Here is a 56,914-nt window from a genome sequence, read left to right on the forward strand (position 1 = left end):
ACAATCGCTGCCCATTGTTCCGATGAAAAACCATCTAATAATTGCTTTAACCAGTAAAACGTTGAACCTGTCGAGGCAGCATAGGAGGCGCCAGTCGTTAATTTATCCATACGCATATACCACCCCCTACGGAGTGCCCGATATTTAGTTAATAGAAAGCCACCAGCAATAGCAGCTAGATTTAGATTAATGAATTTAATCAGTATTTGAGATAAGTTAGAGGTTCAGCCCTATGCGACTTGCCGAAGGGATGGCTGATTAACTTCGGTGGAGAATAAATATGAGTTATAAGTTTGAAGATATTGATGATAGTTCAATAAGTCTAGACCCACAAAAAATGGCTAGCGCTACAGCGATTTTGTTTCCTTTATTAGCCCATATAGCGACAAACAATGATCGAGAAAAAATTGAGGAGCTATATAAGTTGTTCGACTTAGCCTTAGAGTGGAATAAAGAAACAACATGCCATGATCAAATTGCTTTAATTGCCAAATCAACTAAGTTCTTTTTAGACGGAAATGATTAGAATCATCAGCATTCACTTCAAGAAAGCCATCTTTACCCTTTAATCGGCATAAAACATGGGCTTTATTAGGGTGACCAAGGTTAGGTGTGTCTGATTGCTCGCAGGTCGCTACCTTTTGCATGTCAGCGATCTGCATTTTCATAAGAGTGATTTCACTGGATTGCGCGGACACCAACTCTTTCAGGCTCATAAGCTCTGCGCGCAACATATCAATACTCATAACTACCTCTCTTAAACGAAAAAAGGCTACACAATGGCAGCCTTGGATTATTTTTTATTGAGTTACTTCAGCCAGAACGGAAATGCAATAAACAGCAATATAAACACAGTTAGCATCATGACCTTTTGAAGCGCACCGAATATAGCCATATATAACCATCCAATTTAGTAGCCTTTTATTATTGTCATTTAAATGTAGCTATTATTGGCTAATTGTAAACATCCAATAAAAAAGCCGCACTAGGCGACTTATTGAAATTTAACTTAAGATATTGGCGTATATTGGCGTTTTCAAATAGTTACATTGAATTACTAACTATCCGAAAATTCCGGAGGATTGGAGTTAATGCCCATTGTTACCAGTATTCGGTTCTTCCCTCAGATTTTGGGGGGAATTAAATAGTTATTGTGAAGGCAAAAGCTGAACTCCTTCATGACTAGATTTTCAGTTTAAGTCTTACAGCAACCGCCTTATATACTACTCAGCCATCGTTCGCTTATTTGCCAATCAGCACTGACATTCTCCACAATGAAAACCCTACTCGCTGCAATCTCGCTATGTGCAAGATAGAGGCTAGCAAATAGAGTTATCATTATAAAGACACTCATTAAAAAGTGCTCTTACTCCTTCGGTTTTAACCTTTCGGAATTTGCAAAGTACAATGCAACAACCAGTATCAGTATTGTGATCGAGTATACGATAAACAATTGAGGATTTTTGTGTTCAACGACAATAAGTCGAATTACCGCAGTAATCGCAATATAGATAAAATATTGCAATGGAAAATGATAATTAGACTGAAAATACTTGATAATTAGAGCAATAAACTCAAAATATAAAAAATAAATGATAAGCCCATCAATGAGAAGGTAAATTGACGAAGAATTGCTAACCGCAAATAAAAATGCGGCCAATACTACGGTTTCTTTGATTAAAAAGATAATTAATATAGCTGCGAGTAAAAGTAATGCAGCACTGCTAACCCATTGCAATGTTCTACTAATTAGCTTTGATTGACTCAATCCAGACACGATACCCCCTCAGGATCTTAACCTTTATACATTAGTTAGTGGGGTCATTGAATATACGATGGTCCGCCATCGAGGCATCGAACCTCGACTCTTAGCCTTAATTAGGCTAAATACTCTTCCAGTTGAGTTAATGGCGGAATAGACTTACTTTAGCCAATCTAGCGTTACGTAGATCACTAAAAACATAAGCGTAATGATAAAAACATTTTTGATGAACCTAAAAATACAGTCATAAATAATAGACCTTGCCATGGCTTTTCCTTAGGTATTTTCCCGTCGGATACCACATCTATTTTTTAGATAAAAACTTGCGATTGCAAGGCTTGCTGTTTATAGCAATGAGGTATGCTGTATTAAACACCATAACACACATATCGGTAGGATGCGCGATTAATAATAAAAAACCCCCGCACGGTGACGAGGTTTCATTCTATAAGTTAGGTGACAACGTATTCACTCTTATCACACTAGCATTGATTTTGCGTAGCGCACTAATACTTTTTCACTATCCACCGTGTTTTGTTTCCCCATAACTTCACTATCCATTTCTAAAACTACACCAATCATGGCTAAACACCCATCAACAAACCCTTCCGCTACTTGCATCATCTGGCGAACTCGCCCCTCGCTAACCTTTAATTTTTTTGCAATGCCGCGCTTTGATACACCATACAAATAATGCATAACTATCAGTTCTAGTTCTTCATCTTTTCTAACCGCTTTTAATTTAGCAATGACACTATCAATAATAATTCCATCATTGTCAGTACATGAAAGCCTAGGAGCCTCTTTATTTGAGATCAACCCCTTAAATCCAGCTGCAATATGCGAATAATCTACACCGGGGTTATTACTTGCCCAGCCCGCCCACTTTTCTAAAACTAACTGAATATCTCTCATGCAATAATCTCCACTGCGTTCCGCACAACGCATCAACCAAATACACCCAAACCGATTGACCGGTCGAGAAATTTAAATAACAAAACTAACTGGCTACCATTTTCTTGTTCCCACCCTTTAGGATCCTTGTGTAACTCGCTGTGGTGAACTCGACATAATGGGATAGTGAACAAGTCATGGGCCTTTGTACCTATGCCACCTTGTCCATAGCCGATAATATGATGGGCATCGTCCGCAGTGGCGCCACAAGCACAGCAAGGCTGTGATTTAACCCATTGCAGATATTTCACACTCTCCCAGCGCTGAAGCTTTGGTAATTTCATAAAGCTTGCTGGTGGCTCAGCGTCTATGGTTAAATTTAATACAGGTTTTGATACCAGTTCACCATTCACCTCGTCGCTGAAGTTATGTTGAGAAGAAGAGATTAAACCCGAGGGTTGATGCTTTAATTCATCAGGTAATGTCGTGATCAGCATTCTGCCACTAAACATACCTAGGCTCGCTCCTGGTTTAAACATCACTGCCTTCACTTCTGGAATGATGATTGGAGTTAATATCCATTGATGAATCATGCTGATTTTCCCCCTTCCGTATTAAGAGGGTGTATCTCAATTTCAAACCGACCACCTTTGACTACTTCACACCATTCAATGATTGCGCGCCTAACCTGAACGTCATCACTCCAAACACCCGCATACGTTAATGCATCAAAAGGTGCTTTTAAGTAATTATCGATATCCATTCGACGTTTTGATGGTGGGTACATCTTTACAGTGACAGATACATGCTCAGTGATTGCCTTTGGTCTTTTGCGTAGCTGCTCATACACGGCAGCTATTGCATTAGCTCTGAACTTGCGCCCTTTTTCGCTAATGAGGGTCTTTTTGCCAACGTGTCGCCAGTATGTGTTTACGCTTGGCGGGAACGGCAGAATAAAAGTGATTGGGTTACTCATTGGCTACCACCTTATTCCAGATTTTTACAGCTTCTGGTTTATCGTTTATCGCTGGACCTTTCGCACCGCAACTATGGCAATAAACATAAAACCAAGTGCGGTACTCAAGTGTTTCGATGTGTAGATCTTCACTTCCGCACCTACATTGATGGATTTCTGGCATCTTGTTTTTCACTTTCTAACTCCTGCCAGCAATCTATCTAGCTGTTTAAGTGAATGATTCCCCATATCGCCGATGTTGGCTTTTTCAACAACCTTAATCCCACTTTCGAATTGAAGCTCACCTTCACACTTTTTGATTTCACTCACTTTTTTAGGCTTTGCTGGTTGATCAAGCTTAAATTTCACCTGCTTTAACTTAGTAATTGCAAATGCATCTACTACGTAATGATTGAGGATAGCCCCCTTGCCATTTACTTTTTTGCGACCGGTTAGCTTAACGCAATCCAAACTGCACAGGAGTTTAACTAGATATCCAGCAACACTGCGCCTGAACCCGCATAAATTTTGTACATGATTGAAGTTGAACTGATCTAGATGGCGAACTCCCTTGATAAGTTCAACGCATCGAATGTATGTGCCATCCATTATGCTGCCACCCCCATTTTTTTAGCTAGCCACTGCGCTTGTTCTATGAATGCTTTCCCACGCTGCTCTAACTCTTCACGATTGATGTAATCAAATGCTTTTCCAGTCCACGTTTTATCGAAAACAACTATGGCCCCAGCAAACATTGCGCCAGATGGCTTTTGTTTTTCATCAGCTGGGTTGAACCACTTAGGAACGTCAAATCCTATGCGCCCACGAATAAAACAAATGTGATCCGCATTTTGTGGCCACCAGCTTTCACTTGTTGCTGCTTTCAATAAAAAGACATAACGCCCACCTTTTTCACGCATCGCTGAAGCGTAATTCATAATATGAATAACGCCTGTGATAGCCTGTTTGTCGTGATATGAAGGTCTTGAATATGGAGGATTACCAAAGGCTACACCGCCGATTTCTTTTAGTTTTTCCGACCAATCTTGAATGAGTGCATTGTCTTCTGCCGTGTAAAAGTGAGGTGCTTTGCTATTTTCACCATCAGTAAATAAATCTAGCGTGAATGGTCCATAGATTGCGTTAGCGCCGTACACCAGATTTTCGGGAGATTGCCACTGATCGCCGATTTCATTTAATTTGTGTAATGACTTTTCTTTCAATGCATTGAGGTTTTGAATATATTTATTCATCAAATAGTCCCTCGCTGCTGGTGGGGCTTTGCAAACATACGAATGCGCTTGTAACGTTGCTGAACATTGAAATGCTCTGATACTGAACTTAAGTGATTGAATTTTTTACAGGCAACCAAACCGCGTCGAGAGTCATTCCAGCAACCTCGCAATTCACGAATAACCCACCAACGGCGCAGCTGATGCAACATGGCGACAATGCCAAAAACGTTAGTACCGTAGATTTTTTTAGCTTCACTGCGCATCATGCTGTCCTCCTAAGCGCTGTTCACATTCATTCCAAATACTTACCCATTTCTTTTGCGCCCAATCCGGTTGCATACGCTTAACACCCGCATTGCTTGCCTCTCTACAAACCAATATCTCAAGTTCCGATGGGTTTCTAATTGGCAACGACTGACTTAAAAAACGCTTGTAAGCTTTGTCGCATTCTGGATTGTGGGCTGCTGCTTGCTTTTTCGCAGTGTGTGGGCTTTCTTGGCTCTTAACTGTTAGGGTGTCAAAATGCTTGCGCAGGCTTTTCGTGCTTAAAATATTTTTGTGCCAGAAGGAATCCCGGCTAGCCCAATCAAACAACGCACAGATTTGCTCATGTGTGCGACCATCAATTTCACGCATCAAGCGAATATCATTAGCCCAGTCAAACCACTTAGGGGCTTTCTGAGTTGAGTTAATCACTTGAACTCGCTTAAACATCCACTGGGCTGTCTCTAAATCCTCAAGCGTTCCCCACAGCTGACCATTCGCACTCGATACCGCTGAACTTAAATTTTTATTAGAAATATCATTCTCAGCCTTGTCGCTGGATTCGTTAGAATTCTGCGACGAAGGGGTTTTATTGATCTGTAAGTTTTTATCTGAGTTAAGATCTGTATAAAGATAGGAATCCGCATCTTCGACGTTTCCATGATTCTGCATTTCTGCGGTTTCCATTCCGCAGTTTCGACGATTCGAATCGTCACTTTCGACGTTTTCATTCCGCACTTTCGACGTTTCAGAAATTGACGGGAAAATCATTGAGATAAGCGCATTTCCATCTAATTTATAATGCGTCACTGGAGTGCCATTGACTTTCTTGGTTTTCGTTTCAATGATGCCCGGGAAGTATTTCTTGCGCAGTTTATCCACTAATCGACGTGATTGTTCTTCACCCGATAAGCCTTTAATCTCGTCAGCCAGTTCCTCATGACTCTTATAAAACCAACCGTCGCCTGCACTGGATGAAATACCAGACCAAAACACAAGTTGATTAAGCACAGCTGCTAGCGCATGCGCCTGCTGATCCCCTTTGAAGAATTCAAGATAAGGCACAGGAATAACAATTACGTTTTTATGCCCTGACATAGCCTGAACGATGTCAAATGTATTTGTCATGCCTTCACCTGCTTGCTTGCATTAAAATCACCTACCAGCCACTCGACAAACTTGTAGTTGGTTTCTTGGTAACCATTTGATAATTTAATCTCATAGACGAAACGGTTACCGCGTATTGAAGCTCGTACTTGCGGATGACTCGTTAAATTTGCTAAGCTACTCATGCTAATTACTCCACAAATGTTTTTAGCAACCGACGCCTCGGACCGCATATCTGGGGCGTCACCCTTTCTGGCGTTACTCATCATTTTTTAATCCCATAAACAGTTTTCAGTGATTCAATAAATCCCGCTGCATAACCAAAGACTTTGGCAAGCTTGCGATCTATCGCTTTAATCTCTTCTTCACTCAGAGAACCATCAGAAATACTGTCTTTGATGAGGATGGATAGAGCCCCTTGCATAGCGCCTAGGTTCATCCGAATCTCAAATAATTCAACTTCATCAAGATTCTCAGCCTCAACTTTCATTGCTGGCACCATGTCATGACGATTCATGTGGTATTCCACCAGCAACTTAGTGCCTGACAATTCTTCCATCGCTTCCAACTCATCACTTTCAAAGAAACGGCAGCCGTTCTTCTCATACAGCTTATTGTTGAAAGTAGTCTCAGAAATACCCAAAGCACCCGACATCGCAGAACGACCACCGGGAAATGCCTTGCACATTTCTTTCACGACTTCTTTTAGTGTTTGTTTGCACATATCTACAATTCCGTTGTTTTGTTGGTAGTTAACGTTGTTAGTTGTTATTTGTAGAATCTCCCCGTTGTTATGGGTAGAGATCTGGACGCAATGTATTTCGTGAAACCCCTGATGCTCGTTCAACTATTAGCACCTTGTCTGCCGGCACTCTTTTGTTTCTGTTCAGCCAGTTCCAGATTTGTTGCTGCTTTACTGGTTTATTTGAAATGTCACTAATACGTTTTGCTAATTGAGTCTGCCCGCCTGTTGCATCAATTGCCTTTTGCAATCCGATAACACACGACTCGACAATTGAGTTACCCATAACTCCCCCTTAAGTTGTAAAAAACAACTTTAGAGTAATTCAAAATAACAACTTTGACAACTTTTAGATGTTGGAAATTACAACACTTAAAGTTGTAAAATGTCGAATCAATGGGAGGGATCACAATGTCTATAGCTAAACGGTTGTTAGATGCACGAATAAAAGCCGGGATGAGCCAGGCAGATTTGGCAGAAAAAGTCGGAGTTAGTCAGCAATCCATTCAAAAGATTGAAGCAGGTCAAACAAACTCACCTCGTAGAATTTCTGATATTGCCAAGGCTGTTAATGTTTCAGCTCAATGGTTGCAATTCGGCACCAGAGATGGGAATGGGTTAAAAACAGAATTTGAAGTAAAGGAATGGGAAGATATCCCTAATTGTAGCGATGTAGACTTTGTGGACATACCAGTGCTTGATATTGAACTAGCCGCAGGAGGTGGATCTAATGCTGAGATTATTGAATCAGAAGAATACACCTACCCATTCAGAAGGGATGAATTGCGTAAATATGGCGTCTCTGCAAGCAACGCAAGGATTGTAAAAATAATTGGTAATAGTCTTTATCCTGTGCTGAATAGCGGGGATCTAGTTGCCGTTGACGTCAGTAAAAGAGACATTAAAGATGGTGACCTTTATGCAATTAGGGATGGGGTGCTGCTGCGCGTAAAAATATTAGTATATCGCCCTGATGGCGGGATAATAATTCGCAGTTTCAATAAAGATGAGTATCCAGATGAGCAGCTGCCACGAAATGAAGCAGCTGCCAGAGTGCATGTGATTGGGCGGGTATTCTGGTCATCTAGAAGCTGGTAATGACCTCATTAATATATCTTCTGTTGTGATTTTTATTATAGACTTACCCTGATCTCTGTCCTCTATTGCTTTCTCGATTTTTCTCCCATGGCTGGAATATTTCCAGTCTCGGGAGGATAGAGCGCCGATTACTAAGTAATCTGATGTTAGGGTTACCTTATCGGAGATATGCCCACCAGCCTCTTCTATCATGCTAGCAATGACGGAGCGCTTCCCTGATAGGAAATTCCCTGTCAAGCAAATCGCCTTGCCTGAGATGTCTATCAAGTCAATCTCATCACAAGGGAGATTGCAAGATAGCCCATCAACTATGCCACTATCTAAATCGGTACCCGAAAAATCCACTAATGCTTGATATAGAATGGCGCTTTCCTGTTCGTCGATAACTCCATCTGCCAAGATCGATTTTACTAATTCATAAAGATGCTTTCCGGGGTAATTCCGCTTCAACATGCCGTTTTGAGTTAGCCACCAATCAAGATACTTAACTTCATCGTTGGTTAGTTTTTTATCTGATACAACCCCTTTACATAACCCATTGAGTAGATTTATGTCCGATTCTAAGGAGAATAAATCTATTGCAGGCATGTCCATAATGGAACGCTGAACGCCCACTAAAAATTGCTTTAACTCCTTTCTTTCCTCGGTGCTTATAACTCCATCCCCAAGCACTTGGTTTATCTTGTTCTGCAATAATTCAACAAACGAATTATTCGATATAACCTCTGAATCTGATAGCCATGTGGTCAAATAAACCACTTCCGAATCAGAGAGGTCACCATCCGATAGCACTCCATCAATGATAGAAATTAGGTTTGCAAATAACTTGTCACGATTTCTTTTGTAATTAAACGCCGGGTTGATATCCATACTCTCTCCTATTTTCTCTATCCTTTAATTTTCTTTAACTTAAATCAAACAACATAAAGTTGTTGACTTTGAGTTTAAATACAACTAAATTACAACTTAAGGATGTTTTGGACGGTTATTTTTATAAACAACTTTGACAACTTAGGAGAACCTCATGCAACCCAATTCAAATGAACCAATCGTAACTTTTAGTGTGCCAATGTCGCAGGAAGATGCACAGGCGTGGATTCTTCAAAAAGCAGCTGAATTCAATACGCTGGAGTCGCTTAAGGCTAAACAAGCTCAGTTAGAACAAGATAAAGTCGAACTGCAGCGCAAGATTGAAAAGCTCGATGATGAAATTTTCGAGCAGACCGAACGCTGTAAAGTCACTATTAGTGCTTAGTTGATTTAACTTTGTGGAGTAATTAGTGGAATGCTTATTTTAACCCGTCGTGCCGGTGAAACCGTTGTTATTGGTGATGATGTCAAAGTCACTGTTTTGGGAATTAAAGGATGCCAAGTGCGGATTGGCATCGAAGCACCAAAAGATACAAGTATTCACCGCAAAGAAATTTATCTTCGGATCCAAGCTGAAAATAATAATGCCAGTGCTAGTTAGTAGTTATTGATAGTTTTGGTGGCGACCTGAATCTTCCACACTACGAGGATGATGATAATGTTCTGTTCAGTAGCCACCCTTTTTTACATCACACATAAGACCGCTGATATTTAGTCAGTTCATACGGGTAAATATGTCTAATCAATATTAGCGGTCTTATCTGTGGAGTAATAACCTTTAATGAGGATCAACTCATGAGTGAAGATAAAAAAACAAATGTACCGGAATTCCTTGGGGAATTAGATGGTGGTGTATTTGAAAATAAAGTTTCAGCTGTATTAAATGATGTTGCATTAGGCGTTTTAAATAACGGTGGAAAAGGGAAAGTTATTATTGAAATGGATATTTCCCGCCTGAATAACTCAATTGAAGAAAAGCGAGTTATGATTTCCCATAAACTTAAGTTTTCTGCGCCAACACCTCGAGGCAAGCGCTCTGAAGAAGACACCACCGAAACGCCGATGTATGTCAATAAAGGCGGTAAGCTTTCAGTTATGCAAGAAGATCAGGGGCAATTATTCGCTATCAATGGCGACCCTGATGGAAAATTAAGACAAGTTAATTAAATTCTTTTTTTATTTAAATACCAATCTTTAAAAATACTTTATTAAATAAGTAGGAGCTTTTATGTCTCAATTAAATGGTGATGCTATTTCTCAAATTACGGAACTAGCTATTTCTGGTGTTCGCTTAAATGCTGTTGAAAATATGCCATGTCCAGCAGTAGCCGTACCAAATGGTTTAGAAATTGTTAATTTAGAACGATATCAAAATGGCCGTTATCGCTTTCGTGGTTCATTAAAAACCACCAGCATTAATGATTTTGTTAAATATAGTGTTGGGTATTCTGACGCTCTTGGTGTCCGTTGTTTTATCGATGCTGAAGATATGACAGCAAGAACTATCTTTAACTTAGGCACTATTGAACATCCTGGTCATGCTGATAACTCTGCACTTATCGTACTGAAAAAGACGTCGCCTTTTTCTGCTGTGCTATCAGTAAATGGGCGCAAGCAAGGTCAGAAAGAACTTGCTGAGTGGTTAGAAGATTGGCGCGATCACTTATTAGCATTCGATGCTGACGGTAATGTTTTAGATATTAAGCAAGCAATTGGTGCTGTTCGCCGAATTACGATCGAATCAAGTCGTTCTTCAGATCATGAAGATAGTGATTTCTCAGCGCGACGTTCTGTGATGGAAAATGTCGAAGCGAAAAGTAAAGACATTATGCCAGCTGCTTTTGAATTCAAATGCACTCCATATGATGAATTACAAGAACGAGCAATTAAGCTGCGCTATAGCATTTTAACCTCACAAGATACACCAGCACTGGTGCTTCGTATTGTTCAACTTGAAAACCTTCAGGAGCTAATGGCTCAAGAATTTCGCGACATTCTTTCTGCTAAATTCGAAGAAACTCAGATCGAAACATTCATTGGGAATTTCTCAGCTTAATTAATTTATGCGTCACTGATCTGGTGGCGCTATTTATCATGTGGAGTAATTATGTCTTATATCTCAACTTTTACTGGCAAGCATTTCGACTTCATTAATATCTGTGCGGAAGATATTTCTATCGAAGATATTGCACAGGGCTTATCTAACGAATGTCGCTTTGCTGGTCAAATTGACTCTTTCTATTCCGTGGCTCAACACTCTGTTTATGTTAGCCAGCTTGTACCGCCAGAGTATGCGCTGGAAGCATTATTGCATGATGCTGCTGAAGCTTATTGCCGTGACCTGCCAACGCCATTAAAAGCATTGCTACCGGAATACAAGGCTATCGAAAAGACTATTCAGTCTGTTATTTGCGATAAATGGAACTTGCCAGCAGTGATTAGTGATGTTGTTCACTATGCTGACCTGACAATGCTTGCAACAGAACGCCGTGATTTAGATGTGGATGGCAAAAATCTATGGGCGATTTTGGAGGGTATCCCTGCTAGCGATTTAATCAATGTAAATCCATTATTACCCATTCAGGCTCGAGCCATGTTTGTTCATCGTTATAACCAATTGACCGGGATTACTCCTGAGTATGACGCCGATCTAAAGCTTGAAGAAATCTACGGTTATGGCGCTTACGGGAAAATCTTCAACGATAAGAAAAATCGATTCTACGATGGCGCTTCTATTCAAACATCACGAGTAATCAATATCGATACTTATCTTGCTGATGGATATATCCAGACAGTTAACTCAGTTTACAGAATTGTTGTGTGAGGTTAAATCGTACCGAGTATTTGTGGTTGAATTTTTAGTCTGCATGCGGGCAGATATGTGGAGGTAATTATGTCTAGAATGGTATCTCTAGAAGCATGGGCAAAACTGGAATTCGGTGATGATGCGCCCAGCAAGCAAGTGTTATTAAAGTATGCGAAAGCGAACATGATGGTACCACCAGCCTTAAAAGTTGGTAAGAAATGGATGGTAGATCGTGATTCCCGCTGGGTGGGTATTGTTTCCAAACCTCAATTACCGAATTGCTCAAACGATAAACTTCAAAGGATATTATCTGATGGCAGCTAGACCCCGCGCTCATAAAATCACTATTCCAAATTTGTATCGGAAATTAGATAAACGAAACGGAAAGGTTTATTGGCAATATAAACACCCGTTAACAGGTAGGTTTCATAGCCTCGGCACGGACGCCGAGGAAGCCGAGCAAGTAGCCGCTCAAGCAAATGTGGTTATAGCTGAACAGCAAACAAAACAAATACTCAGTATCAATGACAGGCTTTCAAATATTAAAAATAAGAAAATTGGCATTAGCGTGTCCAATTGGATTGATAAATATTTAGAAATACAGCAAGAACGAATGGACCAAGGAGAGTTAAAGCTAAACTCATATAAGCAAAAAATTAAGCCGCTAAATCTATTTAAGCAACACTGCGGGATGATGTCCTTAAAAGATATAACTGCGCTTGAAGTCGTTAAAATAACAGACGAAGTAAAGGCGCTCGGGCATAACCGAATGGCTCAAGTAGTCAGATCCGTGATTGTTGATGTGTTTAAAGAGGCTCAGCATGTTGGCCATGTTCCACCAGGATATAACCCTGCTCTTGCAACCAAGAAACCTAGAAGCAAAGTGAAGCGAGAGCGCTTATCGCTGGATGAATGGAAGGCTATCTATCAGCAAGCAGCTATGCACCCTCATTACTTACAGCATGGGATGCTATTAGCTCTAATTACAGGGCAGCGCCTTGGTGATATCACAAAAATGAAATTCTCGGATGTTTGGGATGGAATGTTGCACATTGAGCAAGAAAAAACAGGGACGAAAATTGCCATCCCATTAACGCTGAAGTGTGATGCTATAGAAATGACGCTTGGTGATGTGATCTCCATGTGTAGGGATCTTGTTGTTAGCCCTTACCTACTTCACCATCGCCATTCTATTGCTAGGGGTAAAAAAGGCGGGGCAATATCAAATACCTCATTAACGGCCGCGTTTAAAAATGCACGTAATAAATGTGGAATTACTTGGTCGAAAGGTGCTGAACCAACCTTTCATGAACAGCGTTCTCTTTCTGAAAGGATATATCGAGAACAAGGATTGGATACTCAAAGATTGTTAGGTCACAGGTCGAAAGTAATGACTGATAATTACAACGATGATCGCGGTAAAGAGTGGAAAATTGTCGTAATTTAAAGACTCAAATTTTTAAATGTTTTGGGGAGTATTTTTGGTGGGGTTTTGGGGAAGAAAATAATTGCTTATAAAACAAACAGAAACACCATAACACTCCTTATGCGTTTAATCATAATAAGAAAATCGATATTTTAATAAATCAATATATACAATAAGTTAAAAACAGATAAAAAATATTATCGAAATAAAACATTAATTTAATTTACGTGTAATAAAAAACTCTTCTGGTATACATATGCATTTTATGCATGTATATAAAACAGTGATTGGCAAACTTAAAGGATAAAATATGGATACAGGCACCGTTAAGTGGTTTAACAATGCGAAAGGCTTTGGCTTTATTTGCCCATCAGATGGCGGAGAAGATATTTTTGCTCATTACTCCTGCATTCAAATGGAGGGGTACCGCACACTCAAGGCAGGGCAAAAAGTCAATTTCAGTGTAATCATCGGTCCTAAAGGAAACCATGCTAACGTCATTATTCCCGTTGTGGAAAGTAATGAAGCAATCAAACAACTCGTTGAATAATGATTGAGTAATAGAGCACAGTTAATTATTTTTAAGGGGTAAATAATTAACTGTGGCTATTAGGTATTAAGATAAGTTGCAAAATAAACGATTATTAGTCTGCATCCTGTAAATGCTTCATATCCCCATAAAGTTGGGTCAATAATTGGTACTGTTCCAAATCATAGAAAGAGCATTTACCTTCGCCAAATTCTTTTGCTACCTCAATGATAAACTTCACTGAAGCTGCAATATCAACCTCGTGACTGGATCCGGTAGAACATCCAGGAACAACCGTTTCAGTACAAATCGCAACACCCACTACTGGTGCAAGTGTCGAAACTGCAGGCTGCATGATGCTATTAATATGATGAAGTCCATTACCATAAGGCGTAATATCTTGAATTGACAATGGAAAAGTCACCGCATTTTGCCCACTGCTCCACTCCATTAAGCGTAATAAATCTTCAGATACAGGCAAGATATAACCCGCTTTAACGGTGGGCGAAAGCGCATAGCCTTTATGATTTAACAGTCGATTGCCTTTGGTGGTATCGACTGACAAAATCGCATCCGCTTCAGGGATCCCTTCATATTGATTCATGGTCTGATCTTCAAGAGGAGAATCCATAAAATCAACTGGCGTATGTGGGCGGGTCGGTGCATTTGGACAAATATGCGTGGTGATAATCACATCGCCCAGTAATTTATCGCCTCGTTGCTGCATCTGTGCAAGCTTCAATCCTGCGGTGATCGCGGCAATTGCACCATCAGCATCTGAGACGACACCAACACGAGAAGGTCGTGCACCAATTCCCCCTAAGCGCCCAATAATACCTAATGTTGGTGCTTGATAACCTTTGGATTTACCTTGAGTTCCGGGGATGGTAATGCGGATAAAGTCACTTTGACCTTTACTGTCTGTCACTGTTGTTGAGGTGACTTGTACGGCGGGAAAATCTTGGAACAATTTAACAACATCATTCCCACTAACATTTGCACAATCGAGCAGCTCATAAACGCACAGAGTTTGCTTTAGAGTCATTGTACTTCCTTTAATTCTAATTATTTTTTTAGATAGTTTTAGGGCTACTAAGATACCAAAGGGGTATCCGTTCGCCCTGAAAGATTTTAACAAGCGTTAAAACCTTATTTCCTGGTGAAGGCGTATTCACGCACTTTGAATGATATTTAATTATTATTTACTGCGGGTACTCACTACATACTTATGGTGTCTTTACTACTTTTCTTACAAGTATTACCAGTCTTTCACTACTTGGCACTACGTTCTAGCCAATAAGGGTCTCCAACCATACATCCTAGGTAAGAAGCCTTACGGCAAAGATCTTGAGATAGCTGCTCAATAACCTCTTCGGTCATTTGAGATGCTGGAAGACTTAAGCACAAAGCATATAATGTACTTTGTGATGGGTCATAAACTGTACTGGAAACTGAAGCAACTCCAGCAACTGACTCATTGACCGAAAATTCCCAGCCACGCGCTAAAATAATATTCATGCGCTCATCGAGGCTAGCTTGTTGTTCTTCCGACTCTAACTTAATTAATTCTGCGCGTTCATGTACAGGCAATCTCGCCAATAAAGCGCGTCCTGTTGAGGTTCCAGCGATCGGTAAACGGGTACCAGGCTGAGTAATTACCTGTAACATGCTATTGCCGATTCTGGCATGAACCACACGAACTTTGTCTTCATCTAACGCCGAAACATAGCTAGTAAATCCGGAATCTTTCGTCAGGCTATCAAGAGCTTCAAGTGCCATATCAATCAGATGATTCATGCCTCTGGCTCGATGCGCAATCTCCATAACCAATAAACCGGGACGATAAATCGGCGCATTACTCTTTTTTTCTAACAGCCCTAGCTCCGCCATTTGCTTTAATAAGCGAGATGCAGAGCTTTTTGGCATCCCCAACTCATTCACTAATGTTGTCACCGTTAGCTCATTACCTGAACGTAAAAACAGGCGATAAACATCAACGACGCTAGATAAAATACTCATACCTGAGTTTCCTGAATCAGTAAGCCATAACGTTGTGGCTTTCTATCCCTTAAATAAGGCACACTCAATCGAGTATGTGCCTGAAGACGAAAATCAACTTCACCTATTAATAGCGCTTCGCCATCACAGGTCGCTTCGCATAGAACTTGTCCACGTGGACCCAGTACTTTGCTGCCACCAAATAGATGTAAATCTTCTTCACTCCCCCAGCGATTTACCGCAAGGAGGTGAGTTCCATTTTCCAATGCTCGACATGCCGTATTGATATCCCACATATCCCGATCCTGAACACACCATGCAGATGGTGCAATGAGTAACTCAGCACCTTGCAGGGTAAGAATACGAGCAACTTCAGGGAAACCCATGTCATAACAAATCATGATACCGACTTTGCCTATTGGGGTATCAAATACAGGGAAACTATCCCCGTTTTTAAACCACTGCTTTTCGATACCAAAGGCATGAACTTTACGGAATACGCCGCTAATCGTTTTACAACCGGGATTCCATAGCCCAACAGAGTTATAAACTTCGCCGAGGTAACTTCCTCGTTCTGCAAACCCAGCAACAATAGAGAGATTTAAGCGGGAAGCTAACTCACTGAATAAACAATAAGTTTCGCTTCCTTCGGAATCACTGAGATCCCATAACTTATTGGATAACAAATCGCCGCGATAACCCGTTGTTGCCAATTCAGGAAAGCAAATTAATTTAGCCCCCTGAGCTGCCGCTTGCTCACATAATTGAGCCATGCGTTGCAAATTACGTTGTTTGTTACCCAGCTCAGAATCAAACTGGGCTAATGCCACTTTAACTCTGTTATCTGTCATCCTGTGTTCCTTAATCTAAGTGAGATACTTGGCGAAAATGGACGTTATCTTGTTTACGCGCCTTCGCGAACCAACTCATCGCAACCCAGTAAACAATGGCACCGGTTAACAATGAATTAAGTGCTGGAACACCAATATCTGCACCAAATGGACCTAATGCCGAGGTTCCCCATCCGACAAGCACAGCCAAACACCATGCAATTAAGGTAATTGGGTTATAAGCTTCACAACGAGTTGGTAAAATCCCCTGTTCACGGGTGATATCCAACTCTTTTCTCTCGCGTTTTAATATGTAGTAATCAACCACCATAATGCCGGCAACCGGTGGGATTGAAATGCCGAGATAAATTAAGAAACTGATAAAGTTATCCAAGATACCTAGCATTGATGCGATGGTACCGAAAATACCAATTACCCATGTTAAATAACGGCGGTCAAAACGTTTATTAAAAATAGCGTTAAGTAATGTTGTAAAACCAAGGGATGAAGAATAGAGATTGATATCGTTCATTTTAATTGTTGAGAAGATAACAATCGATGCACCAAGCAACCCTGTTAACGCCATCATCAAATCAAATACTTGACTAGTGCGTAGTGCAAGAGCCATCAATACCGCAATCATGTTGACGAACAGTTCGCCACAGAAAGTGCCGATCAAAGTCATCCAGAAAACATCTTTAGGCTTATGCATAAAGCGGCTGATGTCTGGTGTCGTGACGGCTGAAATAATAAACCCACCAGCAACCATGGTGATTGCAGCTGGCATAGTCATTAACGGCCCGGCGGGTTCAGTGGCATTAATCAGTGCGCTAATGTCCTGACCTGATAATAAATTATAAGTTGCCCAGCCTAATGCGAATAAAAATAGCGGTGTTGAGATATTGGCGGTAATAGATAAAAATCGATACCCATATACCGTAATAACTGTCACCGCAATACCTGTAATAAGCGACCAGGTCCCTGGTGTTAGCACGTTAGTCGCTTTATACATTCCATCTGCGAAGAAACCATTTTGGACGCCGAACCACCCCATTAAGGAGATAGCAATCGCTCCCCCAATTAATGCTGAGCCCAACTTTCCAAAACCAGCCCACCGAGACAGTAGACTGATTGACATTCCTTCGCGACAAGCAGCCGCCCCTAAACCCCAACTTACAACTTGTAAAATTACGGAGCCTAGCATGGTCGCCCAAAACGCCTGCCAAAACGTTAATCCATATCCAAGAGCTGCACCTAACATCACTTGCGAAACGCAAGCCAGTGAGCCAATTCTAAGAATTAATACTTCATAAAACGGTCGACGAGCACTTTGGGGTACTCGAGCCAGAGAATAATCTTCACCTGCTTTATTTGCCATGTTCAACGCCTGCTGTGTAAGAGTCTTTGCTTATATTTTATTGGCTTTCTGCAAAGTTCCATTTAATGGAACTAGGTTTCATTTATTCTGTAGTGCGAATGATATCCACGATCGGTACCCAATCGCAAGAAGAATTTATCTTTTTCAGAGCCTTTTTTATTATCGGTTATTTAATTCAGGGGCGATATAGTGGGAATAAAAACAAAATAAGCTATAAATTAATGGCTTAAAAACTCTATTTTAGATTAGAGATATTTCACAAAAAGTGCCATCTTCAAAAGATAAATCTGTTTTTCACGGATTAATCCGAAACGAATAAGCTCTTCATTGCAGTTAATCTCATTAAAAATCTGTTACAAAATCCCATTTATCCCATTTATTTCTAGTCCAAAATAAAATTCTATTTATAAAGATAATTTTAAGAATGAAAAAATTTTTTAGATTGGTGATGAGTGAAGCTCTCCTCAACCGAATGTCGAGGAGATGGTGATCATTGAAAGACTATTCTCGCGCTAAGGCATCAATAGGATTTAGTCGAGCAGCGCTTCTTGCAGGGAGGAAACCAAAAATAATACCAATTGCTGTCGAGCACGCAAAAGCGCTCACTAATGCAATGGGATCAAACGTGAATGTCCATCCTGGTAATGCAATTTGAGCAATCAAACTAATCCCATAAGACAAACCAATCCCCATTAATCCACCGATTAAACAGACCAGAACCGCCTCAATAAGGAATTGCTGCATAACATCACTCGTACGCGCCCCTACAGCCATGCGAATACCGATTTCACGAGTTCTCTCTGTCACGGAAACCAGCATGATATTCATCACCCCGATACCACCGACAACGAGAGAAATAACAGCAACTAACGTCAAGAATAACTGCATTGTACGTGTCGTTTTTTCCGCCGTTTTAACAAACGTATCCATGTTATAGGTAAAAATATCTTTTTTTCCATGCCTCAGTGTCAATAAACGGACTAACTGCTGCTCTGCTACCTGTGCATCGGTGCCATCTTTTACCCGAACCACAATCGTGTCGTAATAAGGTCGGTTTAATAATTTTCCGTTAACCGTCGTATCAGGTAAAAAAACTTGAAGATTTTTACCCGCACTGAATATGGATTTTTGCTCCCCAAGTACACCAATCACAGTGGCTGGAACATTATTAATTAATAATATTTCCCCCACAACATTCAATTTGTTTGGAAAAAAACGCCGCTTAGTATTGCTATCAATCACCACGACTTGAGCACGTCTACTTTGCATTTCAGGCGTGAATCCCATTCCCTCGGCAAATTTTTCGGCGTAGACATTAAAATAGTCTGTACCCACACCAGAAACTCGTGCGGTTGCATCAATATTGCCGTTACGTAATCGAGCTGAAGATTCAATGGAACCAGTCACTGACTGCACATACGGTTGTTGGGCTATCGCAGTGATATCCGAATCTTTTAGTGCTTGCCGATTCTCTGGATCATCGCTACCAAAATCGGTTCCGGGATAAATTGAAATCGTATTTGTTCCAATTGATTTTATATCATTCAGCACCATTCCTTTTGCAGCGTCACCTATCACCATGATGGATACCACTGAAGCAATCCCTATCACAATACCCAGCATAGTGAGCAATGTTCGCATTTTATTGACAACCATCGCACGCCATGCCATCAGTAAAGCTTCACTAAAACGCCCATAAATTTGAGGAATCGATGATTTTCTAACCGTAGATTTTACTGGTAATAAGGTGGCTGCTACAGATTTAGCCCCCGAATCATTAATGATTTCGCCATCTTTGATTTCGATGATTCTTTCTGCTTGCTGGGCAACTTTAGGGTCATGGGTCACAATAATCACCGTATGGCCTTGAGCACAGAGATCTTTTAAGATCTTCATCACCTCTTCCCCTGAGTGACTGTCCAAGGCTCCCGTTGGTTCATCTGCCAGAATAACATGACCGCCATTCATCAAGGCGCGAGCAATACTGACACGTTGCTGCTGCCCACCAGAAAGCTGACTAGGACGATAATTGACTCGTTCCCCTAGCCCTAAACGTTGTAATAATTGCTCGGCTCGCTCATGTCGAGAAGACTTACCAACTCCTGCATAAATAGCTGGAATTTCTACGTTTTGCTCAGCACTTAAATGACTTAAAAGATGATAACGTTGAAAAATAAAACCAAAATGTTCACGTCGTAACTGAGCAAGTTGGTCATTATCAAGTTCAGCAATATTTTGTCCTGCGACATAATATTGCCCAGCAGAAGGCTTATCCAAGCATCCCAAAATATTCATTAAGGTGGATTTGCCTGAACCAGAAGCACCAATAATTGCGACCATCTCTCCTGAATTAATTTTCAAGGAGACATCTTTTAAGACCGTAATTTCTTGCTCACCTGCGGGATAGCGTCGAGTAATTTTATTCAGTTCGAGTAATGTCGCCATCATCAAGACTCCATATCACTGTTACGTCCGATAATGACTTTATCCCCCTCACTCAAGCCTTTTAGCACTTCAACAGACACATCATTGCGCCCACCAATCTCGATGGTTGTTTTTTGTGGAACGCCATCTTTAAGAATTTCCACTTCATAAGTTTGCGGCGAAACTTCATTCCCTAACGCTAAAAGTGGCAGTAATAAGATATTGTTACGTGATTCGAGATCGATAGTCACTTGAGCAGTCATTTGTAGCTTTAACAGATGCTGGGGATTGGGTACTTCAAAACGTGCATAATAGAAAATAGCATCATTAATTTTTTCAGGGGTTGGTAAAATATCTTTCAACTTTCCTGCAAATTTTTTATCTGGGGCACCTAGAACGGTAAATGATACATTTTGCCCCGGTTCCAAGTAGATAACATCGGCTTCGGAGACTTCAGCTTTAACCAGCATAGTATCCATATCTGCCAAGGTTAAAATCGTTGGAGCCTCTTGAGCTGCGATTACCGTTTGCCCTTGTAACGTTTTGATAAATGTGACGATACCGTCCATTGGTGCGGTAATTTGAGTATATTTAAGATTTGTTTTAGCAGTATCTAAAGATGCTTGGTTACGCTTAATTTGAGACTGATAAGTCGCCACTTGCGCCTTTTTAACTTCAACGTCCGTTCTGGCTTTATCCAGATCTTGTTGGGATACGGCTTGAACTTTTGACAGGCTTAAATGCCGCTGATACGTAATTTCAGCGAGTCTTAACTCAGCCTTGGCTAAAGCTAGATTAGATTCTAATTCATGAATTGTTTCTTGGGATTCGGTGACTTCGTTTTGGGCTTTTTGTGGGTCAATGACTGCCAGTAAGTCACCTTTTTTAACCACATCCCCTTCTTTGACATACAGAGTCTGTAATTGACCACTTACCTGAGCTCCAACATCAACTTTGCGCACAGCATCAAGCTTACCGGTTGCAAGTACCTGCTTATTGAGGTCGCCTCGCGTAACATCCACTGTTTGGAAGGTCTCAGACTGTGGATTACCAAGAAAAAACCATCCTGCTCCAATAGCGGCCATTAGGGCAAGTAAAGATAAAATCCATTTTTTCCTTGATTTAATCGGCATCAATGATGTTCCTATTTTCAATAGGAGGGAACTCCCCTCCCTTGAAAATAAGATAGCTGAATAATCATCTCACTTCACTAAACAAGCTTCAGATTAACTGCAAAATATACTCAGTACGCCTTACCACGAGCCAGCCATGCCACCCGAGAAAACATATTTCTCAATGCTAATGGCACCGAATCTGGACCCAATTCTGCGGCTCGGTTAACTGTCGCTAGTGCCAAGTCAGGTTTTGACGTGCGCGAAATGGCTTTTAAAATCACTCGCCGAGTAGAAACTCGCGCATTCTCAGGAATCTCCGCAATTTCATGGTATAAGCTTTTGAAGCCTTCACGATAAAGAAAATGCTCCATATCCGGTGCCGATAGCATGGTAAGTCGGTCTCTGTCTGGTGAATTTATTTTATTCGCATAATGCGTCGCTGTTGCCGCATACTTTCGTCCAGCTTCATCCCCATCAGTTAATACATGCCATTCTATTCCCATTTTATTCGCATATTTTAACAATGGTTTTAGGCCACTTTGAGCAAATGCAATGACTTTAATGCCTTCAGTTTCAAAGAAATAATTACATTGTCTTGCAAATTCGCTCATTAACCAAATTTCGGTTTCCCCCTCAACTAATAGCCAACAACGGGCAAATAGTGCAGAAGGACGGTTAAAGCGAATATGAAATGATATCTTACGTAACTCTTCGGGACTTAAATCATTCGGCGCTATCCGGAATGTTGAAACTTTATTGGTATCACGAACCAACCGACATACGCTATCTATCGGCGCTTGGGATAATAAGTCTCCCGAATTTGTTGTGGTGATCCGCTGTAAAGAGAACAGACTAAATAATCCCCACGCAATAGATAACATGATTGGATGTAGCCGGGTTTCAGGGTCTTCCACAATAATGATTGGGCGGGCATGTTTATCCAGCTCAATATTTCCTTTCGCCTGCAATAATGAAGAAAACACCCCTAAAATAATTAGGCGAATATTACGCTGATTTGGTTTGGCAATGAGTCGATTGATATTATCTAATGCCTGCCAGCCTCGCTTGCGCGGTTCAATACTGGAGTACGAATGCCCCAACTTAGTCATATGACCACTTTTTCCAGAAAAATAGTGGCTTAATAGTTGCTGCATGGCATCGATCCCATCTTTGAGATCTTCATTACTTAGACGTTCAGGATTATTCACTAAGGCACGCGTTAACTCTTTAATTTGCTGATTCAGCGTATCACGGAAATTTGAACTTCCCCCCGTCACCGTAATTGGATTTAGATCATTAATAAAACGCGCATCACGTAAACGAATAACGGGATATAAACGTACGATTTCTTTGATGTATTTTCCTACATTATCAAGGGAAAGCTTATTTCCCCCTGAATTAAGGAAGCACTTATCAACCGTTACTGTATTGTCATCTTTTAATTCAGCGCTCACACGATAAAATATATGTTTTAGCCCATCACCATTATCAACCCAAACAGATGCTAAGTTTTGAAAGCGATAAGATTGATGGCGTCCAGGTGCTGATTCGCAGAACTTTAAGACTATCTGTAAAGAACGATTTAATGCCTCGTTGTCCCCTGTAGGATGGTGAAAATCAGAAGCTGTAATTTGGTACTCACGATTTTCAGGAGAAAGTATGATATCAAGGGCATCCAGTAAACTCGATTTACCCCATGAGTTTTCACCGATTAAGACGGTATTATTATTAAGCTGTAGAGAGAGCCGGTTAATCCCCCTAAATCCATATATTTCCACTCGTTCCAGATACATATCTCTCTCCTTGCAGTATTGTATTATCGACTTATTGTCATGCCAATTGCAGTGGATAGCTGATTGCCATTGTAACAGTATGATACTAATAGGATCCGTGAATTCACTTAAACTATCACCAATAAAAGCTTACTCATTTGCTCAAATGATTACTATACGAATGAGAGCTGAGCAAAAAAAGAACACATCCGTATAAATCACCAAATTTAATGATGAACCTTAGTTAAATGGATAGAATTATCTTTATTTTTTGGATTTTTTCTCCTATTTTTAAGCTAATAACCAATAAAAAATATTTATGGTATATTCGATATTTAGCATCACAGGCTAAATTTATTTGTGTTTAAATAGCGGTGTTCACAAGAATTCAAATATAATCCTTTGTTTGCGTTAATATAAATTGTTTAGATTGGTGTAATCCGTGTAGTTCATGGGATAAAACAAAAAGGGCACTAACATGTATTCTGGTTTGCTGATTATTCTTCTGCCGTTAGTTCTCGGTTACTTGATACCTATCAAAAATAAAAATGTGCTTCATCGTGTCCACCAAACTTTAAACTCGATGGTGTATGTGATTCTATTTTTGATGGGTATTACCCTAGCTTTACTAGAAAATTTAAGTGTTCACCTTGTTTCAATCTTAATTTATGCACTGACATTCTTTGGTTGTATCTTTGGAATGAACATTATTTCCCTCGTGATTCTCGATAAACTCGATCCTTGGAAAGTCCCTCAACACAAGCAAGAAAAACCACCTTCACGCATCAAAATGGTATTCGAATCCCTACAATTGTGTGGTGTTTTATTGATTGGTTTTGTCGTGGGGCTAACTGGATTCGAATTTTTACATTATGCGGATAAAGGCAGTCAAATTGCCCTAATGCTACTGCTATTATTAGTCGGTGTTCAATTACGTAACAGCGGAATGCACATCAAACAAATTTTAATTAATCGCCGGGGAACGACCATTGCCCTCGTTATGGGAGTGAGTGCGCTAATTGGCGGTGCTATTGCTGCATTTGTCCTTGGCTTACCGGTAAAAATGGGGCTAGCACTAGCTTCTGGATTCGGTTGGTACTCACTAACCGGTATCTTGCTCACGGATGCTTATGGGCCGGTTATGGGCAGTGCCGCTTTCTTTAATGACCTAATGAGGGAGCTCGCTGCCATTATGCTCATCCCATTGATAATTAATCGATATCGTTCTACCGCATTGGGGATCTGTGGCTCAACATCAATGGACTTTACTCTGCCCGTTTTGCAACGTAGTGGTGGGGTAGCCATTGTTCCGGCCGCCATTGTACATGGGTTCGTGCTCAGTCTAATTACGCCAATTCTAATGGCCTTCTTTACATAGGTAAAATTTCAGTCACAATAGCCGTTAATCTGCATATCACAGGAAATTAACATGACGGTTAAACAGCGAGTTTTAGTGTTAGGCGCCAGCGGCTATATTGGGCAAAATTTGATCCCAAGGTTATTACAAGAAGGTCATGAAGTTACTGCCGCTGCACGCCGTGTGGACTGGATGCTCTCCCAAGGCTGGTCTGATACCCGTTGTGTTTATGTCGATTTACACCAACCTGAGACGCTAATCGATATTATGCAGGAAATAGACATTGTCTATTTCCTTGTCCACAGTATGGCCGATCAAGCCAATCTCATTGAACGTGAACGAGAAGCCGCACGTAACGTTCAGCAAGCTCTACAAAATTCCAATGTTAAACAGGTTATTTACCTGAGCGCCTTACAACATGGGCACACCTATTCTCCCCATTTGATTGCTAGACGGTTAACGGGAGAAATTTTACGTGAAAGTGGTATTCCTGTGACAGAAATACGCGCTTCAATTATTGTAGGTTCAGGCTCCGCAGCTTTCGAAATCATGCGTGATATGGTTTATAACCTTGCCATCTTAACGCCCCCGCGCTGGGTGCGTTCTAAATCGTCACCTATCGCCCTCGAAAATATTCTGTACTATTTGACTCAATTGGCTCAGTTACCTATCACCGAAAGCCAGATCTTGGATGCCGGTGGACCTGAGTATATTAGCTACCAAGAGCTCTTTAAGCGCTTTATCAAAGTCTCGGGAAAACGCCGATTACTGATCCCTATTCCCATTCCAGTTAGTATGATATCGGTTCACTTTATTAGCTTGATAACCTCGGTACCACCGTCTATCGCTAAAGAGTTAATTCAAGGATTACAACATGACCTACCTGCCGATGATAAAGCGATTCGTGAGCTAATCCCACAAACACTTATCTCATTCGATGATGCAGTTCGCAGCACTTTAGCAGAAGAAGCGAATGCAATAGATAATGCCGATTGGGGTTATGACCCTGAAGTCAGAAAACGCTGGAAACCTGGTTATGGGTTTTATCCAAAACAAGCTGGCTCAACGCTAGGAACCAGCGCATCAGCGGAATCGTTATGGCATGTAGTTCAGCAAATTGGTGGTAAAGACGGTTATTTTTACGCCAATGGTCTATGGAAAACTCGCGCCATTATGGATGACATGATGTTCAATAAAGTAAAATATGGCAGACCCGATCGTGAGGAACTCCAGCTTGGAGATGAAGTCGATGGTTGGCGAGTGATCAATATTGAGCCTAATAAACAACTCAGTCTGCTATTCGGCATGAAAGCACCAGGGCTTGGTCGATTAACCTTTACGATTCATGATAGCGGCAATTTACGGTCTATTGATGTTCGTGCTTGGTGGCATCCGGCTGGTTTCTGTGGGCTACTCTATTGGTTTGCAATGATGCCAGCTCACCTGTTTATCTTTAAAGGAATGGCTAAGCGAATTAGTGAACTGGCTATCGAGCGAGATAAACAACTCGCTGTCCAGCAACATACAGAGCATACCACCGCTAAGTCTGAATAATTTCAGCGTAAAAAACCAAATTTTTATGCATAAAATATTGCATAAATATGCTTACGGGATTAATATCGCAGGTAGTTAATTTAGATATTATTGGTAAGCATGAGCATTCAATTAAAAAACATAAACTGTTTCTACGGCAACCATCAGGCACTGTTTGATATCAATCTAGAGTGCTCTGCTGGTGAGACCATGGTATTACTCGGACCAAGCGGCGCGGGCAAAAGTTCTTTATTGCGCGTGCTAAATCTGCTGGAAATGCCACGTTCAGGTCAGCTAAACATTGCAGGTCATCAGTTCAATTTTGCTTCGGCTCCAGAAACCAAAGCAATCCGTGACCTGCGCCAAAATGTTGGTATGGTTTTTCAGCAATACAACCTGTGGCCCCATTTAAGCGTGATGGACAACTTAATTGAAGCCCCCTGTCGAGTACTGAAATTATCCAAACAACAAGCTCAAGAAAAAGCGTCTAAACTACTAGAGCGTCTGCGTTTATCTCCTTTCGCAGACCGCTATCCGTTGCATCTATCTGGTGGTCAACAGCAACGTGTTGCAATTGCTCGGGCCCTGATGATGGAACCACAAGTTTTATTGTTTGATGAACCAACGGCAGCGCTAGATCCAGAAATCACTGCCCAAGTCGTCGATATTATTCGTGAATTATCAGCTACAGGGATCACCCAAGTTATTGTGACCCATGAAGTTGAAATTGCACGTAAAACCGCTAGCCGTGTCGTGTATATGGAAAACGGCCATATTGTTGAGCAAGGGGATGCAAGCCATTTCTCTGCTCCGCAAACTGAAGCATTTGCAAATTATCTGTCCCACTAATAGATATAGGATTAAGCAATGAAAAAACTATTATTAGCTGCATTATTAGGCGCTGTAACCCTATCTGCGACTGCTGCGGAAAAAGACACTATCCGTTTTGCAACCGAAGCGACTTATGCTCCGTTTGAAATGTTTGATAAAAACAACCAAATCGTAGGCTTTGACGTGGATCTCGCCAATGCGATGTGCGAAAAAATGAATGCAACCTGTACATTCACGCACCAATCCTTTGATAGCTTAATCCCAAGCCTAAAATTCCGTCGTTTTGAAGCATTAATGGCTGGTATTGACATCACGCCTGAGCGCCAGCAACAAGTTGACTTCACCGAAACATATTATCCAAATTCAGCGGAATTTATTGCGGTAAAAGATAAAATTACTGGAATTGACCAATTAAAAGGTAAAAAAATCGGTGTACAAAACGGCACCACCCACCAGAAATACATCATGGAACAACACAAAGATATGACCGTCGTTCCATACGATAACTACCAATCTGCAATTTTAGACCTACAAAATGGTCGTATTAATGCCGTATTTGGTGATACTGCTGTCGCTGATGAATGGTTAAAAACAAAAGGTAACGAAAATTTAGCTGCGATTGGTGATAAAGTCACTGATCCACAATATTTCGGTATTGGTTTAGGTATCGCTGTACGTAAAGGCAATAAAGAATTACTGGATAAGATGAACAAAGCCTTATCTGAAGTAAAAGCTGACGGCACTTACGATGCTATACATAAAAAATGGTTCCAACAGTAGTCGATATAATTAATGAATGACTTTCTATTTTTAATCAGTGCCGCCGGGATCACCGTCGGCCTTGCTATTTCTGCACTGATCCTTGGATTAATCCTCGCCATGCTGTTTATGGCGTGGGAATCCGTTCGATTTAAACCTATCGCCTTTCTCGGTACTTGCTGGGTCACACTGATCCGTGGTTTACCTGAGCTGCTGGTAGTGCTGTTTGTTTACTTCGGTACATTACAGCTTATCAACCTACTTGGTGACGGGATCGCAATCAATCTTGGTTTTTGGCAAGGGACATTGCAAGTCGACCCAAGTATTTTCTTCGCTGATAGCGGTCAATTCGATTATACCCCGTTTGTTTGTGGTGTTATTGCACTTGCACTCTTATATGCGTCCTATGCCTCACAGACTCTACGGGGTGCTTTAAAAGCGGTTCCTTATGGCCAATGGGAAGCCGGCTTAGCGTTAGGTTTAACAAAACGTACGATTTTCTTCCGGTTTATCATGCCGCAAATGTGGCGTCATGCTCTACCCGGCTTAGGTAATCAGTGGTTAGTCTTACTAAAAGATACTGCGCTCGTTTCCTTAATCAGCGTAAATGACTTAATGCTGCAAACCAAAACAATCGTGAACCGCACCCATGAGCCGTTCACTTGGTATGCCATCGTAGGTCTTATCTATCTTGCTATCACCTTATTAAGCCAGTTAGTGTTAAAACGTATTGAACTACGCACAACTCGTTTTGAGCGGAGTGAATCAAAATGATCGATTTAATTATTAAAATTTTGCCCGGATTACCAACCAGTTTATCTCTGACTTTTAGTGCATTATTGGTGGCATTTATCCTCGCGATATTATTTACCTTGATTCTATCTCTCAAAACTCCCGTTGTTTCACAGGCTGTTAAGGTTTATATCACCCTGTTTACCGGAACGCCGTTACTGGTACAGTTTTTCTTGATTTATAATGGCCCTAGCCAATTTAAATCTTTACAGGATTACCCTGCACTATGGGAGTTTATTTCAACACCGTGGGTATGTGCGATGGTTGCACTCGCATTAAACAGTGCGGCATATTCTACGTTATTATTCCATGGCGCGGTGAAAGCAATTCCATCAGGTCAATGGCAATCTTGCCAAGCATTAGGAATGAGTAAACTGCAAACCATGCGGATTATTCTACCCTATGCATTTAAACGCTCACTTTCATCTTACTCCAACGAAGTGGTATTGATCTTCAAAAGTACCTCTCTTGCAAGTACCATCACCATGCTGGATATTATGGGCTACAGTAGCCAAGTATTTGGTCAAACTTGGGATGTTATGGCGTTTGTTGCAGCAGGAATTATCTACCTTGTTGTCAATGCGATACTTACCATCGTTATGCGTCTGATTGAGCGTAAAGCGCTGGCATTTGAACAACGTAGCTAGTCTCCCCTATTTAGTTTGCTATTTTTATGAAAAGCTTGGTTTAATCGCCAAGTTTTTTGTATATGAAAAATATATAGCTAATTAATTACAAGCTAATTGATTTTTGAAAGAAAGTTTTTAGTTCGTCAGTAACATATAAAGTCAAAAACGATATCAATAAGGTTGATTTTTTATGGCTACACAAATTGAATATTCTATTCCTTTCAAACAAAAACCTATGCTGACTTATATTACCGAAAAAAAACCTGATAGATTTGAGAATAAACTTATAAAAACATCCAATATTTCCCCTATTAAGCTGGGTATCTGTCATGGAATATCCAATAGTTTCTTAATGTATGAAAATAGTAATCTTGGATCAGAGTATATTAAAAAAATCAGTGATTCTTTCAGTGCTATATCTTGCGATAAAATAAAAGATAATATCTTAGACAAATACATTAGAAACTCAATTATCAAATTTAATTTACCTATCTTTGAATCATTAATTTCTCAAGGTATTAACAATCAAATTAGTTATGGGAATTCATTTGATTTTGATAGAATGAGCTCAAAGATTAGAGAGTTGATTTTTGATAGAAAAAAACAAAATGAATCAAATATTGAATATATAAAAAGAATAGTTTCAGGCAATAAAATAACGGATATATTCAATGACCCTTCTGTACTAATCGATGAATATGATACTATCCATAGCTTAGATATTTTTATAAAAAAATAGACTCATTAAAAAATGAGTTTAATATTAGTGATAAATTACTTTTTAAAATAAAAATGGAAATCCCTTTAAACAACAAAGATATCTCTAATTTTTTGATTTGCTTTTTTTCTTATAAATTAAAAGAAAGTAACTTACAATTAACTGAAAGAAAGCTTAATTCAGGACTCATCAATGATAATACTCATACCATAGATAACAATGTAAATATGTCTACATTTGGCCAATTAAAAACTAAAAATGAGATCAAAAACTGTATCGAAATGGCACTAGATAGAAAAGGCTATTATTATTGTCTTATATCGATAAAAGGTCATTGCATGGCAATATCTGCAAAGAAAAATAAAAGTGCAGATATCACTATTTATAAATTTTTTGATGCTGAAAAAGGGTTATTAATCACCGAGGATAAGAATAAATTTCATGAAAATATTTCAGCAATATTAGATAATTTCAATGCGTTGGGAAAAACCCATCAAACAAAATCCGGTCAAGTATTAGCTAGTATTTTTTCAATTGATAAAAAAATAGGTAGTAAGATAAAATTAAAAATACCTGAATTTAATTTTATAGACATTCAAAATCATATAAAAAACTCACTCATAAAAGATAAAGTAAAAATAGATTTATTGAATAATTATAAAATAAAGTTAAAACAGCATGACACAATAAAAAACATAACCAAAGCTACAGTTTATGGTCATTATAAACAGTGGGATATCTATTCGAATGAAACTGATGTAAAAAAAATGGTGAATTCTATTTCTGAAAAATTACCAATAATAAAACATAAAAAAGGCAGTTTATATATCAACCAATCTGGAGATATTCATTCTTATAATCTTAAATTTAATTTGAGCCGTGTTATAAAAAATATGTTTAATTTTTATTAATGACTATTGAGTGACAGATAAAATATCTCCATCTGTCATTCTTAAATTATTTTCGCTTCAACAAGCACAACACTTCATAATGTGCAGTATGTGGGAACATATCAAACAGCTGCACTTTACAGACTTGATAGCCTGACAATTGTTGTAAATCTTCTGCCATAGTTTGCGCATTACAGCTGGAATACAGAATATACTCTGGGTGCATATCCGATAAATAATTGCACAGATTCTTACCAATACCCCGTCTTGGTGGATTCACTAACACTAAATCTGGAATATCTTGTCGGCTAGTTGCAAAATTTGTGGAATCTAACGCTTGAAACTCCACTTTTTGTAATCCCAACTCTTGGGCTGATTGGCGGGCACATTCAATCGCAGGCGCACAAATTTCAATACCCGTTAATTTGATATTCTGATCAGCGCAATGTAAACCAAAACCCCCGACACCACAGAATAGATCCCAAAGACTTGAGATAGTTAATTCTTGAACCCATTCTCTCGCAGTTTGATATAGTTTCGCTGCCACTATGGGGTTAGTTTGAAAAAAACTTTGAGGGCGAATAAACAGGGGAACTTGGTTAAATACTTCACGTAGAGCATGTTGCTCCGTTAGCATAATTTCCTGTTCCCCTTCCAGAATCGCCATGTGAACAGGTTGGATATTCGCAGTGATCACAGAGAGTTCTGGAAGTTTTTCTTGTAACCAAGGTAATGCGTTTATTAATTGCTCAATTTTTTTCTCAGAACGTAAAACAAAACGCAGCATAAACTGCCCAGTCTGTCTGCTTTGCGTTAGCAAGATGTATTTTAACTCCCCTCGTTTACGCTCAATATTATAGGGGGTAAGCCCCGCTCTCGCGATAAACGGAGTCAATTGTTCAAATACAGGGGAAAATTCTGCTGGATATAATGGGCAATCAGTTAAACTAACCGCAATTCCATCTCGATTAATTATACCAAAAATTGGTTTTTCAACGCTCCCACTAACCACCATTTTAGCCTTATTGCGAAAACCTTCAGAAGGCCCCGTCGCTGGCGTCAAGAATAATGATGACTCAAGGGATGGCAATAAAGATTGCAGATTATCTTGTTTGCGGGAAAGTTGCTGTTCTGGCGATAGCTCAAGCCACTGGCAAGAGTGACATTCTCCCGCCAAATATTTTTCACAATGCATACGATATTTAGTGAATAATTACAGAGGGTTTATCATCAGGGTCAGATTCAAACTCTTCTTCGTCTGATTCTTCGCTCTCATCTTGGTTTGTATACAGCAAATCATTGCTGAAAATCTCATAGACAATCCCTGATATTTGCTCGTCAGCCTGCTCCATAAAGAGTTTAAACTGCTCATAGCTCATCCCGGCTTTTGCAGGAAAAGATTGACTAACAACTAATTTAGGTAAATTTTCATTGTTGATTTCGAGGAAAACTTTAGCCGTCAGTGAACTGGCGTTAATTTGGCTAATATTTGCGACCAATGTAATAATTGCGGTTGGTTTTAACTCCGCGAGTGCCGATAACACCAAAACATCATTAACAATGTCTAATTTTGCATCAAAAATACCCTCAATATTTTGCAGATGAGGTAGGTGCAATGCGGAACAAGAGTCACACTCGAAATAGGACGTTTTGAGTTGGTCAAGCCATTCACGTAATTGTGGGATATTTAGGGAACAAATGGAGTCCATGATCAATAACCTTCTTCAACTCAAAATAACAAAATAACTAATAGAAAAGCGGATAATCTTCACACATTTGATAGTTAAACACCAGTAAAACCATGCTTAATCCTGCTTTTCGTCTGCTTTGTCACCGGTGTTTGTCGATTTTTTCTGGTGATTTTTTCGCTCACGGTCAGAACCCGTAGATTTATTATCCATTCCCAAAAAAGTTAACCCATGAACCGCTCGCCAAATAATATTAATCATGGCGGGCACTAAGCATCCCACTCCCACCAATATCATGGTAATTATCGCGCTCGAGCTGGCTAATATTTCTGGTAGAGTGATATACCCATTGGTTGCCAATAATACGGTCATTAATAAAATAATGCCAATTCCCTCCAAAACCAACACAGGTTTTGGCATATCCGCTAATGAACGCATGGTTCCTTTTGTATTTTTAGTAGGTTGATCCTGCTTATTCATCTTTTATTCCTTGTAATTCAAGTCTGCACTAAGACATCTGTAGCACTGCTACGAATTATATATGCTACCTATAGCTATGAAAGGAAAATTCAACTTTTATTTCTAAGCTGATGTTGGCATAGTATTGGGCATTGTTTTTAATATTTGAGTCACTATTAGAATCTGAGTTCTAAAATTTAAGGAGATATTATGTACACTGTTATATTTGGTCGCCCTGGTTGCCCATACTGTGTTCGTGCGAAAGAACTTGCAGAAAAACTGAAAAATGAACGTGACGATTTTGATTATCGCTATGTCGACATTCAAGCGGAAGGTATTAGTAAAGAAGACCTGTCTAAAACCGTTGGTAAAACGGTAGAAACTGTTCCACAAATTTTTATTGATGAAAAACATATCGGTGGTTGCACTGATTTCGAAGCTTATGCAAAAGAGAATCTGAATCTATATAAATAAATTTATCTCAATTTTCTTTTCAAGAAGCCCCTTATACGATTCCTGTCGTTTTGGGGCTTTTTTTGTTCATTTTGTGCTATTTAAAATTTCTCATACCCAAAAATGACTTTTTTCTAATCACCTTAAGAACTTTCTTCATTTATTAGAGTCCTAAGTTATGCCACTGCTTTTCTTTGATGTCCCCATATTGAGGAGCCCGATAGCCATTTGATTACTTCATGCTATCGGGTTTTTTATTTCTATCGTTTACCCATGACGCTGATAAATCTATCCTATTTAATAAATATTGATTGAGTAAATGATTAACAAAAAGTAAATTTGTCACCTTGAGTAGCAAAGGCTCAATAATGACGTTTTACTCCGCCTCCCTATTGCCATTGCTATGTTTTTAATACCCATGAGTTACTAATGTCCGAGGTACTTAAATCGTGCTGGAACAATTGAATCTGGACCTGTTCAACCTGATCACTGCGACATCTGAATCTGCAAGTGGAATAATTGCCTTAGCAACTGTTGTTGCCAAGCGCATGATCCTCATATTTCCACTATTTACTGTCGCTTGCTGGTTCTGGGGAGCCCCCCAAAATATGATGCGGCAAAGAGCGTTTGCCTGTAAGACAGCTTATGCCTTAGTCATTGGTCTGACTATTTCTTGGCTGATTGGCTACCTCGCCCCACATGATCGCCCATTTGTCATGGGAGTCGGTCAAGCGTTATTGGATCATGAACCTACCCCATCATTCCCAAGTAACCATGGCACGATTGTCTTTACCTTTGTATTTGCCTTCTTATTCTGGCTAAGAACATGGGTTGGTATGGTATTTATGATCCCAGCCATCGCTATCGCTTGGTCACGAATCTATCTTGGCGTTCACTGGCCACTGGATATGGTTGGTGCTTTCATCCTTGCCGCTATTGCCTGTGGTATATCTCAACTCATTTGGAGTCTTGGTGGCCACAAAATCCAGCAACCTATTACTCAATTGTATGAACGCATCTTTGGTTCACTAATTCGTAAAGGCTGGATGCAGCCATAATCTTATTTAACGTGCTGGCACTTGTTATTGCCAGCACTTCCTTCCCTCATTTCTCCCACATAAAAATATTGCGCTAAATCAAAGTTTGTTTTTATTTCTTTTTTATCGATTTAAATTTATTTGAATTTTTCAACTAAATATTGACACAAATAATTAACAAATATTCTGTAACGCTTTTTCATTATTTTTCGCGAAGAAAAATAAGTATTACTTATCCAATCTCAAATACTAAAATTTAATTAACATATTTTTTATAGGCATCGATTCAGCCATAAAATTAATTGCGTTATTAACTAATTACCAAAATAATAACAATCACATGAAAAACAATTAGTTACATAAAACTTACTACTAGTGAAAATAGTCAATTTCAAGAATTTTAAAATTAAATAAGTGCATATGGTTATAGTTCAATCAATGATAAAAAAATCGTTAATATAATAATATTATTCATCTTTTGTGTTTTTATATTAATAAAAATGTCAGTTAATCGTTTTCAAGGTATTAAGAATATCCCCCGCCAACCAAACCTAACTCAAATTCAGTTAACATTTTTATAAAATTCACCACAAACCGGTAAACGCAGGGGATATTTCTCTTTTGAGATAATGATCACGGCATTTTGTTCTGTTAAAATGTAGATTCTCACACTCAAAAACCATCTTTAAAAATTACTTATAAAATTACAAAACTGATTGAAAATGAATTTCATATTCATCTTAGTTTTATTTCCAATCAGATTGTTACGTATAAAGCCATTGTTATTGAACGATTGATTAATCGTACAAAAAGATTAAGAGCCTACTTATTTAGGCACTACAACGTTTAGACGAATTATTCGTCACCTAGTTTTTATTTTTGACTTTTATTTTTGGAGACTATTATGGATGCAACAAAAGTTGGTTCCATCAACACAACAGCCTCGCAAACAGGGAAATCGACCGCTTGGCGTAAAACTGACACCGTGTGGATGCTTGGACTTTATGGTACAGCGATCGGTGCTGGTGTCTTATTTTTACCTATCAACGCAGGTATGAGCGGACTGTTACCCGTACTTCTGATGTTGGTATTAGCCTTCCCAATGACCTTTTTTGCTCACCGTGGCTTAACTCGTTTTGTCCTTTCTGGTTCAAAGAAAGATGGCGATATTACTGAAGTAGTGGAAGAGCATTTTGGTCGTACCGCAGGTAACTGGATCACCCTGCTCTATTTCTTTGCTATTTATCCTATTCTATTAGTTTATGGTGTTTCCATTACTAATAACGTCAACAAATTCCTGACTGAACTTATCGGCGTTGCTGCACCACCTCGTTGGTTGCTAGCTTTGATCCTTGTCGGTGGTGTTATGGCAATTGTGGCTTTTGGTGAGAAATATATTGTTAAAGTGATGAGCTTCCTAGTATTCCCATTCATTGCGGTACTGGTTGCATTCTCTATCTATATGATCCCTCACTGGAGTGCTGATGCACTGGACACGCTGTCTTTAGCAAACGTAGCAGAAACAGCAAAAAATACCGGTGGACAAAGTATTTGGATTACTATCTGGCTAACAATTCCAGTGATGGTGTTTGCTTTTAACCACTCACCGATTATCTCTGCATTCTCCGTTGCAAAACGTGAAGAGTATGATGAAGCAGCAGAAAAGAAATGTTCACGCATTCTTGCCTCAGCGCACATTCTGATGGTATTTACTGTTATGTTCTTCGTCATCAGCTGCGTATTCACGCTATCTTCAGCTGACCTTGCTGCGGCGAAAGCACAAAACATCAGTATCCTTGACTACCTGTCTGGCTACTTTGATCAGCCATTCATTAAATATACCGCAGCAATCATTGCATTCATCGCTATCATTAAATCATTCTTGGGTCACTATTTAGGTGCTCGTGAAGGTTTTAATGGCTTAGTTGAGCGAGCATACCGCGCGAAAGGTAAAACGGTTAATATCAAAAAATTAAACCGTGGTACTGCTATCTTCATGTTGATAACAACTTGGTTAGTGGCAACTTGGAACCCAGGTGTTCTTGAAATCATTGAAAGCCTTGGTGGTCCAGTCATCGCTATCTTACTGTTCTTAATGCCGATGTATGCCATCAGCAAAGTTCCTGCAATGCGTAAATACTCAGGTAAACTCAGCAATATTTTTGTGGTTATCATGGGTCTAGTCGCAATCTCAGCAGCAACTTACAAGTTATTCTTCTAATTAAAGAATTAATGCGTAATTAATTGAAATCATGCCCCCAATTAACCTATATCAATCTGGCTAATTGGGGGATGTTATATCATCACCATACTGACAACAGAGGCCCTGTAAATGACAGTATGATGGGGATTCTTTAATATAGGAATTACAGAATATGATCAGCGTATTCGACATTTTCAAAATCGGTATCGGACCCTCCAGCTCGCACACTGTCGGCCCAATGAAAGCCGGTAAACAGTTTGTCGATGACCTCATCCACCAGAATTTACTCACTTCTACAACACGAATTTCTGTTGATGTTTATGGTTCTCTGTCTCTGACAGGTAAAGGCCATGCAACCGATATGGCAATCATCATGGGCCTAGCAGGTAACTTACCTGACACCATCGATATTGATGCTATCCCAGCCTTTATGCAAAATGTTGCGCAAACCGGTAAATTACTACTGGCTCAAGGGCAGCATGAAGTAGATTTCCCAACTGAAGGGGGCATGAATTTCCATTCAACCAACCTTCCATTACATGAAAATGGTATGACAATCACTGCATTTGCAGGCGATAAAGTCATCTATACCAAAAATTATTATTCTATCGGCGGTGGATTTATTGTCGATGAAGAGCATTTCGGTCAAGAAACTGAAAATGCGGTACAAGTTCCTTATCCCTACAAATATGCAGCAGATTTACAGAAACACTGTAAAGAGACTGGATTATCTTTATCTGCTTTAGTCATGCAGAATGAATTAGCGCTACACAGTAAAGAAGAAATTTCTGCTTATCTCTCATCGGTGTGGGAGGTTATGAAAGCAGGTATTGAGCGTGGTGTCACAACTGAAGGATTATTACCGGGCCCACTTCGTGTACCACGCCGTGCTGCGGCATTACGTCGCCAATTAGTCACTTCGGATGTCAATAATACCGACCCAATGGCGGTGATTGATTGGATTAACATGTACGCGTTAGCCGTAAACGAAGAGAATGCGGCCGGTGGTCGTGTTGTTACTGCGCCCACTAACGGAGCATGTGGAATTATCCCAGCGGTACTGGCTTACTACGATAAATTTATTCGTCCAGTCAACGAAAACTCCTATACCCGTTACTTCTTAGTCTCCGGAGTGATTGGCACTCTGTACAAAATGAATGCATCAATTTCAGGTGCCGAAGTAGGCTGTCAAGGGGAAGTGGGTGTAGCTTGTTCTATGGCCGCAGCGGGTCTAGCTGAGTTGATGGGCGGAAGCCCTGAGCAAGTCTGTATTGCCGCAGAAATCGCTATGGAGCATAACTTGGGATTAACTTGTGACCCTGTCGGTGGACAAGTTCAAGTTCCTTGTATCGAGCGCAATGCAATCGCGGCGGTCAAAGCCGTCAATGCGGCTCGAATGGCTCTACGCCGTGTCAGCGCACCGAGTGTTTGCCTCGATAAAGTGATTGAAACCATGTATGAAACTGGCAAAGATATCAATGCAAAATATCGTGAAACCTCCCAAGGTGGCTTAGCGATTAAATTAGGGCGCTGTGAATAATTTATTCTAATTCTTTTCAGTAAAAATGCCTGCATATTTGCAGGCATTTTTTTATTAATAAACTTGATATGGTGTTTGTGTTTGAACAAAAACACCCACGGCTCCAGCCGTCCCCTGTATCGAATCAGATGCTTCTTTCGCTATCATTTCAGCACTTTGAGCTAAACTACTCATACTTTCTGCTAATTTATCGGCAACCTGCTCATTTTCAATAACCATACCATTCACTACGATTGAGTTGCTAACACTATCACCGCCACGGATGGTGCCAGAGTTATCCCCATGATTTTGAGCATAACCGGCAGAGATTTTATCGGTCATTGGAGGCTCATTCGCATCTAACGATGAGACTGAGGCCGATAATGTTATCGTCGTCGCTGATTTTTCTGGCTGGTTTAAGATATCTTTCCCTTCTGTTGCCAAACGATTAATTTGATCTAGCATAGGTCTAAGCTCCCTAAACGTTTCACGATCAGTTTTCACTGACAACTTAAACTCACGATACTGTCTTTCTAAATCTCGATATGATTCAAGTTCACGTTGTAATAAATCAGCTAACCCTTGTTTTTCAGCCTCTAACTTGCCTATTTTATCCTGCAGATTAACAACTCGTTGACTGCATTCAGTCTCTTTGGTCACTTTCTTATCCAAAACGCCTTTTAAATTAGCAATATCATTATTTAGCCTATTAATTTTTGCATTCATTCCTTGACTGTTTTTATCTTCATCTTGTAATTTGCTATTTAATGACGCTATTTCTTTGGTTTTATCATCAATTTTACATTCAATCTGTGCGATTTTTTCTTCGTGTTTTTTATTTCTTTCTTGCTGAATTTTCAGGCGTTCTTCTAGTTTATCTTTATCGCCATTGGCTTGTTCCAATTTAAACTCTAAATCACCAATTTCCTGTTTCCCTTCATCAACGGCTTTTTTTAACGCTTCAATTTCTGTGCGTTGTGCCTTCATATCGGAACGCAGCTGTGTCACATCCTCTTTAGTTTTTGCTAAATCAGAATGTAGTTGTTGTTTCTCTTGTTCATTGGTTGCTAGCAGTTGCTGAGCCTCATTTAATCTACGCTGAGTTTCCTGAGAGTGTTGACTTTGATCCGCCAGCAGTTGTTGCTGTTCTTTCAATTCCACTTGTTGTAATTGAATTCTGTCTTGAAGTGCCAATAATTCTTTATTTTTACGAATAATTTCCTGATTAGCTTCAGATAGTTGCTTCTGCATACCTTGATATTTTTCAATACCACTTTGTAATTCTCTGACTGCATTACCCCCTTTAATAAACGAATTTTCATGGTTTGTTGAACCCAGTTCATTATTTGCCGCTCCCCCATTCAATTCATTATTATTTAAACCAAAGTTAGTACTATGCCCCCCTTCAATTCCTCCCTCATTTATCCCATCATTACGTGCAATTCCTCCCTGCATAACATGATTATTAGTATGCAAGTTTAAGGTGTTCCCCCCGATGACAGTCCCCCCTCCTTTACCGGAATCTATTGCATCACCTGACTTCATGACCCCACTATTTTCACCACGGTTATCTGCGCGGCCCCCCTGCACACTGTTTTCACCAATCCCTTTGGTATTCGGTTGATTTTGTAACTGTTGCATTCTGTCTTCCATGGAAATGCGCATAGATAAATCCCTCATCTTGATAGATAAAAATAAATAATTTAATTGATACAAAAATAAAATAGTCATCGATTGATAAATCAATTATTAATTAACATTAAATAATTAATAGTCAAAGGATTAGAATGATTATTAAATCGATTTTGAAATATTTCAATTGAAGTTTATCTGTAAATTTCTCTAATGTTATACAGTGCAAATAAAAAAGGTCTCATTCGAGACCTTTAGATAAAATTTAAATTATTCGAGGTGACTTATCCAAAAATGGCATTCCACCAGCCTGTGATAGTTTTCATCACATAATCCCAAATTCGGCCAAAGAAACCCGCCTCTTCCACGGCTTGTTTAGCTACTAATGGGTGCTGTTCAACCACTTCACCATTCAAGATAAAGTTTATCGTCCCTACTTTTTGATTCAGTGCTAATGGTGCTTCAAGGGAGTCACTATCTAATTTGATATCTACTTTCAAGTTCTGTAGCTGACCTTTAGGGATTGTCACTGCAACATCCTTTTCGACCCCCAAAGGAACTTCAGAAATATCGCCAAACCATACACGCTGTTTCTGTAATACCGCATCCCCTTTAATCGGTGTCACGGTTTCAAAGAAACGGAATCCCCACGTCAATAATTTTTCACTTTCTGAAAAACGAACTTTGTCGCTTGGAGCACCCAAAACAACTGAAATCAAACGCATTGGACCATCCGTTGCTGAAGCCACTAAATTATGACCTGCACCACTGGTATGTCCCGTTTTGACACCATCAACTTTTAGATTTTGGCTCCACAATAGGCGATTTCGGTTAGGTTGACGGATATTATTGAAGGTAAATTCTTTCTCTTTGTGCAAAATATATTCATCTGGCACATCGCGAATCAATGCTTGTGCTAGCACCGCCATATCACGCGCGGTACTGTATTGCCCTTCAGAATCCAAACCATGAACGGTTTTAAAGTGTGTATTCGTCAATCCTATTTTCTGTACATAGCTATTCATCAAATCAACAAACGATTCTTGGCTTCCCGCTACATACTCTGCCAACGCAATACTGGCATCATTACCTGATTGAATAACGATCCCTTTGTTTAAATCCAATACTGAAACTTGGTCTTTTGGTTTTAAAAACATCAATGAAGAACCTTTTAACACTGGGTTTCCTGTTGCCCATGCGGCTTCACTGACAGTCACCATATCTTGTGGCGTAATTTTTCCGGCTTTGACCGCTTGCCCAACCACATAACTCGTCATAATTTTGGTTAAACTTGCGGGATCTAAACGCTCATCAGGATGGCTTGACGCAAGAATTTTACCGCTGTCATAATCCATCAACACAAATGCCTTAGCATCAATTTGTGGAGCAACCGGAGTCTGAGCCGCATACGCGCTACTGCTCATGACAACTAACATACTCAACCCAATTCCCGCACTTCGAGTTTTTAACGACAACATATTCTTACTCATCGGTCACTCCTTGCAATTCATAACCATTAAAACATTTCATAACACTCAAACATTCTTCCACTAGAAACCATAAAAAATAAATTAAAATTCACTCAGATACAGCAAAATATCGACAATGTTGAACGCATCCCTATACCCTAAACAAAATAGTTTGATATGACTACCAACAATCAACAAACAGGTTTCTCTCTCCGGTAATTTCATCTATCTTTACTGGGTCAAACACAATCATGGGAGATTCCAATGTTAACTGTCTGGGGACGCACTAACTCTTCAAACGTCAAAAAAGTACTCTGGTGCTTGAAAGAGCTGAATATTCCTTATAATCAAAAAGATGTTGGTGGTCCATTTGGTGGACTTGATACACCAGAATATAAAAAAATGAACCCAAACAGCACCATCCCAACTCTACAGGATGATCAGTTTGCGCTGTGGGAATCGAATGCAATTTTACGTTACCTTACGGAAAAATATGATCATTCTCACCTATTGTTAGCCCGTGATTTACAAGAAAAAGCAGCGGCTGATAAATGGATGGATTGGAGCAGTGCCAATTTGTTTGACCACATCAAACAGATGATGAATAAAATCGTGCGTGTACCGGAAGCTGATAGAGATCCAGCGCAAGCCAAAGTGATTTATCAGAATATCGAGAAGTTACTGAAAATTGCCGATGATGCCCTTGCAACACAAGATTATTTTAGTGGAAATGCATTTGGTATCGCCGATATCGCCATTGCACCATTATTCTATCCATGGCATGAAATTGTGACTGAGCGTCCTGAATTTCCTCACTTAGAACGTTGGTATCAAGCGTTAACTAAACGCCCTGCATTCCAAGAAATAGTGATGCTGCCAATTAAGTAATATTTAATCGTGGCACTAGCTATTTAGCGCCACGATAATATTTCTCTATCAATTAACTCATCGGCATCTGAAGGGGGTTAATAAATTGGTATTCGAATCCTAAATCTGCACTGATACACCCACCATCAATCGTTTTTCCGGTATCTTCATGTTCGTCAACAATAAATTCTGGTGGCACTAAACCGATAGACTGCGCCATATGAGTATAAAACTGTTTTCTTGTTGGGTGTTCTGGCGCACATAAATTATACGTATTCCCCCCCTCCGATTGTTGGATCAGCAAGATAATCGCCGAAATCACATCATCTTGATGCACCATATTGACCGGCTGGTTGCCACCTTTGACTTGCTGTTTTCCTGCCAAAAAACGTCCGGCATGGCGTTTTTCCCCAACTAATCCCGCCAAGCGTAAGACATCTACGCGAATATTGGGTAGGCCATGCATCCAATGTTCAACAGCAATTAACGCTCTCGCCGATGCCGTTTCCCCCAATAAAGGCGATTCTTCATCAATCACGCCATTAACATCCCCATAAACTGAGGTGGAAGAGGTAAAAATAATTCTCGGAATTTTATAAGCAATAGCGCTATCCACTAATTGTTCAATCGCCAACACATATTCAGATAGCGTGACTTTGGACGGTGGTAGCAAGATAACCATCACATCCGAATCCTTCATTAATTGATTGAGATCCTCTGAATTACACTGAATATTTGGCGTTAGCTGTAATTTATAACAATCAATTCCTACCGCCCTTGCGGCTTCAACGCCATCAGCGTGAGTTTTGGTTCCGGTAACGCGCATCCCTTGCGCCATTAGTGCATTTGCTAACGGCAGTCCTAACCAACCAAGACCAATAATAGTAATTTTTTTCATGTTGCTATCCTAGAGGCTAAATAAATCATCCAATCACTAACTCTTAGATTAGCTGAAAATCATTTAACTTCCGAAGCTATTTTATAAGGAATTTATCACTATAAAAAACCGCGAACTAATTATTATTAGTTATTTTAAAAAAAAGGGTTGCATTCATAGTATGAAATCGGATAGGTTGATAAGTATTGAATGTTTAAGCAATTATCTAAATAACTAAACGGAAGCTATTATGACTCGTATTTCACGCAACCATCATCATCACCATCATCCTGATTAGTCTTTTGGGCGATGTGTGCTGGAAGACGATCAACGACTCTTCCGGTGGCTGAAATGCAAATAAAGAGAACCCTCGGAAGATAATCTTCCGAGGGTTTTTTTATTATTAATCAAAAAGATATTTTTAGGGTGTGGGGTAATATTATGTTGGACAAATCACGTTTACGTATCGCAATACAGAAATCTGGACGCTTGAGCGATGAATCAAGAGAGCTACTGGCTCGCTGTGGTATAAAAATCAACTTACAACAACAGCGATTGATTGCTTATGCAGAAAATATGCCTATTGATTTACTTCGCGTTCGCGATGACGATATCCCCGGACTGGTTATTGATGGTGTTGTAGACCTCGGAATCATTGGTGAAAACGTATTAGAGGAAGAGTTACTTAGCCGTCAAGCTCGTGGCGAGAATCCACAATTTAAAACTTTACGCCGTCTCGACTTTGGTGGCTGCCGCTTATCGTTAGCGGCACCATTAGATTTTAACTACACCGGTGCTGAATGCCTAAATGGCTCTCGCGTCGCAACATCTTATCCGTACCTACTGAAGCGCTACTTTGATGAAAAAGGCGTGAAGTTTAAATCTTGCTTACTCAATGGCTCAGTCGAAGTTGCGCCACGCGCTGGTTTAGCCGATGCGATTTGTGATTTAGTCTCCACCGGTGCCACCCTCGAAGCTAACGGATTGAAAGAAGTGGAAGTCATTTACCGTTCAAAAGCTTGCTTAATTCAGCGTGATGGAGAAATGTCATCCGATAAACAGCAACTTATTGACCGCATGATGACCCGTATTCAAGGCGTAATCCAAGCACGTGAATCAAAATACATTATGTTGCATGCACCGGGAGAAAGACTGGAAGAGATCATATCTCTGCTTCCGGGAGCTGAACGTCCAACCATCCTGCCATTAGCGGGTGATAAGAACCGAGTTGCAATGCACATGGTAAGCTCCGAAACCCTATTCTGGGAAACCATGGAAAAACTAAAATCACTGGGTGCTAGCTCAATTCTCGTATTACCTATTGAAAAAATGATGGAGTAAGTCACCATGGAACTGGGATTCAATCAACCAATTCGCTGGTCAACTTGCAGCGAAGAACAGCAAAATACCCTGCTGATGCGCCCTGCTATCGCCGCATCAGGCAATATTAGCGCTGCTGTTAGTCAAATCATTGATCACGTTCGCCAAGAGGGTGACATTGCCCTCAAAGTACTCAGTCAACGTTTTGACAAAACAGCGATTTCGTCTGTTCGTATTTCACCGAATGCTGTTGAAGAAGCCCAAGCTCGCCTTGGTGATGACATCAAAACAGCGATGAAAACGGCCATTGCAAATATCCGTCGTTTTCACGAAGCGCAAAAACCTGAACCCATTACTGTAGAGACTCAAGCAGGAGTCGTATGCCAGCAAGTGACTCGTCCAATTGATTCTGTTGGCTTGTACATTCCCGGTGGCTCAGCCCCATTACTTTCTACCGTAATGATGTTGGGTACTCCCGCTAATATTGCAGGTTGCCGTAAAATTATTCTCTGCTCCCCCCCACCGATTGCAGATGAAATCTTATATGCCGCTAAGCTGTGTGGTATCACCGATATTTTCCAAGTCGGCGGAGCCCAAGCCATTGCAGCAATGGCATTTGGTACAGAAAGTATTCCTAGTGTTGACAAAATTTTTGGTCCGGGAAATGCCTATGTAACAGAAGCTAAACGCCAAGTGAGCCAAAGCTACGACGGTGCAGCAATTGATATGCCAGCGGGACCTTCTGAAGTTTTAGTGATTGCAGACCGCCAAGCAAATCCTGCATTTACTGCTTCTGATTTATTATCTCAAGCTGAACACGGTCCAGATTCACAAGTTATTTTACTGACTGATGATGAAGATTTTGCTCAGCGAGTTATCGTAGAAACTGAAAAACAGTTAGCGACGCTGTCTCGTGCGTCAATAGCACGTGAAGCCCTGAGTGCCAGCCGAGTGATTATTGCCGATTCCATTGACCAATGTGTGGAAATCAGTAACAGCTACGGACCTGAACACTTAATACTACAAACTCGCAATGCAGATGATCTCGTAGAATTAATCACCAACGCAGGATCTGTTTTTGTCGGCGATTGGTCACCAGAATCTGCGGGAGATTATGCATCAGGAACCAATCACGTATTACCGACTTATGGCTATACCGCCACCTATTCGAGCCTAGGCTTAGCTGACTTTATGAAGAGAATGACCGTGCAAAAACTCTCTGCTCAGGGACTATTAGGATTGGCTAAAACCATTGAAACACTGGCACAAGCTGAGCAACTCACTGCCCACAAAAACGCCGTTACCCTACGAGTCTCCGAACTAAAAAAACAAAATCAGGAGTGAATCATGAGCCAGACGTTTAATGCCGCCAGCCTAGCACGCGAAAATGTAAAAATTATGACCCCCTATATGTCGGCACGCCGCCTTGGGGGCAACGGGGATGTATGGCTTAACGCCAATGAATACCCGACCGCACCGGATTACCAATTTAACGAACGTAATTTGAACCGCTACCCTGAAGCACAGCCTGCTGAAGTGATTCAAAATTATGCCGCTTATGCAGGGATTTCTCCGGAGCAAGTTCTTGTTTGTCGCGGAGCCGATGAATCCATCGAATTGTTAATCCGCGCATTTTGTGAGCCGGGAAAAGATGCCGTGATGTTTTGTCCACCAACTTATGGCATGTACAGTGTTAGCGCAGAAACCTTTGGTGTTGAACAGAAAAAAATCCTATCGCTACCAGATTGGTCACTCAATATCCCGTCGATCCGTGAAAACCTGTCCAACACGAAACTGATTTATATTTGTAGCCCAAATAATCCGACCGGCAATATCATCGACAATAAAGCACTGCTAGAAGTTTTAGACATGGCGGCTGGACGTGCATTAGTGGTGGTGGATGAAGCTTATATTGAATTTTGCCCTGAATTTAGTGTCGCGAGTTGGCTAGAAAAATATCCTAACTTAGTCATTTTAAGAACACTGTCCAAAGCTTTCGCACTGGCAGGATTACGCTGTGGATTTACCTTAGCGTCCCCTGAAGTGATCGAAGTTTTACTGAAAGTGATCGCGCCTTACCCACTCTCAACACCTGTTGCGGTTATCGCAGCGCAAGCACTGAATAATGATGGTGTCACCACCATGAAAAAACGTGTCGAAGGGATTAGAAAAAATCGCATCGCACTTTCTGAAGCACTGCGTGAGTTATCCGTCGTTGAAACGGTTTATCCCAGCGAAACCAACTACATTTTGGTGCGTTTTAAAGATGGTGCCCGTGTTTTCAAAGCACTTTGGGATCAAGGCATTATTTTAAGAGACCAAAGCAAACAGCCGGGGTTGGTTGACTGCCTGCGGATCACCATTGGGACAGAAATTGAAAATGTCCGTGTCATTGAAGCTATTAAAGCACTTTGCTGATTAGGGAATAGTTATGAGCCAGAAAATTCTTTTTATCGACCGTGATGGAACCTTAATTTCTGAGCCACCTACTGATTTTCAAGTAGATAGCTTAAGCAAGTTAGCGTTTGAAAATAATGTGATCCCAAGCCTATTGGCATTACAAAAAGCCAACTACCGCTTAGTGATGATCACCAATCAAGACGGTCTAGGCACAGCCAGTTTCCCAACAGAGGATTTTGAGCCACCTCATAATCTGATGATGCAGGTGTTTGAATCTCAAGGTATCCGCTTTGATGAAGTACTCATTTGCCCGCATATGCCAGCAGATAATTGTGACTGTCGTAAGCCAAAAACGAAATTGGTGGAAAGCTACCTTAACGAAGGTGTACTCGATACTGAAAATAGCTATGTGATTGGCGATCGCGAAACGGATATTCAGCTGGCTCAAAATATGGGGATCAAGGGATTACGTTACAACGCTAATGAACTCGATTGGGATGCCATCACCAGCCAGCTGACAAAACGTAATCGTCATGCTCTCGTTCAACGCACGACCAAAGAAACCAATATTCAAGTTGAAGTGTGGTTAGACCAAGAAGGTGGCAGCAAAATCAGTACTGGTGTGGGTTTCTTTGACCACATGCTTGACCAAATCGCGACTCATGGCGGTTTCCGCCTAAACGTTGAAGTTAATGGTGACCTGTTTATAGATGATCACCATTCCGTGGAGGATACCGGCTTAGCGCTAGGTGAAGCATTACGCGTCGCTCTTGGGGATAAGCGTGGCATTGCCCGTTTCGGTTTTGTTCTACCCATGGATGAATGCCAAGCACGTTGTGCACTGGATATTTCCGGTCGCCCACACCTCGAATATAAAGCTGAATTCAAGTATCAACGCGTTGGTGATTTAAGCACAGAGATGATTGAACACTTTTTCAGTTCGTTATCCTATGCGATGGGCTGCACTCTGCACCTGAAAACCAAAGGGAAAAACGATCACCACAAAGCAGAAAGCCTGTTTAAAGTGTTCGGTCGTACCCTACGCCAAGCTATCCGCGTTGAAGGGGATACTTTACCAAGCTCCAAAGGGGTGCTGTGATGACCGTGGTTATTCTGGATACTGGCTGTGCAAACTTAGCGTCTGTTGCTTATGCCGTCAAAAGATTAGGCTACGACCCCATTATCAGCCGTGATACCAACACCATTCTACAAGCTGATAAAGTCTTTTTACCCGGAGTCGGTACGGCTAGCGCCGCGATGGAAAAACTCGAAGAGCGCGAATTAATTCCATTGATTAAAGCATTAACTCAGCCTGTGTTGGGCATTTGTTTGGGAATGCAATTACTCGGTAGCTTAAGTGAAGAAGGTCAAACAGAAGTGCCACTGTTAGGATTAATCGATAGCCCAGTGCGTAAAATGGATGCTAATGGGTTACCCGTTCCCCACAGTGGATGGAATCAAGTGAAAGCACTCGCGGGCAATTCCTTATTTAAAGGGATCAGCGACGATGCCTATTTTTATTTCGTACACAGCTATTCAATGCCTATTTCCGCCAACACCATCGCGCAAACACAATATGGCAATTGGTTTAGCAGTGCCGTGAATAAAGATAATTTCTATGGCGTGCAATTCCACCCAGAACGTTCGGGTGCCGCGGGTGCTCGCTTGATCCAAAACTTTTTGGAGATGTAAAACCATGATCATTCCAGCTTTAGACTTAATCGATGGTACCGTTGTTCGGCTACATCAAGGGGATTATGCCAAACAGACAGATTACGGTAATGACCCGTTACCGCGCTTACAAGATTATGAAAAACAAGGGGCTAAACTCCTGCATTTAGTCGACTTAACGGGAGCGAAAGATCCACAAAAGCGCCAAATCCCACTACTGAAAAAGCTACTTGCAGGGGTCTCAGTTCCGGTACAGGTCGGCGGTGGTATTCGTACAGAAGAAGATGTAAAAGCGTTATTAGACGCAGGTGCAACCCGTGTGGTGATTGGTTCAACTGCCGTCACCAAACCAGAACTGGTAAAAACATGGTTCCAACGTTATGGCGGAGAAGCCATTGTTTTAGCATTAGATGTACGTATTAATGCTGACGGTGTGAAAGAAATTGCGATCAGTGGTTGGCAAGAAAATTCGAATTTAACCCTTGAGCAAGCCATTGAAATATATCGTCCTTATGGACTAAAACATGTCCTTTGTACCGATATCTCGAAAGATGGCACGTTGTCAGGTTCAAATGTCAGTTTATACCGTGAAATAAGTCAAAAATTTCCTGATATTGAAATTCAAGCTTCTGGTGGAATTGGTAATCTAAATGATATCGCCGCTATTCCTGCTTCAGGTGCTGCTGGCGTGATCGTTGGGCGCGCCTTATTGGAAGGTAAATTTACCGTTGCGGAGGCAATCAAATGTTGGCAAAACGCATAATTCCTTGTTTGGATGTACGTGACGGGCAAGTCGTCAAAGGTGTCCAATTTCGTAACCACGAAATTATCGGTGATATCGTTCCATTAGCACAGCGCTATGCTCAAGAAGGTGCGGATGAACTGGTTTTCTACGATATTACCGCATCCTCTGATGGCCGTGTCGTCGATAAAAGTTGGGTCGCTAAAGTTGCAGAAGTGATCGATATTCCTTTTTGCGTGGCGGGTGGTATTAAAAGTGTTGATGATGCGGCGCAAATTCTCTCTTTCGGCGCTGATAAAATTTCTATTAACTCCCCTGCACTTTCTGATCCAACTCTGATTAGCCGCCTTGCAGATCGCTTTGGGGTACAATGTATTGTCGTGGGAATTGATACTTGGTTTGATGCAGAAACCAATGAGTATCTGGTTTACCAGTTCACTGGGGATGAAAAACGCACCACACAAACTCGCTGGAAAACCCTTGATTGGGTGAAAGAAGCCCAGCAACGCGGTGCAGGTGAAATCGTGTTGAATATGATGAACCAAGATGGTGTACGTCAAGGTTACGATCTGGTACAACTGAAAAAAGTTCGTGAGGTTTGCCAAGTTCCACTCATCGCCTCTGGCGGTGCAGGCGAAAAAGTTCACTTCCTCGATGCTTTTAGTGAAGCGGGAGTCGATGGCGCTTTAGCCGCTTCAGTGTTCCATAAGCAAATCATCAACATCGGTGACTTAAAGCAATTCCTAGCAGAAAATGGAGTTCAAATTAGAGTATGTTAACTACAGAACAATGTAACCAGCTTGCATGGCAGAAAGTCGATAATTTAATGCCTGTGGTTGTCCAACACGCAATTTCTGGCGAAGTGCTGATGCTGGGTTATATGAATCAACAAGCGCTACAAGTAACGCTAGATAGCCGTAAAGTCACGTTTTTCTCCAGAACTAAACAGCGTCTATGGACCAAGGGGGAAACCTCTAACAACTTCCTTAATTTAGTGGATATTGTTGCCGACTGCGATAATGACACACTACTTGCTATGGCACTGCCTGATGGTCCAACTTGCCATAACGGCACCACTAGCTGCTTTGCACCAGCCCAGAGCGATTGGGGTTTTCTCTATGAGTTAGAAACCCTATTGAAAGAACGCAAGAACGCCTCGCCTGAAAGCTCCTATACCGCACGTCTATACGCTAGCGGCACTAAGCGTATCGCACAGAAAGTAGGTGAAGAAGGTGTTGAGACCGCACTTGCCGCTACAGTCAATGATCGTGAAGAGTTAACCAATGAAGCGGCCGATTTGATGTACCACTTAATGGTCTTATTGCAAGATCAAGACTTAGATTTAAGTGCAATAATAAAACGCTTGAAAGAACGTCATCAATAATTTCTATCCGGTGCCTAATCCTATAGGCACCTTTTTTCTTCACAAACTGCCATTGTTTCTCCTCTTGAACTTGCTATCATTCCCCTCATTCGATGTGGATTTAAAAGGTGAATGTTGTGTCTGATAATGGAATTTTTACGCAATTAACCCAGTTACTTGATAATCATCATGCAAAGTATCGTGTGATTGAGCACCCAACGGCGGGTAAATCTGAAGAAGTTGCTAAAATACGGGGAACTCAGTTAGGGCAAGGGGCTAAAGGACTCGTTTGCCATGTGAAAGGAAACGGTCTTCGCCAGCATGTATTAGCGATTCTTCCAGCAGATCAGCAAGCAGATTTAAGCAAGATAGCAAAGGCTATTGGTGGAACGCGAGCCTCACTCGCCAGCCCTAAAGAGGTCGATGAGCTAACCCACTGTGTCTTTGGTGCAATTCCTCCTTTCAGTTTTCATCCTTCATTAACACTGATTGCAGACCCTTATCTCTTTACTCGATTTGAAGAATTAGCCTTCAATGCGGGCAGCCTTGAACGATCAATTATTCTTAATACCCATGATTATCAAAGAATTGCAAAGCCTACTCTAGTGGAATTTATTCGTACTGAAGTCGAGTGAGTTTGTCATGTTGGATGCCAACAGTCTAACTGTTAGCATCCCTACCAATTATCAATGTTGATAGTCTAAGTAATAGGTTGCTAATGTCTCGTTAATGCTAAATCCATTTGGGGTAATTTCCATTGGAGGAAGTGTTCGGATAAAAAAAACCTTCTGATTAGGCTTGATAGATTTTTGAATCTTATAGTTAATTTCACCGACCCACATATCATCTTTGAGTAAGTCAAAGCCAATATAGGTTTGATATAGAACAACATTCGAAATATTGGTGACAACGCCAGTTAGTTCAAACTCATCAAGCTCATCATTATATTTAACTTCAACATTAAAAATACTGACTGGTGCAGGGCTAGCAATGGAGACTTCAGATGATGCATAGAGATTGGATGATAGTAAATAACCGATAAAAACCAAGGTACTCAGAGATCTGCTTATCAATTTTCTCATAGTGGCCTACTCGAATTGATACTGCATTGATGGTAACGGCTATTTTTACTCAATACCAATTTACTCTTTTTACGACTATAAATACACCCTTATAACCATAGTATTCATGGGGATTATTCCGAAAAAAGGGCTATCGATTGATAGCCCACATAGTCAGTAATTCATGAAGAATTAGTTTTCCTTATCATATTCTTCACTGGCATTTCTCAATGCGAGAAAATCCGTTTGGCAAATAAATGCTCTCAGTGCTGAAAACTTCGTTTCACTCCAATCATAAATTTTCAATGCAAGAAGCTGTTCAATAATATCTGGCGAAAATCGAGTGCCGATCGGTTTTGCTGGGTTGCCACCAACAATCGTGTAAGGTGGCACGTCTTTAGTGACCATGCTATTCGCCGCAATGACCGCACCTTCACCAAGATTAATGCCCGGCATAATAAATGCACGCATCCCAATCCATACGCCATCAGCAATCACGGTATCCCCTTTACCGACATACGCGTCTTCAATATGCTCAATAAAAGGATATACACAAAACCAGTCCATTCGATGGGTATGATTTCCACCCATCAAAATAACGGCTTCACTGCCAATACACACATAATCGCCAATATAGAGTTGGTCTACATTCCAGGCTAATTGCCAATCTCGGCTCTGCTCGTCACCTTGCAAATAGCGAACAACGGATTGCTCAAACCCATTATCCCAGCAGTCACTGTAATAGCTGTGACAGCCTTTAATATGAATATTCGGATTTTGCACAACTTCATGCAGTAATTGATATTTAGACCAATGTTTCTTTTTCATGGTAAGTCACCTTGTAATCTGTTTCGTTACCATAGAACGCTGTCTATGGTGATGTAATCGCGTTCACTTACATCACCCTTAGCCTATCCTCGGCTGTTTTAATCTAGGGTTACTTATCATCATTACTATGCAACCTTTTCAATAATAGTGGCTCGTTTGATGCTGGTTTTTCTGGCGATAATGCCAAAAATACATCCTGCTAGCATCACTAAAGCCAGTGACAGTTTCGGTTCCATCGGCAATGCAATCGCACATAAACCAAGCGCAGCACCTCCCGCCATTTGAACGAAGCCCACCAGCGCCGAAGCGGCTCCCGCTTCATTACCAAAAGGCTCTAAGGCATAGCTGGTTGCAGTTCCCATCATGAACGCTAATCCTGTACAAGCGCAAGCAACTGGGAGCATATACACCAACCAATGGGTTTGTGTTTGCGGAGATAGCAAGGTCAAGCCTAACAATAGTCCCGCACAACCTAATGCCATCATCACACTACCGATAGAGAGGCAAGCCGGACGTCCCATTTTACGAATACAGTAATTGGCAAAGTAGCTTGCTAGCATGATCCAAAAACCATTAACACCAAATACAATCGAAAATTCTAATGGGCTGAGCTGTGCATCCCCCATTAATACGCTAGGAGCGAGAGAGACATAGGTGAGCGCCATTCCCATGGCCCCCGCATTGACCAACGAAAAAATAAAGAAATGTTCACTCGTCAAAATTCGGAAATAATTTTTAAACTGAAGTTTTTTAATTTGCTGCAAACTTGCAGGTCGAGTTTCGGGCAAGAACATAATAATTAAAATAAAGATAACCACCGCATAAAGTGCGAGGAACCAAAATGGGGCTCGCCATCCCCATGCCTCGGCTAATAGCCCACCTAATAAAGGTGCAAGTGCAGGAACGATATTCAATGTGCCATTTAAAAAACCAAAAGCACGAGCTGCGTCAGTACCATTCATTCGGTCACGAACACAGCTAAATGCCACGACTGATGTACAACATACCGCAGCTCCTTGCAGTAATCGCGAGGCAATAAACATTCCAGCGGTCGTTGAAAATGCAGCGACGATTGCGCCGATTAAATAGACAACTAAACCAATAATTGCGACTGGTTTTCGCCCATATCGGTCAACCAACGGTCCTGATATAAGTTGCCCAATCCCAAGTATGAGGATAAATAACCCAATGGTAGATTGAATGACAGATTCACTACTCTTTAAGTCTTCAGCAATTTTAGGAATAGTAGGTAAATATAAATCTATTCCCAAAGGGCCTAATAAAACTAATAAAAGCAGGAGCGTGAGAAATTTATGCATATGACCGATTCTAAGCAGATGAATATTATTTATTCAATTTTTAAAATAGCTAACGATAATATCAGAATGTCTGCCTATAAATCGAATCTTATCGATACTTAGTGATCGCTTGAACAAGCTCAGTACCTTGTACTGGCACAAGTTTCTCATCATCAATTAATTTACGAAGATCTCGAGGTAGAAACCGTTCATTCACTAAGCGTATCGCCATGTTTTGATCAATAATTCGATAAATAGTACGCCGAATACCTTGAGTTGAGCCTAGATTATCAAAATAGTAATACTCATTTCCCTTTCGCCAAACCTCACCGAAATAATGATTATCTAGGCTACCAACCTTTTCCCAAGGCGATACATTACTTTCATTAAGTCGATAAATTTTCGTGCTACGGGAAATCAACCCTGGGCTTCTATTGGTTCCCCATAGCTCCGAGTCTTGCAAATAATAGGTTTGATTATGGTGAGTAAACACAGAGGGGGCTATTTCTTTCAACTCCCCAGAGACAAACGGATTATCACCTGCACGAACAATAATTTCTTTTTCTCGATGATAAAAAAATACGCCATTTTTTGATAAAAATAGGGCTTGATTTACATGACTACCATGCCGACTGATTAAATGATACGGCGCATTTATCTCAGGAAAAACAAGATCATTCATCGACACTATTCCGGACTCAGGATCGATTAAATATCCCTCTTGGTGCAAACCATCTAATGTTAACGTGTATAGGCCAGAATGACTTTTGATTGGCAATAGATATTGTTGAAAATACACATTCAGATTATCACGATAAAATTGATGACTATCCCGTACTGAATCATCGTATTGTAATGACCCAATATCCTGTAACTGTTGTGGATCAGCATTCGGCATATACTCGCCTTTATAAAATACTCGCTGACCATCAGTCACGAGATATAATTTGAGTAATGGCCGATAAAGCGTCGGAGAAACAGGTAACGGTATCATAGGATAAATATAGGTTTGGGGCTTTTTTCCTAAACCCCAACCATGTAGCCATGTTTGAGTCAGTTCATCAAGCGTTGAAAGGTCGTCATTTATCACCGACCCCATTGCGCAATACACCGTTTGATTTCCATCCGTAAAATAACTGTTTCCTATCGATTTCGCCGTTTTAGGATTAAAGCTAGAAATAATCAAGTTGCCACAATAAGCGTGATTCTTATCGATACCAAACTGCCGTTCATAGTAAGACTCTTCAGAGAGTAACTGAAAACTAACCGGGTCCGCTTCATCAATTACATATTTACCGTTGCTGGGAACACTGGCATAAACCTTACCGTGATAAATGGTATAGATGCTGTGCCCTACTTTTTCGCCATTCTGATCAATTTCATAGGAAGATTCGCCGTTATTCATAGATAACAGCATGCCCGAGATAAATAGAATCAAGACTAAAAAGATAAAGCCAATCACCATTAAGCTTATTGTTTTGATTTTCATTATTTTTCTACGGAGTCTTGTCGTTATTGGGAATTGAGTTATATGGCGATATTTAATGTGAAAGCGGGGAAAATAGAAACGCGACCAATCTGAAAGTGGCTAAATAATAAAAGAAAAACAAAAAAGGTGCCCAATGAGGCACCTTTTTTTTAACGTTATGGAATCAACCCCGAGGGGCTATAACTTATTCCATCCACTCAGTGTGGAAAACACCGTCTTTATCAGTACGTTTATAGGTATGAGCACCGAAATAATCGCGCTGAGCTTGGATCAGATTCGCTGGCAGTACCGCTGAACGGTAGCTATCGTAATATGAGATAGCCGCAGAGAACGTTGGTGTTGGGATACCATTTTGCACGCCGTAGCACACCACATCACGCAGAGCTTGTTGATATTCATCAGCAATTTGCTTGAAGTATGGTGCTAACAGTAAGTTGGCAATTTTTGCATTGTCATTGTATGCATCAGTGATTTTTTGCAGGAATTGCGCACGAATAATACAACCCGCACGGAAGATTTTTGCAATTTCACCGTAGTTCAGATCCCAATTATACTCATCTGAAGCCGCTTTTAATTGCTGGAAGCCTTGTGCATAAGAGACGATTTTACCTAAGTAAAGTGCACGGCGAACTTTCTCAATAAAGACTTTTTTATCGCCTTCAACTGATTTCGCTACAGGACCCGTTAATACTTTGGATGCAGCAACACGTTGGTCTTTTAAGAAAGAAAGATAACGAGCAAAAACAGACTCAGTGATCAGCGTCAATGGAATACCTAAGTCTAGCGCACTTTGGCTAGTCCATTTTCCCGTACCTTTGTTAGCGGCTTCATCTAAAATTACATCAACCAGATAAGTGCCTTCTTCGTCTTTCTTCTTAAAGATATCGGCTGTAATTTCGATCAAGTAGCTGCTCAGCTCCCCTTGGTTCCACTCACCAAAGATTTCAGCCAGCTCTTCATTATTTAAGTTCAAAGAACCTTTTAATAGAGAGTACGCTTCGGCGATTAGCTGCATATCGCCATATTCGATACCGTTGTGAACCATTTTCACATAGTGACCTGCGCCATCTGGACCGATGTAAGTCACGCAAGGTTCACCTTCTGCTTTAGCTGCGATTTCTTTTAAGATTGGAGCAACTAATTCGTAAGCTTCTTTTTGACCGCCAGGCATGATTGAAGGACCTTTCAATGCGCCTTCTTCACCACCAGAAACACCTGTCCCGATGAAGTTAAAGCCTTGCTCTGACAGTTCACGATTGCGGCGGATAGTATCTTTATACAGTGTGTTACCACCATCGATTAAGATATCGCCTTTGTCTAAATGTGGTGTTAATGCAGCAATAGTTTTATCTGTTGCTTCGCCCGCTTTAACCATCAACAGGATACGGCGTGGTTTCTCCAGAGAGTCGACAAACTCTTCAATCGTATAGTTGGGAACTAATTTTTTCCCTGGATTTTCGGCAATGACTTCGTCTGTTTTATCTTGTGAACGGTTATAGATAGAGACTGAATAACCGCGACTTTCAATGTTCAGGGCTAAATTACGACCCATGACAGCCATTCCGACAACACCAATCTGCTGCTTTGACATGAAAAACTCCTGTCTGATTAGGACCAAGTCAGCATCGATTGTGCTGACATTCTGTTAACGGGATCACATGTTAACTCAGGATGGTTCTCCATGGTAGTTATTGATGCAATCGATAACGCAATAGAATCATTTTTTGCCAATTATTACTTAAGTTAGGTGATTTTTTATTGATATTTATGCCAATAAACCTCATTATTCATCGGTCGGTATAAGCCGTCATATCAGAAGGTAAA

The 56,914-nt window shown here is 40.6% G+C and carries 62 protein-coding genes, 1 tRNA gene, 2 pseudogenes and 1 other annotated feature; of the genes and pseudogenes, 32 read left to right on the forward strand and 33 right to left on the reverse strand.

Translation table 11 applies throughout. From position 1 onward, the window contains the following. On the reverse strand, positions 1-116 hold a 116-nt coding region (locus PROVRUST_RS19050; RefSeq protein WP_006812600.1), incomplete at its 3' end, for a lysis protein S. 164 nt (positions 117-280) lie between these two features. Between PROVRUST_RS19050 and PROVRUST_RS00010 the strand changes: the two genes are divergently transcribed. Next, complete coding sequence (locus tag PROVRUST_RS00010) at positions 281-526, forward strand: hypothetical protein (RefSeq protein WP_006812601.1); 246 nt, start codon at positions 281-283, stop codon at positions 524-526. Here PROVRUST_RS00010 and PROVRUST_RS00015 read toward each other — a convergent pair. From PROVRUST_RS00015 to PROVRUST_RS00075, 13 genes and pseudogenes are all read right to left on the reverse strand, one after another. Continuing rightward, positions 498-746 (reverse strand): hypothetical protein, encoded by a 249-nt coding sequence (locus PROVRUST_RS00015; protein WP_039853958.1) that lies wholly within the window; start codon positions 744-746, stop codon positions 498-500. The two genes, PROVRUST_RS00010 and PROVRUST_RS00015, sit on opposite strands and share 29 nt — an antisense overlap. A gap of 620 nt (positions 747-1,366) precedes the next feature. Beyond that, positions 1,367-1,777, reverse strand: a complete 411-nt coding sequence (psiE, locus tag PROVRUST_RS00020; RefSeq protein ID WP_006812603.1) for a phosphate-starvation-inducible protein PsiE — start codon at positions 1,775-1,777, stop codon at positions 1,367-1,369. A gap of 59 nt (positions 1,778-1,836) precedes the next feature. Then, positions 1,837-1,914 (reverse strand) — tRNA-Asn (locus tag PROVRUST_RS19690). Positions 1,915-2,239: 325 nt separating this feature from the next. After that, positions 2,240-2,677, reverse strand: a complete 438-nt coding sequence (locus PROVRUST_RS00025) for an antiterminator Q family protein (protein WP_172459964.1) — start codon at positions 2,675-2,677, stop codon at positions 2,240-2,242. 32 nt (positions 2,678-2,709) lie between these two features. Then, a pseudogene (locus tag PROVRUST_RS20050) lies at positions 2,710-3,054 on the reverse strand (DUF968 domain-containing protein); the annotation flags it as partial. A gap of 191 nt (positions 3,055-3,245) precedes the next feature. Continuing rightward, on the reverse strand, positions 3,246-3,632 hold the full coding sequence (locus PROVRUST_RS00035; RefSeq protein WP_006812606.1) for a RusA family crossover junction endodeoxyribonuclease: 387 nt from the start codon (positions 3,630-3,632) through the stop codon (positions 3,246-3,248). A 171-nt stretch (positions 3,633-3,803) separates the two neighbouring features. After that, positions 3,804-4,220, reverse strand: a complete 417-nt coding sequence (locus PROVRUST_RS00045; protein ID WP_006812608.1) for a hypothetical protein — start codon at positions 4,218-4,220, stop codon at positions 3,804-3,806. Then, positions 4,220-4,864, reverse strand: coding sequence for a phage N-6-adenine-methyltransferase (locus PROVRUST_RS00050; RefSeq protein WP_006812609.1), 645 nt, complete (start codon positions 4,862-4,864; stop codon positions 4,220-4,222). The genes PROVRUST_RS00045 and PROVRUST_RS00050 overlap by 1 nt, the downstream gene beginning before the upstream one ends. Beyond that, positions 4,864-5,112: a hypothetical protein gene (locus PROVRUST_RS00055; protein ID WP_006812610.1), complete on the reverse strand. Its 249-nt coding sequence runs from the start codon at positions 5,110-5,112 to the stop codon at positions 4,864-4,866. The genes PROVRUST_RS00050 and PROVRUST_RS00055 overlap by 1 nt, the downstream gene beginning before the upstream one ends. Then, positions 5,099-6,238: a hypothetical protein gene (locus PROVRUST_RS00060; protein WP_006812611.1), complete on the reverse strand. Its 1,140-nt coding sequence runs from the start codon at positions 6,236-6,238 to the stop codon at positions 5,099-5,101. Before PROVRUST_RS00060 ends, PROVRUST_RS00055 begins: the two co-directional genes overlap by 14 nt. After that, entirely contained in the window at positions 6,235-6,402 is a 168-nt protein-coding gene (locus PROVRUST_RS20445) for a hypothetical protein (protein WP_169305262.1), read from the reverse strand. The genes PROVRUST_RS00060 and PROVRUST_RS20445 overlap by 4 nt, the downstream gene beginning before the upstream one ends. Before the next feature lie 80 nt (positions 6,403-6,482). Further along, positions 6,483-6,941 carry a YmfL family putative regulatory protein gene (locus tag PROVRUST_RS00070; RefSeq protein WP_006812613.1) on the reverse strand — a complete coding sequence of 153 codons (459 nt, stop codon included), beginning with the start codon at positions 6,939-6,941 and terminating at the stop codon, positions 6,483-6,485. Positions 6,942-7,008: 67 nt separating this feature from the next. Further along, complete coding sequence (locus PROVRUST_RS00075) at positions 7,009-7,245, reverse strand: transcriptional regulator (RefSeq protein ID WP_006812614.1); 237 nt, start codon at positions 7,243-7,245, stop codon at positions 7,009-7,011. A 125-nt stretch (positions 7,246-7,370) separates the two neighbouring features. Between PROVRUST_RS00075 and PROVRUST_RS00080 the strand changes: the two genes are divergently transcribed. Continuing rightward, entirely contained in the window at positions 7,371-8,057 is a 687-nt protein-coding gene (locus tag PROVRUST_RS00080) for an XRE family transcriptional regulator (RefSeq protein ID WP_119246328.1), read from the forward strand. Here PROVRUST_RS00080 and PROVRUST_RS00085 read toward each other — a convergent pair. Beyond that, positions 8,040-8,927, reverse strand: coding sequence for a BRCT domain-containing protein (locus PROVRUST_RS00085; RefSeq protein WP_006812616.1), 888 nt, complete (start codon positions 8,925-8,927; stop codon positions 8,040-8,042). The two genes, PROVRUST_RS00080 and PROVRUST_RS00085, sit on opposite strands and share 18 nt — an antisense overlap. Positions 8,928-9,081: 154 nt before the next feature. Between PROVRUST_RS00085 and PROVRUST_RS00090 the strand changes: the two genes are divergently transcribed. The 8 genes and pseudogenes from PROVRUST_RS00090 (at position 9,082) to cspD (ending at position 13,709) form a co-directional block, all read left to right on the forward strand. Then, entirely contained in the window at positions 9,082-9,312 is a 231-nt protein-coding gene (locus PROVRUST_RS00090) for a hypothetical protein (RefSeq protein WP_006812617.1), read from the forward strand. Between the two features lie 30 nt (positions 9,313-9,342). Further along, the gene (csrA, locus tag PROVRUST_RS00095) at positions 9,343-9,528 is read left to right on the forward strand and encodes a carbon storage regulator CsrA (protein ID WP_006812618.1); all 186 of its coding nucleotides are present in this window, start codon (positions 9,343-9,345) and stop codon (positions 9,526-9,528) included. A gap of 194 nt (positions 9,529-9,722) precedes the next feature. After that, positions 9,723-10,094 (forward strand): hypothetical protein, encoded by a 372-nt coding sequence (locus tag PROVRUST_RS00100; protein WP_006812619.1) that lies wholly within the window; start codon positions 9,723-9,725, stop codon positions 10,092-10,094. Positions 10,095-10,155: 61 nt separating this feature from the next. Beyond that, a complete protein-coding gene (locus PROVRUST_RS00105; RefSeq protein ID WP_006812620.1) occupies positions 10,156-10,983 on the forward strand; it encodes a YfdQ family protein in 828 nt (275 codons plus the stop codon). Between the two features lie 51 nt (positions 10,984-11,034). Further along, positions 11,035-11,550: pseudogene (locus PROVRUST_RS00110) on the forward strand (hypothetical protein); the annotation flags it as partial. Between the two features lie 270 nt (positions 11,551-11,820). Continuing rightward, positions 11,821-12,057, forward strand: a complete 237-nt coding sequence (locus PROVRUST_RS00115; protein WP_006662242.1) for a hypothetical protein — start codon at positions 11,821-11,823, stop codon at positions 12,055-12,057. Continuing rightward, positions 12,047-13,180: a phage integrase Arm DNA-binding domain-containing protein gene (locus PROVRUST_RS00120; RefSeq protein ID WP_006662243.1), complete on the forward strand. Its 1,134-nt coding sequence runs from the start codon at positions 12,047-12,049 to the stop codon at positions 13,178-13,180. Before PROVRUST_RS00115 ends, PROVRUST_RS00120 begins: the two co-directional genes overlap by 11 nt. Positions 13,181-13,469: 289 nt before the next feature. Further along, a complete protein-coding gene (cspD, locus tag PROVRUST_RS00125; RefSeq protein WP_006812622.1) occupies positions 13,470-13,709 on the forward strand; it encodes a cold shock domain-containing protein CspD in 240 nt (79 codons plus the stop codon). A gap of 94 nt (positions 13,710-13,803) precedes the next feature. Here cspD and PROVRUST_RS00130 read toward each other — a convergent pair whose 3' ends face one another. The 7 genes from PROVRUST_RS00130 to PROVRUST_RS00160 all read right to left on the reverse strand — a co-directional run bounded on the left by PROVRUST_RS00130 (position 13,804) and on the right by PROVRUST_RS00160 (position 23,226). Further along, the gene (locus PROVRUST_RS00130; protein WP_039853963.1) at positions 13,804-14,733 is read right to left on the reverse strand and encodes a DUF1177 domain-containing protein; all 930 of its coding nucleotides are present in this window, start codon (positions 14,731-14,733) and stop codon (positions 13,804-13,806) included. A 227-nt stretch (positions 14,734-14,960) separates the two neighbouring features. Next, positions 14,961-15,707 carry an IclR family transcriptional regulator gene (locus PROVRUST_RS00135; RefSeq protein ID WP_006812624.1) on the reverse strand — a complete coding sequence of 249 codons (747 nt, stop codon included), beginning with the start codon at positions 15,705-15,707 and terminating at the stop codon, positions 14,961-14,963. Continuing rightward, the gene (locus PROVRUST_RS00140) at positions 15,704-16,537 is read right to left on the reverse strand and encodes a nitrilase-related carbon-nitrogen hydrolase (protein ID WP_006812625.1); all 834 of its coding nucleotides are present in this window, start codon (positions 16,535-16,537) and stop codon (positions 15,704-15,706) included. Before PROVRUST_RS00140 ends, PROVRUST_RS00135 begins: the two co-directional genes overlap by 4 nt. A 10-nt stretch (positions 16,538-16,547) precedes the next feature. Beyond that, positions 16,548-17,894 carry a purine-cytosine permease family protein gene (locus PROVRUST_RS00145; protein WP_006812626.1) on the reverse strand — a complete coding sequence of 449 codons (1,347 nt, stop codon included), beginning with the start codon at positions 17,892-17,894 and terminating at the stop codon, positions 16,548-16,550. A 501-nt stretch (positions 17,895-18,395) separates the two neighbouring features. After that, positions 18,396-20,339 carry a macrolide ABC transporter ATP-binding protein/permease MacB gene (gene macB / locus PROVRUST_RS00150; RefSeq protein WP_039854333.1) on the reverse strand — a complete coding sequence of 648 codons (1,944 nt, stop codon included), beginning with the start codon at positions 20,337-20,339 and terminating at the stop codon, positions 18,396-18,398. Positions 20,340-20,341: 2 nt separating this feature from the next. Then, positions 20,342-21,451: a macrolide transporter subunit MacA gene (macA, locus tag PROVRUST_RS00155; protein WP_006812629.1), complete on the reverse strand. Its 1,110-nt coding sequence runs from the start codon at positions 21,449-21,451 to the stop codon at positions 20,342-20,344. 110 nt (positions 21,452-21,561) lie between these two features. Beyond that, positions 21,562-23,226: a DUF2813 domain-containing protein gene (locus tag PROVRUST_RS00160; protein WP_006812630.1), complete on the reverse strand. Its 1,665-nt coding sequence runs from the start codon at positions 23,224-23,226 to the stop codon at positions 21,562-21,564. 457 nt (positions 23,227-23,683) lie between these two features. On the opposite strand from PROVRUST_RS00160, the gene PROVRUST_RS00165 reads away from it, so the two are divergent. The 8 genes from PROVRUST_RS00165 to PROVRUST_RS19520 all read left to right on the forward strand — a co-directional run bounded on the left by PROVRUST_RS00165 (position 23,684) and on the right by PROVRUST_RS19520 (position 30,735). After that, on the forward strand, positions 23,684-24,583 hold the full coding sequence (locus PROVRUST_RS00165; protein WP_006812632.1) for a LysO family transporter: 900 nt from the start codon (positions 23,684-23,686) through the stop codon (positions 24,581-24,583). A 51-nt stretch (positions 24,584-24,634) separates the two neighbouring features. Then, positions 24,635-26,116, forward strand: coding sequence for a DUF2867 domain-containing protein (locus tag PROVRUST_RS00170; protein WP_006812633.1), 1,482 nt, complete (start codon positions 24,635-24,637; stop codon positions 26,114-26,116). A gap of 99 nt (positions 26,117-26,215) precedes the next feature. Beyond that, positions 26,216-26,944 carry an arginine ABC transporter ATP-binding protein ArtP gene (artP, locus tag PROVRUST_RS00175; protein WP_006812634.1) on the forward strand — a complete coding sequence of 243 codons (729 nt, stop codon included), beginning with the start codon at positions 26,216-26,218 and terminating at the stop codon, positions 26,942-26,944. A gap of 18 nt (positions 26,945-26,962) precedes the next feature. Next, on the forward strand, positions 26,963-27,706 hold the full coding sequence (gene artJ, locus PROVRUST_RS00180) for an arginine ABC transporter substrate-binding protein (RefSeq protein ID WP_006812635.1): 744 nt from the start codon (positions 26,963-26,965) through the stop codon (positions 27,704-27,706). Between the two features lie 12 nt (positions 27,707-27,718). Further along, entirely contained in the window at positions 27,719-28,459 is a 741-nt protein-coding gene (gene artQ / locus PROVRUST_RS00185; RefSeq protein ID WP_006812636.1) for an arginine ABC transporter permease ArtQ, read from the forward strand. Next, positions 28,456-29,124: an arginine ABC transporter permease ArtM gene (gene artM / locus PROVRUST_RS00190; protein WP_006812637.1), complete on the forward strand. Its 669-nt coding sequence runs from the start codon at positions 28,456-28,458 to the stop codon at positions 29,122-29,124. Before artQ ends, artM begins: the two co-directional genes overlap by 4 nt. A 172-nt stretch (positions 29,125-29,296) precedes the next feature. Next, complete coding sequence (locus PROVRUST_RS19515) at positions 29,297-29,845, forward strand: hypothetical protein (protein WP_006812638.1); 549 nt, start codon at positions 29,297-29,299, stop codon at positions 29,843-29,845. Between the two features lie 53 nt (positions 29,846-29,898). Then, on the forward strand, positions 29,899-30,735 hold the full coding sequence (locus PROVRUST_RS19520) for a hypothetical protein (protein WP_006812639.1): 837 nt from the start codon (positions 29,899-29,901) through the stop codon (positions 30,733-30,735). Between the two features lie 46 nt (positions 30,736-30,781). Here PROVRUST_RS19520 and rlmC read toward each other — a convergent pair whose 3' ends face one another. From rlmC to PROVRUST_RS00210, 3 genes are all read right to left on the reverse strand, one after another. Further along, the gene (rlmC, locus tag PROVRUST_RS00200) at positions 30,782-31,909 is read right to left on the reverse strand and encodes a 23S rRNA (uracil(747)-C(5))-methyltransferase RlmC (RefSeq protein ID WP_039853968.1); all 1,128 of its coding nucleotides are present in this window, start codon (positions 31,907-31,909) and stop codon (positions 30,782-30,784) included. Positions 31,910-31,916: 7 nt separating this feature from the next. After that, positions 31,917-32,423, reverse strand: a complete 507-nt coding sequence (locus tag PROVRUST_RS00205) for a YbjN domain-containing protein (protein ID WP_006812642.1) — start codon at positions 32,421-32,423, stop codon at positions 31,917-31,919. A gap of 96 nt (positions 32,424-32,519) precedes the next feature. Beyond that, on the reverse strand, positions 32,520-32,882 hold the full coding sequence (locus PROVRUST_RS00210; RefSeq protein ID WP_006812643.1) for a YbjC family protein: 363 nt from the start codon (positions 32,880-32,882) through the stop codon (positions 32,520-32,522). 189 nt (positions 32,883-33,071) lie between these two features. Here PROVRUST_RS00210 and PROVRUST_RS00215 point away from each other — a divergent pair, with 189 nt between their 5' ends. The 4 genes from PROVRUST_RS00215 (at position 33,072) to PROVRUST_RS00230 (ending at position 38,094) form a co-directional block, all read left to right on the forward strand. Continuing rightward, positions 33,072-33,335, forward strand: coding sequence for a GrxA family glutaredoxin (locus tag PROVRUST_RS00215; protein ID WP_006812644.1), 264 nt, complete (start codon positions 33,072-33,074; stop codon positions 33,333-33,335). 428 nt (positions 33,336-33,763) lie between these two features. Then, complete coding sequence (ybjG, locus tag PROVRUST_RS00220) at positions 33,764-34,372, forward strand: undecaprenyl-diphosphate phosphatase (RefSeq protein WP_006812645.1); 609 nt, start codon at positions 33,764-33,766, stop codon at positions 34,370-34,372. An 883-nt stretch (positions 34,373-35,255) separates the two neighbouring features. Next, on the forward strand, positions 35,256-36,572 hold the full coding sequence (locus tag PROVRUST_RS00225) for a serine/threonine transporter (protein WP_006812646.1): 1,317 nt from the start codon (positions 35,256-35,258) through the stop codon (positions 36,570-36,572). Between the two features lie 154 nt (positions 36,573-36,726). Next, positions 36,727-38,094 (forward strand): L-serine ammonia-lyase, encoded by a 1,368-nt coding sequence (locus PROVRUST_RS00230; RefSeq protein ID WP_006812647.1) that lies wholly within the window; start codon positions 36,727-36,729, stop codon positions 38,092-38,094. 54 nt (positions 38,095-38,148) lie between these two features. On the opposite strand, the gene PROVRUST_RS00235 is transcribed toward PROVRUST_RS00230, so the two are convergent. Both PROVRUST_RS00235 and PROVRUST_RS00240 read right to left on the reverse strand, forming a co-directional pair. Continuing rightward, a complete protein-coding gene (locus PROVRUST_RS00235) occupies positions 38,149-39,738 on the reverse strand; it encodes a coiled-coil domain-containing protein (protein ID WP_039853970.1) in 1,590 nt (529 codons plus the stop codon). A 251-nt stretch (positions 39,739-39,989) separates the two neighbouring features. Then, positions 39,990-41,195 carry a serine hydrolase gene (locus PROVRUST_RS00240; RefSeq protein WP_006812649.1) on the reverse strand — a complete coding sequence of 402 codons (1,206 nt, stop codon included), beginning with the start codon at positions 41,193-41,195 and terminating at the stop codon, positions 39,990-39,992. A gap of 243 nt (positions 41,196-41,438) precedes the next feature. On the opposite strand from PROVRUST_RS00240, the gene PROVRUST_RS00245 reads away from it, so the two are divergent. Next, positions 41,439-42,062, forward strand: coding sequence for a glutathione S-transferase family protein (locus PROVRUST_RS00245; protein ID WP_006812651.1), 624 nt, complete (start codon positions 41,439-41,441; stop codon positions 42,060-42,062). Between the two features lie 52 nt (positions 42,063-42,114). Here PROVRUST_RS00245 and PROVRUST_RS00250 read toward each other — a convergent pair whose 3' ends face one another. Then, positions 42,115-42,939: an SDR family oxidoreductase gene (locus PROVRUST_RS00250; RefSeq protein WP_006812652.1), complete on the reverse strand. Its 825-nt coding sequence runs from the start codon at positions 42,937-42,939 to the stop codon at positions 42,115-42,117. Positions 42,940-43,191: 252 nt separating this feature from the next. Next, positions 43,192-43,319: a sequence feature (His leader region), on the forward strand. Between the two features lie 40 nt (positions 43,320-43,359). Between PROVRUST_RS00250 and hisG the strand changes: the two genes are divergently transcribed. The 9 genes from hisG to PROVRUST_RS00295 all read left to right on the forward strand — a co-directional run bounded on the left by hisG (position 43,360) and on the right by PROVRUST_RS00295 (position 51,049). Next, complete coding sequence (hisG, locus tag PROVRUST_RS00255) at positions 43,360-44,259, forward strand: ATP phosphoribosyltransferase (RefSeq protein ID WP_006812653.1); 900 nt, start codon at positions 43,360-43,362, stop codon at positions 44,257-44,259. Positions 44,260-44,265: 6 nt separating this feature from the next. Then, on the forward strand, positions 44,266-45,582 hold the full coding sequence (gene hisD, locus PROVRUST_RS00260) for a histidinol dehydrogenase (protein ID WP_006812654.1): 1,317 nt from the start codon (positions 44,266-44,268) through the stop codon (positions 45,580-45,582). A 3-nt stretch (positions 45,583-45,585) separates the two neighbouring features. Next, entirely contained in the window at positions 45,586-46,656 is a 1,071-nt protein-coding gene (gene hisC, locus PROVRUST_RS00265; protein ID WP_006812655.1) for a histidinol-phosphate transaminase, read from the forward strand. A gap of 13 nt (positions 46,657-46,669) precedes the next feature. Next, positions 46,670-47,737: a bifunctional histidinol-phosphatase/imidazoleglycerol-phosphate dehydratase HisB gene (gene hisB / locus PROVRUST_RS00270; RefSeq protein WP_006812656.1), complete on the forward strand. Its 1,068-nt coding sequence runs from the start codon at positions 46,670-46,672 to the stop codon at positions 47,735-47,737. After that, positions 47,737-48,330 carry an imidazole glycerol phosphate synthase subunit HisH gene (gene hisH, locus PROVRUST_RS00275; RefSeq protein WP_006812657.1) on the forward strand — a complete coding sequence of 198 codons (594 nt, stop codon included), beginning with the start codon at positions 47,737-47,739 and terminating at the stop codon, positions 48,328-48,330. The genes hisB and hisH overlap by 1 nt, the downstream gene beginning before the upstream one ends. A 4-nt stretch (positions 48,331-48,334) precedes the next feature. Then, positions 48,335-49,072, forward strand: coding sequence for a 1-(5-phosphoribosyl)-5-[(5-phosphoribosylamino)methylideneamino]imidazole-4-carboxamide isomerase (hisA, locus tag PROVRUST_RS00280; RefSeq protein WP_006812658.1), 738 nt, complete (start codon positions 48,335-48,337; stop codon positions 49,070-49,072). Next, entirely contained in the window at positions 49,054-49,830 is a 777-nt protein-coding gene (hisF, locus tag PROVRUST_RS00285; protein ID WP_006812659.1) for an imidazole glycerol phosphate synthase subunit HisF, read from the forward strand. The genes hisA and hisF overlap by 19 nt, the downstream gene beginning before the upstream one ends. Continuing rightward, entirely contained in the window at positions 49,824-50,435 is a 612-nt protein-coding gene (gene hisIE / locus PROVRUST_RS00290; RefSeq protein ID WP_006812660.1) for a bifunctional phosphoribosyl-AMP cyclohydrolase/phosphoribosyl-ATP diphosphatase HisIE, read from the forward strand. The genes hisF and hisIE overlap by 7 nt, the downstream gene beginning before the upstream one ends. 116 nt (positions 50,436-50,551) lie before the next feature. After that, positions 50,552-51,049 carry a YbaK/prolyl-tRNA synthetase associated domain-containing protein gene (locus PROVRUST_RS00295; protein WP_039853974.1) on the forward strand — a complete coding sequence of 166 codons (498 nt, stop codon included), beginning with the start codon at positions 50,552-50,554 and terminating at the stop codon, positions 51,047-51,049. A gap of 51 nt (positions 51,050-51,100) precedes the next feature. Here the strand turns inward: PROVRUST_RS00295 and PROVRUST_RS00300 are convergent, their stop codons facing one another. The 5 genes from PROVRUST_RS00300 to gndA all read right to left on the reverse strand — a co-directional run bounded on the left by PROVRUST_RS00300 (position 51,101) and on the right by gndA (position 56,681). Beyond that, a complete protein-coding gene (locus PROVRUST_RS00300; RefSeq protein ID WP_006812662.1) occupies positions 51,101-51,496 on the reverse strand; it encodes a hypothetical protein in 396 nt (131 codons plus the stop codon). Between the two features lie 171 nt (positions 51,497-51,667). Next, positions 51,668-52,303, reverse strand: coding sequence for a CatB-related O-acetyltransferase (locus PROVRUST_RS00305; protein WP_006812663.1), 636 nt, complete (start codon positions 52,301-52,303; stop codon positions 51,668-51,670). A gap of 125 nt (positions 52,304-52,428) precedes the next feature. Next, entirely contained in the window at positions 52,429-53,622 is a 1,194-nt protein-coding gene (locus PROVRUST_RS00310; RefSeq protein ID WP_006812664.1) for a multidrug effflux MFS transporter, read from the reverse strand. 88 nt (positions 53,623-53,710) lie between these two features. Then, entirely contained in the window at positions 53,711-55,090 is a 1,380-nt protein-coding gene (locus PROVRUST_RS00315) for a DKNYY domain-containing protein (RefSeq protein WP_006812665.1), read from the reverse strand. A 184-nt stretch (positions 55,091-55,274) separates the two neighbouring features. Next, positions 55,275-56,681 (reverse strand): NADP-dependent phosphogluconate dehydrogenase, encoded by a 1,407-nt coding sequence (gene gndA, locus PROVRUST_RS00320; protein ID WP_006812666.1) that lies wholly within the window; start codon positions 56,679-56,681, stop codon positions 55,275-55,277. Between the last annotated feature and the right edge of the window lie 233 nt (positions 56,682-56,914).

The organism is Providencia rustigianii DSM 4541, from assembly GCF_000156395.1.
Taxonomy (GTDB): domain Bacteria; phylum Pseudomonadota; class Gammaproteobacteria; order Enterobacterales; family Enterobacteriaceae; genus Providencia; species Providencia rustigianii.

Bases quoted from the DNA above. Each gene is read 5' to 3' on its own strand.
- PROVRUST_RS00010 (WP_006812601.1), top strand. From the start codon at position 281: ATGAGTTATAAGTTTGAAGATATTGATGATAGTTCAATAAGTCTAGAC.
- PROVRUST_RS00015 (WP_039853958.1), bottom strand. From the start codon at position 746: ATGAGTATTGATATGTTGCGCGCAGAGCTTATGAGCCTGAAAGAGTTG.
- PROVRUST_RS00025 (WP_172459964.1), bottom strand. From the start codon at position 2,677: ATGAGAGATATTCAGTTAGTTTTAGAAAAGTGGGCGGGCTGGGCAAGT.
- PROVRUST_RS00035 (WP_006812606.1), bottom strand. From the start codon at position 3,632: ATGAGTAACCCAATCACTTTTATTCTGCCGTTCCCGCCAAGCGTAAAC.
- PROVRUST_RS00045 (WP_006812608.1), bottom strand. From the start codon at position 4,220: ATGGATGGCACATACATTCGATGCGTTGAACTTATCAAGGGAGTTCGC.
- PROVRUST_RS00050 (WP_006812609.1), bottom strand. From the start codon at position 4,864: ATGAATAAATATATTCAAAACCTCAATGCATTGAAAGAAAAGTCATTA.
- PROVRUST_RS00055 (WP_006812610.1), bottom strand. From the start codon at position 5,112: ATGATGCGCAGTGAAGCTAAAAAAATCTACGGTACTAACGTTTTTGGC.
- PROVRUST_RS00060 (WP_006812611.1), bottom strand. From the start codon at position 6,238: ATGACAAATACATTTGACATCGTTCAGGCTATGTCAGGGCATAAAAAC.
- PROVRUST_RS20445 (WP_169305262.1), bottom strand. From the start codon at position 6,402: ATGAGTAGCTTAGCAAATTTAACGAGTCATCCGCAAGTACGAGCTTCA.
- PROVRUST_RS00070 (WP_006812613.1), bottom strand. From the start codon at position 6,941: ATGTGCAAACAAACACTAAAAGAAGTCGTGAAAGAAATGTGCAAGGCA.
- PROVRUST_RS00075 (WP_006812614.1), bottom strand. From the start codon at position 7,245: ATGGGTAACTCAATTGTCGAGTCGTGTGTTATCGGATTGCAAAAGGCA.
- PROVRUST_RS00080 (WP_119246328.1), top strand. From the start codon at position 7,371: ATGTCTATAGCTAAACGGTTGTTAGATGCACGAATAAAAGCCGGGATG.
- PROVRUST_RS00085 (WP_006812616.1), bottom strand. From the start codon at position 8,927: ATGGATATCAACCCGGCGTTTAATTACAAAAGAAATCGTGACAAGTTA.
- PROVRUST_RS00090 (WP_006812617.1), top strand. From the start codon at position 9,082: ATGCAACCCAATTCAAATGAACCAATCGTAACTTTTAGTGTGCCAATG.
- csrA (WP_006812618.1), top strand. From the start codon at position 9,343: ATGCTTATTTTAACCCGTCGTGCCGGTGAAACCGTTGTTATTGGTGAT.
- PROVRUST_RS00100 (WP_006812619.1), top strand. From the start codon at position 9,723: ATGAGTGAAGATAAAAAAACAAATGTACCGGAATTCCTTGGGGAATTA.
- PROVRUST_RS00105 (WP_006812620.1), top strand. From the start codon at position 10,156: ATGTCTCAATTAAATGGTGATGCTATTTCTCAAATTACGGAACTAGCT.
- PROVRUST_RS00115 (WP_006662242.1), top strand. From the start codon at position 11,821: ATGTCTAGAATGGTATCTCTAGAAGCATGGGCAAAACTGGAATTCGGT.
- PROVRUST_RS00120 (WP_006662243.1), top strand. From the start codon at position 12,047: ATGGCAGCTAGACCCCGCGCTCATAAAATCACTATTCCAAATTTGTAT.
- cspD (WP_006812622.1), top strand. From the start codon at position 13,470: ATGGATACAGGCACCGTTAAGTGGTTTAACAATGCGAAAGGCTTTGGC.
- PROVRUST_RS00130 (WP_039853963.1), bottom strand. From the start codon at position 14,733: ATGACTCTAAAGCAAACTCTGTGCGTTTATGAGCTGCTCGATTGTGCA.
- PROVRUST_RS00135 (WP_006812624.1), bottom strand. From the start codon at position 15,707: ATGAGTATTTTATCTAGCGTCGTTGATGTTTATCGCCTGTTTTTACGT.
- PROVRUST_RS00140 (WP_006812625.1), bottom strand. From the start codon at position 16,537: ATGACAGATAACAGAGTTAAAGTGGCATTAGCCCAGTTTGATTCTGAG.
- PROVRUST_RS00145 (WP_006812626.1), bottom strand. From the start codon at position 17,894: ATGGCAAATAAAGCAGGTGAAGATTATTCTCTGGCTCGAGTACCCCAA.
- macB (WP_039854333.1), bottom strand. From the start codon at position 20,339: ATGGCGACATTACTCGAACTGAATAAAATTACTCGACGCTATCCCGCA.
- macA (WP_006812629.1), bottom strand. From the start codon at position 21,451: ATGCCGATTAAATCAAGGAAAAAATGGATTTTATCTTTACTTGCCCTA.
- PROVRUST_RS00160 (WP_006812630.1), bottom strand. From the start codon at position 23,226: ATGTATCTGGAACGAGTGGAAATATATGGATTTAGGGGGATTAACCGG.
- PROVRUST_RS00165 (WP_006812632.1), top strand. From the start codon at position 23,684: ATGTATTCTGGTTTGCTGATTATTCTTCTGCCGTTAGTTCTCGGTTAC.
- PROVRUST_RS00170 (WP_006812633.1), top strand. From the start codon at position 24,635: ATGACGGTTAAACAGCGAGTTTTAGTGTTAGGCGCCAGCGGCTATATT.
- artP (WP_006812634.1), top strand. From the start codon at position 26,216: ATGAGCATTCAATTAAAAAACATAAACTGTTTCTACGGCAACCATCAG.
- artJ (WP_006812635.1), top strand. From the start codon at position 26,963: ATGAAAAAACTATTATTAGCTGCATTATTAGGCGCTGTAACCCTATCT.
- artQ (WP_006812636.1), top strand. From the start codon at position 27,719: ATGAATGACTTTCTATTTTTAATCAGTGCCGCCGGGATCACCGTCGGC.
- artM (WP_006812637.1), top strand. From the start codon at position 28,456: ATGATCGATTTAATTATTAAAATTTTGCCCGGATTACCAACCAGTTTA.
- PROVRUST_RS19515 (WP_006812638.1), top strand. From the start codon at position 29,297: ATGGCTACACAAATTGAATATTCTATTCCTTTCAAACAAAAACCTATG.
- PROVRUST_RS19520 (WP_006812639.1), top strand. From the start codon at position 29,899: ATGGAAATCCCTTTAAACAACAAAGATATCTCTAATTTTTTGATTTGC.
- rlmC (WP_039853968.1), bottom strand. From the start codon at position 31,909: ATGCATTGTGAAAAATATTTGGCGGGAGAATGTCACTCTTGCCAGTGG.
- PROVRUST_RS00205 (WP_006812642.1), bottom strand. From the start codon at position 32,423: ATGGACTCCATTTGTTCCCTAAATATCCCACAATTACGTGAATGGCTT.
- PROVRUST_RS00210 (WP_006812643.1), bottom strand. From the start codon at position 32,882: ATGAATAAGCAGGATCAACCTACTAAAAATACAAAAGGAACCATGCGT.
- PROVRUST_RS00215 (WP_006812644.1), top strand. From the start codon at position 33,072: ATGTACACTGTTATATTTGGTCGCCCTGGTTGCCCATACTGTGTTCGT.
- PROVRUST_RS00225 (WP_006812646.1), top strand. From the start codon at position 35,256: ATGGATGCAACAAAAGTTGGTTCCATCAACACAACAGCCTCGCAAACA.
- PROVRUST_RS00230 (WP_006812647.1), top strand. From the start codon at position 36,727: ATGATCAGCGTATTCGACATTTTCAAAATCGGTATCGGACCCTCCAGC.
- PROVRUST_RS00235 (WP_039853970.1), bottom strand. From the start codon at position 39,738: ATGCGCATTTCCATGGAAGACAGAATGCAACAGTTACAAAATCAACCG.
- PROVRUST_RS00240 (WP_006812649.1), bottom strand. From the start codon at position 41,195: ATGAGTAAGAATATGTTGTCGTTAAAAACTCGAAGTGCGGGAATTGGG.
- PROVRUST_RS00245 (WP_006812651.1), top strand. From the start codon at position 41,439: ATGTTAACTGTCTGGGGACGCACTAACTCTTCAAACGTCAAAAAAGTA.
- PROVRUST_RS00250 (WP_006812652.1), bottom strand. From the start codon at position 42,939: ATGAAAAAAATTACTATTATTGGTCTTGGTTGGTTAGGACTGCCGTTA.
- hisG (WP_006812653.1), top strand. From the start codon at position 43,360: ATGTTGGACAAATCACGTTTACGTATCGCAATACAGAAATCTGGACGC.
- hisD (WP_006812654.1), top strand. From the start codon at position 44,266: ATGGAACTGGGATTCAATCAACCAATTCGCTGGTCAACTTGCAGCGAA.
- hisC (WP_006812655.1), top strand. From the start codon at position 45,586: ATGAGCCAGACGTTTAATGCCGCCAGCCTAGCACGCGAAAATGTAAAA.
- hisB (WP_006812656.1), top strand. From the start codon at position 46,670: ATGAGCCAGAAAATTCTTTTTATCGACCGTGATGGAACCTTAATTTCT.
- hisH (WP_006812657.1), top strand. From the start codon at position 47,737: ATGACCGTGGTTATTCTGGATACTGGCTGTGCAAACTTAGCGTCTGTT.
- hisA (WP_006812658.1), top strand. From the start codon at position 48,335: ATGATCATTCCAGCTTTAGACTTAATCGATGGTACCGTTGTTCGGCTA.
- hisF (WP_006812659.1), top strand. From the start codon at position 49,054: ATGTTGGCAAAACGCATAATTCCTTGTTTGGATGTACGTGACGGGCAA.
- hisIE (WP_006812660.1), top strand. From the start codon at position 49,824: ATGTTAACTACAGAACAATGTAACCAGCTTGCATGGCAGAAAGTCGAT.
- PROVRUST_RS00300 (WP_006812662.1), bottom strand. From the start codon at position 51,496: ATGAGAAAATTGATAAGCAGATCTCTGAGTACCTTGGTTTTTATCGGT.
- PROVRUST_RS00305 (WP_006812663.1), bottom strand. From the start codon at position 52,303: ATGAAAAAGAAACATTGGTCTAAATATCAATTACTGCATGAAGTTGTG.
- PROVRUST_RS00310 (WP_006812664.1), bottom strand. From the start codon at position 53,622: ATGCATAAATTTCTCACGCTCCTGCTTTTATTAGTTTTATTAGGCCCT.
- PROVRUST_RS00315 (WP_006812665.1), bottom strand. From the start codon at position 55,090: ATGAAAATCAAAACAATAAGCTTAATGGTGATTGGCTTTATCTTTTTA.
- gndA (WP_006812666.1), bottom strand. From the start codon at position 56,681: ATGTCAAAGCAGCAGATTGGTGTTGTCGGAATGGCTGTCATGGGTCGT.